This is a genomic window from Paraburkholderia sp. BR14374 (genome assembly GCF_040948685.1).
In the GTDB taxonomy this organism is placed as follows: Bacteria; Pseudomonadota; Gammaproteobacteria; order Burkholderiales; family Burkholderiaceae; genus Paraburkholderia; species Paraburkholderia youngii.
On record NZ_JBFPKF010000023.1, the window covers coordinates 1 to 55,632 of the forward strand.

Consider the following 55,632-nt stretch of genomic DNA (forward strand, 5'->3'; position numbering starts at 1 on the left):
GCGTGTGCTGCACGTGTCGCGCGAAGGTGCTCGAGGGCGAAGTGAAGATGGAAAAGAACTACACGCTCGAAGAACACGAGGTCCGCGACGGGTTCGTGCTGACGTGCCAGTGTCATCCGGTGAGCGAGAAGGTCGTCGTCAGTTACGACGAACGTTGAGCCTGGAGCTTTCGTGGCAGGGCGTGGACTCGCTTCAAGTAGCGGCCGGCGCCGCTTTCGGCCGTTTCGCGATCCGCTTACACTAGGGGCCGCTCATCGATTGGGACATCGGTTTCCAGTCGGCGAGCGGCCTCTTTTTGTTACAGCTGCAAGCGTCACAACAAGCCCTTGCCCATGAGCACGATTCACCTCACCAACGGCGACGTCGCCGCCGAGTCGCTGCGTACCGCGCTGGCCCAGGCGGGCCGCGACGACCGCGTGCAGCCGTTGCGCGACGATCTGGCGGTCGGCCCGCTACGCGGCGTCGACGACGCTCCGTACGTGCGCGCCGACTTCTGGGAACGCGTCCACGCCGACACGCAGCGCGACTTCGTGCGCGAGTTCCGCGAACAGGCCGCAGTGCTCGACGGCCTCTCGAACGACACCGCGAATCTCGTTGTGTGGCACGCCGAAAGCGCGTCCGATCAGCTGATGCTGCGCCGTGTCTGCTACCTGGTGCGCAACAGCCCGCAGCGTTTGAACGAAGTGCGTCTGTCGATCGCCGACCTCGCCGATCCGCAAGCGTGGGCGCATACGCGCAAGGACCGCGCGACATCGGTCGGCATGTTTGCACCGGACGTATTGCATGCACATCTGTCAGACGCCGCGCCGATTTCCGTGCTGCGCATCAGCCGGCTCGCGCTCGAATGGCAGGAGGTCAAGCAGGCGAACGGCGAGACGCGGTGCTGGCGTGACAATACCTTCACGAGCGGCAGCTTTGCCGAACTCGACACGCTGATCCTCGAACGCGCAAGCGACGACTGGCAGCCCGCCGCGCGCGTCGCCGCCTATGTTATGACCGCCGAACTGTGGTTTCTCGCCAGCGACAGCATCGTGCTGTGGCGCATGCGCGAACTCGCGACGCAACGACGCATCGACCTGCGTGGCGACGCGAACGAATGGCGCTCGCTCGAACTGCGCGCGGCGTCCGCTTCCAGCTCACTCCAATAAGATAAAACAGACAACTATGGCCCGCACCCGAGCCCCCGACCACGAAACCCAGCGCGAGCAGATTCTCGAACTGGCCGCCGCGAAGTTTGCGCAGACCAGCTACCCAAGCACGTCGATGGCCGATCTCGCCGCGGCGAGCGGCACCTCCAAAGCGCGCCTCTATCACTATTACGAGAGCAAGGAAGCGATCCTGTTCGACCTGCTCGATCGCTACACGAAGCGGCTGATGCTGATCATCGCCGAGGTGGAAGGGTCAAGCCAGCGGCGCGAACTGAGCGAGCGCGAAACCTTCGCGGAGCTGATCCGCGCGTTCCTGTCCGAGTATGAGACGTCGCACAGCCGGCACGTCGCGCTGTTGAACGATGTCAAGTATCTGGTCGATTCGCAGCGCGAGATCATCCTGAACCGCCAGCGCGACGTGGTCGCCGCGTTCGCGCGGCAGCTCGCGCGCGCCTACCCCGAACGAGCGACGCGCGACAACCAGACCGCGCTGACGATGATGGTGTTCGGCATGATCAACTGGACCTTCACGTGGCTCAAGCCGGACGGCCGCATGGGTTATAGCGAGTTCGCCGAACAGGTGGTCGGCATGGTCGAGCATGGTCTCGGCACCGCGCCGGTCAAGTGAGACGACGGTCCGAACCGGCGCTTTGGATGATGCAAAGCAACAACATTCAAACGAAATATGTCAGCTCCGGGGATGCATGCGGCATCGTGTCCCGAACGTGCGTTCATTTTGCATTTCCTTTAAAAATCAATTGACTAAATTTAGGGCTCCCGCGGTCTAGGTAGTCACCTCAATTTTTGATACGGGTTTTCCCTAGTGAATGGCTTGGATTTCCGCTAAAATCGGTTTTGCGGTGCACAACACCGCCTGATTAAAAGGAGAACCCGACCATGAACACGCTGAGCCTTCGCACCACCGAGCCGATCGCGCCGAACGACCGCGCGTCGCTGTCTGCTGGACGCGCGCACGTTCTGGTCCGAGAACTCACCGCGGTCGATCGCGAACGCCTGCTCACGCACTTCCTCGCGCTCGACGAAGAAGACCGACTGCTGCGCTTCGGCCAGGCTGTGCCGAACCACGTGATCGAAAACTACGTGCGCACGATCGACTTCACGCGCGACACCGTGTTCGGCGTGTTCAACAGCAAGCTGGAACTGAGCGGTGTCGGCCATCTGGCCTACCTGCCGGCCGAAGGCAACAAGCGCACCGCCGAATTCGGCGTCTCGGTGCTCGAAAGCGCGCGTGGCATCGGTATCGGCTCGAAGCTGTTCGAGCGCGCCGCGATCCGCAGCCGCAACACGCATGTGACGACGCTCTACATCCACTGCCTGGCGCGCAACTCGACCATGATGCACATCGCCAAAAAGGCCGGTATGAAGATCGAATACGCGTACGGTGAAGCCGACGCCTATCTGACGCTGTCGCCGGCAGATCAGTCGAGCATCCTCGCGGAAATGCTGCAGGAGCAGGCCGCCGTGTTCGACTACGCACTCAAGCGCCACGCGCGCCAGGCATCGCGGCTGTTCGAGTCGTTCATGCCGGTGGCTGTCGCTGCCTGAACAATCGCTACGGGGAAATTAGACTGGGGCGGCCGCAAGGTCGCCCTTTTTCTATCTGTACCAAATCAACGCCATGCGCAGGGCGTTACGCGTGAAGCCTACAAAATGGGCAGAGCTGTCGTTTCCTTGATTTTTTCGAGCGAAAAGCTCGATTTCACATCGATCACCGATGGATGCCGCAGCAATTGATCCTGGACGAAGCGCGAAAAGTGCGCCATGTCCTCGACCTGGACGCGCAGCAGATAATCCATCTCCCCCGTCATCGCGTGACACGCGACCACTTCGGGCCACGTCTGCACGGCCGCGCCGAACAGATCGGCGTGGGTGGCATCGCCATGCGGACTGAACGCGCGACCGCCGCCCTTCTCCAGCCGCACGTTGACATACGCAAGCAGGTCGAGTCCGAGACGCTGCGCGTCGAGTAGCGCGACGTAGCCGCGAATCACGCCGCTTTCCTCGAGCCGGCGAATCCGCCGCAGGCACGGACTCGGCGACAGATTGATCCGCTCCGCTATCTCTTGATTCGACAGCCGGCCGTTTTCCTGAAGGATCGCCAGAATGCGTCGATCGATCGCATCTATCTCGGTATTAGCCATGTTCTGCCACGTCTCGCTCGAATCGAGCCATAAAGTAGCTCGACAATAGCGACGCGCGATTAAGTTCGCAAGTTCTTGCCTCCATCACAGTTCTACACTTGCCCTATCCGGTCGCGCTCAGCCGACCGTCCCGCGCGCTCACCGCCAGCGCGCCTCGGCAACCCCTTTGCATGGGATTGGAGACAGACAATGCAGGTTTCTACTTGGGAAAATCCGGTCGGCACCGACGGCTTCGAATTCATCGAATACACGGCGCCGGACCCGAAAGCGCTCGGCAAACTGTTCGAACGGATGGGTTTCACCGCCGTCGCGCGACATCGTCACAAGGACGTGACGCTGTATCGTCAGGGCGACATCAATTTCATCGTCAATGCCGAGAAGCATTCGTTCGCGCAGCGCTTCGCGCGCTTGCATGGCCCATCGATCTGCGCGATTGCGTTTCGCGTGCAGGACGCCGCGAAGGCTTACGCTCAAGCGCTCGAAAAAGGCGCGTGGGGATTCGACAACAAGACAGGCCCGATGGAGCTGAACATCCCGGCGATCAAAGGCATAGGCGATTCGCTGATCTATTTCGTCGACCGCTGGCGCGGCAAGAACGGCGCGGCGCCGAACAGCATCGGTGACATCGACATTTACGACGTCGACTTCGAACCGCTTCCCGGCGCGAACCCCAATCCGGTCGGCCACGGCCTGACCTATATCGATCACCTGACGCACAACGTGCATCGCGGCCGCATGCAGGAATGGGCCGAATTCTACGAGCGCCTGTTCAACTTCCGCGAGGTGCGCTACTTCGACATCGAGGGCAAGGTGACGGGCGTGAAGTCGAAGGCGATGACTTCGCCGTGCGGCAAGATCCGCATTCCGATCAACGAGGAGGGCTCGGACACGGCCGGTCAGATCCAGGAATATCTGGACGCGTACCACGGTGAAGGCATCCAGCACATCGCGCTCGGCACCAGCGACATCTACCGCACCGTCGACGGCCTGCGCGCGTCGAACATTTCGCTGCTCGACACGATCGACACCTACTACGAACTCGTCGACCGGCGCGTGCCGAATCATGGCGAGCCGCTCGAGGAACTGCGCAAGCGCAAGATTCTGATCGACGGCGCGCCGGACGATCTGCTGCTGCAAATCTTCACCGAAAACCAGATCGGCCCGATCTTCTTCGAGATCATCCAGCGCAAGGGCAATCAGGGCTTCGGCGAGGGCAACTTCAAGGCGCTGTTCGAATCGATCGAGCTCGACCAGATTCGCCGCGGCGTCGTGCAGGACAAGACCTGATCGCGGTGACTCGCGCCTGATCGGCGCGCAGAAGAAAAAAGGGCGAGGATCGCAGGATCCTCGCCCTTTCACGTTGCACGCCGCCGCTCTCTTCGAAACGGCGGCCGGTTGTCACAAGACGCGCGCGATGTGGCGCGTCATGAATTCTGCCTGTACTCATTGCTGCCGGTCGCACCGTCGACCGTTCCGACCTGCGCCGGCGCTACCTGCGCCGTGCGCATGATCGCGTTCGACAGCGCCCCCGTACTGCCCGGATTCGAGTGCATCGGCGCGCTCATCGCGAAGAATGCGGCGGAAACCATCAGGAACGTCTGGATGTTTCTTGTGTTCATGCGTACTCCTTTTCTAACTGCCCTGCTGTCCAGAAGCTGCGCAAAATGCGCAGCGATCGGTATCGCTCGCAGGTCGGGGATTAGACAGTGGTTTTCACTGCGGTTCCGCATATTTGTAGGTTTTACAGCTTGTTACATGCGCAAGCACAACCTAACTCGATTCCGCGGAAAATCCGCGCCAACTGCTGACAACGCGCGGCCAACTTGCAGCGAAACGGTCTGAAATCAGACTCGGCGCGGGCGATTTCTGATCCGCTGCGGCGGGTTTCCACCAGTGCTACCATCGCTTGAAACCCGTCAATATGACGACCCCGGCCCCAGCATTCACGAGATGCCGGGGGCCAGAAAAGTTTTGGTGATCCCAAGCTGAAGTGGAGGAGTACACATAATGAATGCCCCGCTAGACGCAGGTCAGCGAGCCTCGCTCGAAGCCGCGTTGTCTTCCGTCACGCTCGACGACAAATACACCCTCGATCGCGGCCGCGCTTACATGAGCGGCATCCAGGCGCTGGTGCGTCTGCCGATGCTGCAGCAGGAACGCGACCGCGCCGCTGGCCTCAATACGGCCGGCTTCATCTCCGGCTACCGCGGGTCCCCGCTCGGCGGACTCGACCAGTCGCTGTGGAAAGCCAAAAAGCATCTGTCCGCGCATCAGGTCGTGTTCCAGCCAGGCGTCAACGAAGACCTCGCGGCCACCGCCGTGTGGGGTTCGCAGCAGGTCAACCTGTACCCGAGCGCCAAATACGACGGCGTGTTCTCGATGTGGTACGGCAAGGGCCCCGGCGTCGACCGCTCCGGTGACGTCTTCAAGCACGGCAACTCGGCCGGCTCGTCGCGGCACGGCGGCGTTCTGGTGCTTGCCGGCGACGATCACGCGGCCAAATCCTCGACACTCGCGCACCAGTCCGAACACATCTTCAAGGCGTGCGGACTGCCGGTGCTGTTTCCGTCGAACGTGCAGGAATATCTGGACTTCGGCCTGCACGGCTGGGCGATGAGCCGCTATTCGGGCCTCTGGGTCGCGATGAAGTGCGTGACCGACGTGGTCGAATCGTCCGCATCGGTCGATATCGACCCGCACCGCACCAGCATCATCCTGCCGGAAGACTTCGTGATGCCCGATGGCGGGCTGAACATCCGCTGGCCCGATCCGCCGCTCGTGCAGGAAGCGCGTCTGCTCGACTACAAGTGGTACGCCGGCCTCGCCTACGTGCGCGCGAACAAGCTCGACCGTGTCGAAATCGATTCGCCGCACGCGCGCTTCGGCATCATGACCGGCGGCAAGGCCTATCTCGACGTGCGTCAGGCGCTGACCGACCTCGGTCTCGACGACGAAACCTGCTCGCGCATCGGCATCCGGTTGTACAAGGTCGGCTGCGTGTGGCCGCTCGAAGCGCAAGGCGCGCAGGCCTTCGCGCGCGGTCTCGACGAAATTCTCGTGGTCGAGGAAAAGCGCCAGATCCTCGAATACGCGATCAAGGAAGAGCTGTACAACTGGCCCGACGCGCAACGCCCGCGCGTGTTCGGCAAGTTCGACGAAAAGGACGGCGCCGGCGGCGAATGGTCGGTGCCGATGGGCAACTGGCTGCTGCCGGCGCACTACGAGCTGTCGCCCGCGATCATCGCGAAGGCAATCGCCACGCGGCTGGACAAATTCGATCTGCCGTCGGACGTGCGCGCCCGGATCGCCGCGCGCATCGCGGTGATCGAGGCGAAGGAAAAAGCGCTCGCGCGGCCGCGCGTCGAAGTCGAGCGCAAGCCGTGGTTCTGCTCGGGCTGCCCGCACAACACGTCGACCAATGTGCCGGAAGGCTCGCGCGCGATGGCCGGCATCGGCTGTCATTACATGACCGTCTGGATGGACCGCAGCACCAGCACGTTCAGCCAGATGGGCGGCGAAGGCGTCGCGTGGATCGGCCAGGCGCCGTTCACGAACGACAAGCACGTGTTCGCCAATCTCGGCGACGGCACCTACTTCCACTCGGGGCTGCTCGCGATTCGCGCGGCGATCGCATCGAAGGCGAATATCACCTACAAGCTGCTGTACAACGACGCGGTCGCGATGACGGGCGGCCAGCCGGTCGACGGCGTACTGACCGTGCCGCAGATCACGCATCAGCTCGCCGCCGAGGGCGCGGCGAAAATTGTCATCGTCACCGATGAGCCGGAGAAATACGCGGCGAATGTCGGCCTCGCGCCCGGTGTCGACATTCATCACCGCGACCAGCTCGACGACGTGCAGCGCCAGTTGCGCGAGATTCCCGGCACCACGATCCTGATCTACGACCAGACCTGCGCGACCGAAAAACGCCGTCGCAGGAAGCGCGGCGCGTATCCCGATCCGGCACGGCGCGTCGTGATCAACGAGGCGGTGTGCGAAGGCTGCGGCGACTGCTCGGTGAAGTCGAACTGCCTGTCGGTCGAACCGCTCGACACCGAGTACGGCACGAAGCGCCAGATCAACCAGTCGACCTGCAACAAGGACTTCTCGTGCGTGAACGGCTTCTGCCCGAGCTTCGTCTCCGTTGAAGGCGGCCAGTTGCGCAAGCCGAAGACTGCGTCGGGCGCCGGCACCGAAATGCCGCCGGTGCCGGACCCCGAGCTGCCGTCGATCGAGCGTCCGTACGGCGTGCTGGTGACGGGCGTCGGCGGCACCGGCGTCGTCACGATCGGCGCGCTGCTCGGCATGGCCGCGCATCTCGAGAACAAGGGTGTCACCGTGCTCGACGTCACCGGCCTCGCGCAGAAAGGCGGCGCCGTGATGAGCCACGTGCAGATCGCGAACCAGCCGGCCGACATCCATGCGACACGCATCGCAATGGGCGAAGCGAGCCTCGTGATCGGCTGCGACGCGATCGTGACCGCCAGCGACGAGTGCGTGTCGCGGATGCAGGCGGATCGCACGCGCGTGGTGCTGAACAGCGCGCACACGCCGACCGCCGAGCTGATCAAGAATCCGAACTGGCGCTTCCCCGGCAGCAGCACCGAAGCCGACGTGCGTGCCGCAGCGGGGAACGACAACGTCTCGGCCGTCGACGCGAATCACTTTGCCGTCGCGCTGCTAGGCGACGCGATCTACACGAACCCGTTCGTGCTCGGCTACGCGTGGCAGCGCGGCTGGGTGCCGCTCACGCACGAGTCGCTGATTCGCGCGATCGAGCTGAACAACGTGCAGGTGGAGAAAAACCGCGCCGCGTTCGAATGGGGCCGGCGTGCCGCGCACGATCTGGCCGCGGTACGCGAGCTCACGCAATCGCAGGGACGCGGCGAGTCGGCCGACAGCGCAAGCGGCAAGATCATCGCACTGCATACGCCGAAGGCGCTCGACACGCTGATCGACAAGCGCGCCGACTACCTGACCGCCTGGCAGAACAGTGCGTATGCGCAGCGCTATCGCGCGCTGGTGTCGCAGGTGCGGGCCGCGGAAGAAGCGCTCGATTCCGCCGACGGCCAAATGCCGCTGACCGAAGCGGTCGCCAAGAACCTGCACAAGCTGATGGCGTACAAGGACGAATACGAAGTCGCGCGTCTCTACAGCGACCCGGCGTTCATCGAAAAGCTGAACGCGACGTTCGAAGGCGACTGGAAGCTGCATCTGCATCTCGCGCCGCCGACGCTATCGAAGAAGGACGCGCACGGCCATCTGGTGAAGAAGAAGTACGGTCCGTGGATGTTCCGCGCGATGCACGTGCTCGCAAAGCTCAAGTTCCTGCGCGGCACCGCGCTCGACGTGTTCGGCAACACCGAGGAGCGACGCACCGAGCGCGCGCTGATCGGCGAATACGAGGCATTGGTGCGTGAATTGATCCGCGGGCTGACTGCGCAGAAGCGCGATCTCGCGGTCGAGCTCGCGAACCTGCCCGACGGCATCCGCGGTTATGGGCACGTGAAGGAGAACAACCTGAAAGGCGTGCGCATCAAGTGGAACGAGCTGCTCACGCGTTGGCGTTCGTCCGATGCAGGCAAGACGACGCAGCACGCGGCCTGATCGACTCTGGCAGTTGAACTGAAAAGCGGCGGTCTTCACGGACCGCCGCTTTTTTCGGACGCAAAAAAAGCGCCACGGAACCGCAATTCCGTAGCGCCTTTACCGAAGCCGTCGCGCGCGTTACTGCCGCCCCCGCTTCAACCCCGCGCGATGCACGTTACTTCGCGTTCACCGACTTGCGCGCGTTCGCCGAAGCGACCGCCGTCATGTTGATGATCCGGCGCACGGTCGCGGCCGGCGTCAGGATATGCACCGGCTTTTCCGCGCCGAGCAGGAACGGTCCGACCGTCACGCCCTCGCCGCCCACCACCTTCAGCAGGTTGTACGCGATGTTCGCCGCTTCGACGTTCGGCATGATCAGCAGGTTCGCTTCGCCGGCGAGCGTCGTGCCCGGAAACGCGGCCTTGCGGATGGTCTCCGACAGCGCCGCGTCGCCGTGCATTTCACCGTCGATTTCGAGCGACGGCGCACGTTGCGTGATCAGCTTGCGCGCCGCGGCCATGCGCTGCGACGACGACGACGGCGCGCTGCCAAAGTTCGAGTTCGACAGCAGCGCGACCTTCGGCGTGATACCGAACTTCTCGATTTCGCGCGCGGCGAGCATCGTCATGTCGGCGAGCTGCTCGGCGGTCGGTACTTCGTTCACGTACGTGTCGCAGATGAACAGGTTACGGCCCGGCAGCATCAGCAGGTTCATCGCGGCGAAGTTCTCGACGTTGTCGGCCTTGCCGAGCACCTGCTCGATGAAGTTCAGGTGCGTGTGGTACTGGCCGATCATGCCGCAGATCATGCCGTCCGCATCCCCGAGATGCACGAGGATCGCGCCGATCAGCGTGTTGAACTTGCGCATCGCGGCCTTCGCGACGTCCGGCGTCACGCCTTCGCGCGCGCCGAGTTCGTGATACGCCTGCCAGCTCTTGTGATAGCGCGGATCGTCTTCCGGATCGACGATCTCGACGTCTTCGCCGCACTTGAGCTTCGAGCCCATCTTCCTCAGACGCATCTCGATCACCGACGGGCGGCCGACCAGGATCGGCTTCGCGATCTTTTCGAGCAGCACGAACTGCGCGGCGCGCAGCACACGCTCGTCTTCGCCTTCCGCGAACACGATGCGCGCCGGCGCCGCCTTCGCCGCCGCAAACACCGGACGCATCACCATGCCGGACCGATAGACGGTCGCGCCGAGTTGCTCGCGGTACGCGTCCATGTCCTGGATCGGACGGGTCGCGACGCCCGAATCCATCGCCGCCTGCGCGACGGCCGGTGCGATCTTGATGATCAGGCGCGGATCGAACGGCTTCGGAATCAGGTATTCGGGACCGAATTCGAGCGAGTGGCCTTCGTACGCCTTCGCGACTTCATCGCCCTGGTCGGTTTCCTCGGCCAGCTCGGCGATCGCGCGTACGCAGGCGAGCTTCATTTCTTCGGTGATCGTCGTCGCGCCGACGTCGAGCGCGCCGCGGAAGATGAACGGGAAGCACAGCACGTTGTTGACCTGATTCGGGTAGTCCGAACGGCCCGTCGCGATGATGCAGTCCGGGCGCACCTTGCGCGCTTCTTCCGGACGGATTTCCGGCTCGGGGTTCGCGAGCGCGAGAATCAGCGGCTGCGAGCCCATTTCGGCGACCATCTCCGGCTTCAGCACGCCAGCGCTCGAGCAGCCGAGGAACACGTCGGCGCCGCGGATCGCATCGGCGAGCGAGCGCGCTTCGGTGTGCGCCGCATAGCGCTCCTTCGACGGATCGAGGTTGCCGCGGCCTTCGTAGATCACGCCCTTCGAGTCGGCGACGATAATGTTCTTCTTCGACAGACCGAGGTTGACGAGCAGATCCAGGCACGCAATGGCGGCGGCGCCCGCGCCAGAACAGACCAGCTTCACTTCGTCGAGCTTCTTGCCGACCACTTTGAGGCCGTTCAGGATCGCCGCCGACGCGATGATCGCGGTGCCGTGCTGATCGTCGTGGAAGACCGGAATCTTCATACGTTCGCGCAGCTTCTTCTCGATGTAGAAGCACTCGGGCGCCTTGATGTCCTCGAGGTTGATGCCGCCGAGCGTGGGCTCGAGCATCGCGATCGCCTCGACGAGCTTGTCCGGATCGGATTCGGAGAGCTCGATGTCGAACACGTCGATGCCGGCGAACTTCTTGAACAGACACCCCTTGCCTTCCATCACCGGCTTCGCGGCGAGCGGGCCGATATTGCCGAGGCCGAGCACCGCTGTACCGTTCGTGATCACGCCGACCAGGTTGCCGCGCGACGTGTACTTCTGCGCGTCGAGCGGTTCCTCGTGAATCGCCATACAGGCTGCAGCCACGCCCGGCGAATATGCGAGCGACAAATCCAGCTGGTTCGACAGCGGCTTGGTGGGCGTCACCGAAATCTTGCCAGGTTTCGGATTCTGGTGATATGCGAGAGCGCTTTGCTTGAGTTGTTCGTCCATTTCTAGGCCTGCGAGACGTAAGTGATTGGACCCGGCGCCCCACACCGTTGCGGCGTTTTCATCTGTCGAATGGATAGCCGACCGAGGCGGTTTTCGCACGCGCCCGGCAAGGCGCGATGACTTACCTCGACGAAGACGGGACGATGCGGAGTGCTTCGCGGGTCGATCAGTGTACACCCCGGAAGTGTCGATGCACTGAGTGGTTAACAGAACTCACCATTGGCGAAACAGCCGCTATAAACGCGGAGTCGCTGCACCTAACTGTGTTTTTCCGCCCGTTGGCGGCGGCACGCTCAGTCGAGCTCGGCGCCGCGTCGCTCAGGGATCAGAAATAGTGTCGCGAAGATGTCGAGCAGGTAAATTGACGCGAGCAGCGCGAGCGCCGCGCCGAACGAGTAGCGCGCCGCCAGCGCGCCCACCGCCACCGGCCCAAAGCCGCCCACTGCGCGGCCGGCGTTGAACAGCACGTTTTGCGCGGTGGCGCGCGCATCGGTTGGATAGAGCTCGGAAATCAGCGCGCCATAGCCGCCGATCATGCCGTTCACGAACACCCCCATCGCCGCGCCGCCGATCAGCAACGCCATCGGCGTCGTCAGTTGCGCATAGACGAACACCATCACGACTGCGCCCGCCTGGTAGAACAGGAACGTCGGCTTGCGGCCGAAGCGGTCGGCGGCGATGCCGAATAGCCAGATGCCGGCCGCCATGCCGAGAATCGTCGCGGCGGTCCATAGCCCCGATTTGGTCAGCGAATAGCCGAAGGTCTTCGACAGATAGCTCGGCAGCCAGATCATCAGCCCGTAATAGCCGAAGTTCTGCACCGAGCACAGGATCATGACGCCGAGGCTCGCGCGCATCGTGCGCGCATCGACGAACAGCAGTTTCAGCGGCAGCTTGCGCATGCCGCGCGCGACGCGTTGGTTGAAAAGCGCCGGCTCCTCGACGCGGCGCCGCACGAAGAACGACACGACCGCCGGCAACAGCCCGAGCGCGAACATGCCGCGCCAGCCGATCACCGGCAGCAGGAGCGGCGTCAGCAACGCGGCCGCCAGCACGCCGACTTGCCAGCCAAGACCGACATACGACGACACCCGCGCCCGCTGCGACGCCGGCCACGCTTCGGCGACCAGCGTCATGCCGATGCCGAATTCGCCGCCCAGCCCGATGCCGGCGATGGTCCGGTAGACCAGCAGGTCCGTATAGCCCTGCGCGAGCGCGCACAGGCCGGTGAACACCGCGAAGATCAGGATCGTCCACGTCAGCATGCGCACGCGGCCGAAATAATCGCTGAGCACGCCGAACAGCACGCCGCCCGCGACTGCGCCGATCAGCGTCCATGTAACCAGCGCGCCGGCCTGCGGCGAGCTCAGATGCAGGTCGGCGGCGATCACCGGCAGCATGAAGCCGAGGATCAGCAGATCGAAGCCGTCCATCGCGTAGCCCAGCACCGACGCGAGCAGTGCGCGGCCCGCATGGCCCGGCTTGACGGCAAAACGGGTTTCGGTGGCGGAGGCTGAGGCGGATGGAGCGGCGTTCATTGAAAGCATTCCGTTGGTCTGGAGGCGGCTGCGTGGGTAAGACGATGCGCGCGCCGAAGCGCCCACCGGGGGCGGCGGCGCGTACGACGGCCTCCTCGGTGCGACCCATTTCAGGTAAAATAACGGCCCACGCGCGCAGCAAAAGCCGGTCTTTGCTCTTCCCCCGGCCGCGTATCCCGCCCAGCATGGCGCGGCATACCCCGCTTGCTGCGCCACCGGGCCCGGCGCCCGCTTCTCCCCCGCTCACTCAGAAGGATCCGCCCATGACAGGCTTCGATCGCCAGACGATCTCCGACACCACCGCCAAAATGCTGCTCGAAGTGCAAGCAGTGCATTTCAACGCGGAGAAACCGTATATTTTCACGTCCGGCTGGGCGAGCCCGGTGTATATCGACTGCCGCAAGCTGATCTCGTATCCGCGCGTGCGCCGCGGCCTGATGGAAATGGCCGAAGCGACGATCCTGCGCGACGTCGGTTATGAGCAGATCGACGCGGTCGCCGGCGGCGAAACCGCAGGTATCCCGTTCGCGGCATGGCTGTCCGACCGCCTGATGGTGCCGATGCAGTACGTGCGCAAGAAGCCGAAGGGTTTCGGCCGTAACGCGCAGATCGAAGGTCTGCTGACCGAAGGCCAGCGCGTGCTGCTCGTCGAAGACCTGACGACCGACAGCCGCAGCAAGATCAACTTCATCAACGCACTGCGCACCGCCGGCGCGACGGTGAACCACTGCTTCGTGCTGTTCCACTACAACATCTTCAAGGAAAGCGTGTCGGTGCTGAAAGACATCGACGTCGATCTGCACGCGCTCGCCACGTGGTGGGACGTGCTGCGCGTAGCGAAGCAAAACAACTACTTCGACACGAACACAATCGACGAAGTGGAGAAATTCCTGCACGCGCCGGCCGAATGGTCCGCGGCGCATGGTGGTGCGACGTCTGCGCCGCAATAAAGCCATCGCGGTAAAGCAGTGACAATAAAAACGTAGCCACTTTATGCGAATTGAATAAGAAAGCCGCCTGTTGCGAAACAGGCGGCTTTTTTATCGCCGATTGCATATTGCCGATTACCTTTCGCCGATTACGCGGCGGCCAAAACGAGGCGCGATATCAGGAATCGTTCGCGACGTTCCTGGCCGCGTTCGACGACAGATTCAGCAGACCATTGCTCTGCGCATACTGGAATAGTTGGGAGTCGCGATCGATTCCGAGCTTGCGCATGGCTGCATTTTTCTGCGTGCTGATCGTCTTGATGCTGCGATTCAAACGCTCCGAAATTTCCTTGATCGTCATACCCGATACGAACAGCCGCACGACTTCGAGTTCGCGCCTCGACAGCTTCGAGTCGTCGCGCTTGCCGGCCGAATTGACCCGCAACCCTTCGAGCACCGCCTTCACCGACGGACTCATATAGGTCATGCGACGGCCGACGTGCTGCACCGCAAGCGCAATATGGCTGAGATCGTCCGACTTGTTCACGACCGACGTCACGCCAAGCTCTTTGAGCCGTTTCAGTAAGGCGGCGTTCTCGAGCATGGTGAGCACGACAATGGGCAGGTTCGGAAAATTGCGGCGCAAATAGTCGATCAGCTGCAAGCCATCGCCGTACTGACCGCCCGGCATGGCCAGGTCGGTGACGAGCACGTCGCATCCGATGGATTGCAACAATTTGATGAGTTCAGTCGACTGTCTTGCGCGCCCAACGACTTGCATACCGGGAAATTTGTGAAGCGCATTTTCGGCACCAAACAGAATAACCGGATGATCGTCTGCCACCACGACCCTGAGTGAAACTTGCATCGTCCTCCTCTGGACGGATAAACCGGTCTCCACAACTTCTAACACTTCTTTCGACGCTCGCTATTTAAACGAGATGAATACAGCCAGGGTCGCCCGATAATCCTCTTACTATAGCTGATTTCCTATCTGCTAATTCCGCGGGACGCGAACAGATTGCGTCGCAGAGCTAATCAGCGCTGGTGTTAGACTTTCTTCGACCTTGGGGCACAATTCAGGACAACGACCATCGCGAGGACCCGCGCCTCGCGCCCTGACAGGAGAACCGGCATATGCGCGTGCGGTGCCTGGTTGTTTCGTTGGCTTCATCCTGGTGGCATCGATCGCTCGCCGTCGGTGCGATGCTCGCACTATTGGCGGCGCATAGTGCCGGTGCCCGCGCCGACGAGCCGTTCACGCTGACGAGCGCGAGTGTGCGCGCGGGCGGCGCCGTGCAGAATGCGCAGGTGTTCGACCAGAGCGACTGCAAGGGCGGCAACCGGTCACCGCAGCTTTCATGGCGCGCCGCACCTGCCGGCACGCGCGGCTTCGCGATCACGATGTTCGACGAGGACGCGCCTGGGCGCGGTTGGTGGCATTGGGCGGTCGCGGGCATCCCGGCCACGGTCGACAGCCTGCCCGAGAATGCCAGTTCGTCCGGTTTCCTGCGCAAGCTCGGCGCGGTCGAAGCGCGCAACGACTTCGATACCGACGGCTATGGCGGCCCGTGCCCGCCGCCCGGCAAACCGCATCGCTATATCATCACCGTGTACGCGCTGAACTCGGCCGATCTGCGTCTCGCGCAAGGGCGTCCTGCGTTGATGTTCGATCACGAGATCGGCACGGCCGCGATCGGCAGCGCGAAGCTGGTCGTCAATTTCGGGCGCTAGTGGCGGCCAGCGCGGTCGTCATGGCGCGCCGCCTCGCCTCATCGGGTTTCGTCTCCCATCACCTTCCGGGTCGCCTTGCTGGAGCAGTCCATGTCGAAGATCGTCATCGTTTATCACAGCGGCTACGGCCATACGAAGAAGGTCGCCGAAGCCGTGCTCGCGGGCGCGCTTGAAGCCGGTGCGCACGCGAAGTTGATGCCGGTGGGCGACCTCGACGACGCCTCGTGGGACGAACTCGCCGCCGCCGACGCGCTGATCTTCGGCGCGCCGACCTACATGGGCGGCCCGTCGGCCGACTTCAAGAAGTTCGCCGATGCGAGCTCGAAACCGTGGTTCGCGCAGGCGTGGAAAGACAAGATCGCGGCCGGCTTCACCAACTCGGCGACGATGAACGGCGACAAGTTCTCGACGATCCAGTACTTCGTCACGCTGGCGATGCAGCACAGCATGATCTGGGCGGGCACCGGCATGATGCCGTCGAACACGAAGGCCGCGACGCGCAACGATCTGAACTTCGTCGGCGGCTTTACCGGCCTGCTCACGCAATCGGCGGCCGATGCGTCGCCCGACGAAGCGCCGCCGCCGGGCGATCTCGAAACCGCGCGCCTGTTCGGCGCGCGCATCGCGGGCGTCACCGCGCGCTGGATCGCGGCGCGCGGTTGATGGCAGAGCGGTCTGAACGGCGCCGAAGCGGCGTCGCGCCGCATCTGTAGTGCATCTTCGGTCATCAGCCCGCATTTGCCGCGCAACGGGTCACGCCGATGTCACGTTGCGCGCGCATCGTCGTTTTTTCGCGCTGCACCGCACGATCGCGGCGATGACGTCTTAAAATAACGTTCCGGCGCGGCGTCGCGCCCCGTTTCCAGCGAGTGAGAGTGAGATGAGCACGAAAGTTTTTGTCGACGGACAGGAAGGCACGACCGGCCTGAAGATTTTTGAATACCTGTCGCAGCGCGCTGACGTCGAAATCCTGCGTATCGAAGAAGCGAAGCGCAAGGACCTGGACGAGCGCCGTCGTCTCATCAACGCATCGGACGTCACGTTCCTGTGTCTGCCCGATGTCGCCTCGCGCGAATCTGCTTCGCTCGTCGAGAACGACCGCACGGTGCTGATCGACGCGAGTACCGCATTCCGTACCTCGCCCGACTGGGCCTACGGCCTGCCTGAGTTGGCCCGTTCGCAGCGCGAGCGGCTGCGCACCGCCAAACGCATCGCCGTGCCGGGCTGCCACGCCTCGGCGTTCGTGCTCGCGATGCGCCCGCTCGTCGAAGGCGGCGTCGTCGCGCCCGAGTTCGCCGCGCATGCCTACTCGATCACCGGCTACAGCGGCGGCGGCAAGAAGATGATTGCCGACTACGAAGCCGGCGGCAACGACAGGCTGAAGAGCCCGCGCCCGTACGCGCTCGGCCTCACGCACAAGCATCTGCCGGAAATGGCCGCGCATACGGGCCTGAAGTCGGCGCCGATCTTCACGCCGATCGTTGGCGACTTCTACAAGGGCCTCGCGGTCACCACGTACTTCTCGCCGGGCCAGCTCGCGAAGAAGACGACACCGCAGGACGTGCAGGCTCTGTTCGCCGAGTACTACGCAGGCGAAGCATTCGTGCACGTCGCACCGTTCGACGCCGACGCGAACCTCGACAATGGCTTCTTCGACGTGCAGGCGAACAACGACACCAATCGTGTCGACCTGTTCGTGTTCGGCAATGAGGAGCGCTTCGTGACCGTCGCGCGTCTGGACAATCTCGGCAAGGGCGCGTCGGGTGCGGCGATCCAGTGCATGAATCTCGCGATCGGCGCGACCGAAGACAGCGGTTTGAAACGCTAAGCGAGTCGACCCGCGAGCCTCGCTGCGAGCCTACGAAAAAGCCGGTCTATAAAGACCGGCTTTTTCGTTTTAATACCGCGAACCCGGGTCACTTCTTTCGTGGCCGCGTCGTATAAGTTCTGAGCTTGATTTTCTGCGCTTGCGGCGGCGGCGCTTTGCGCACACGCGGCGAATTCCGGGCAAAAAAAAGCCCGCCTAGGTTGGCGGGCTGAATCCATATCAGAGGAGACATGGAGGAGACAAGACGTACTATAGCAAACCGCTTGGTGCGTTGCAACATGCAAATTAGGGTTGACCCTCGATGTTGCAAACATACAACGGTCACACAAATACGCTTGAGTTTCCCCTTGTCTGCCCGCAGGCGCGGTGATCAGTGCCGTACAAGCGCCATCATCGCGCCGAAACCCACGAATACACCGCCCGTCAGCCGGTTGAACATGCGCGCGACGCTGCGGCTCTTCAGCTTCGCGCCGATGCGTGTACCAAAACCCGCGTACACCAGATACCAGCTGACCTCGATCAACGCGAACGTCGCGAGCAGCACGCCGAACTGCGGCAACTTCGGTTCGGTGGCATCGATGAATTGGGGCAGCAGCGCGGCCGCGAACAGAATCGCCTTCGGATTGCTGCTCGCGACCAGAAGGCCGTTGCGAAACAGCGCGAAGCGCGAGCGCGCGGGCCTAACCGCCAGATCGTCGACGGTTTGCGCGGCGGCTTCGTCGGCCGGCGCGCGCCATGCCTTGATGCCCAGATACACGAGGTAGGCGGCGCCGATCATGCGCAGTGCGTTGAACATGGTCGGCCATGCCGCCAGAAACACGCCGAGTCCCGCCGCCGATACAGCCAGCATCAGCACCAGCGCCGACAGACAGCCGGCCATCGTCGCGCTCGCGCGGCGCAAGCCGTGCTGGGCGCCGTGCGTCATCACGAGCAGCATGTTGGGACCGGGAATCGCGGAAACGATGAAAACGGTGGCGACGAACAGCCACCAGGTATGCAGAGTCATCGAGGTCGGGAGTAGGGAAATCGGGCGGCCATTATGCCTTGCCGCCCAGCGTGACTCCATGCGGTCACATTGGGTCGATCGCTCGCGTGCGGCGATCGACGGCCACGATCAACGGCCGGCGCGCCGTGCGGCCACTTGGCCCAGCACCGCGAAATCCTTCTCGCCGTCGCCGTGCGCGATCGCCTCGATCAGGCTGTCGCGCACCACGCTTGCGACCGGCATCGGCGTCGTCACCGCATCGGCGGCGGCGAGCGCGAGGCGCACGTCCTTCAGTCCCAGACGCGCCTTGAACAGCGCCGGTTCGAAGCGCTGCTCGGCGATCAGCTTGCCGTAGCCCGAGTACACCGGCCCCGGGAACAGGCCGCTCGTGATCACATCGAGGAAGTCCTGCATTCCGACGCCGTGGCCCGTCACGAGCGCGGCCGCTTCGCCGAGCGACTCGATCGCCGCGCCGAGCATGAAATTCGCGGCCAGCTTCATCACGTTCGCCTGCTGCGGCAGCGAGCCGATGCGCCAGGTCTTCTGGCCGAGCACGTCGAAAATCGGCTGGATCCGGTCGATCGATTCGGCCGGGCCGCCCGCGACGATCGTCAGCTTGCCCGCGGCTGCGACGTCGGGCCGCCCGAGCACCGGCGCGGCCACATAGTGCACGCCGCGCGACGCGTGCGCAGTCGCCAGTTCCTCGGCGAGCGCCACGGAAATCGTCGCCATGTTCGCGTGGATCAGCCCGCGCGGCGCATGTTCGAGCAGCGACGCGGTGATGACTTCGCGCAGCGCGGCATCGTCGGCGAGCATCGAGAACACGGCGTCGCCCGCAAACGCTTCAGCCGGCGTGGCGACCACTTGCGCGCCCAGCGCGGCCAGCGGCTGAGCCTTCTCCGGCGAGCGGTTCCACACGCGCACCTGGTGCCCGGCTTTCAGAATGTTTGCAACCATCGCGGCGCCCATCTCGCCGAGACCGATAAAACCGATGTCCATCTATCGCTCCGTCTTCTAAAGAAACCGAAGTAAAGCACACTCATGCGACACGCGCAGGACAACACGCCGCCCCGGCGGTGCGATACTGCGGGCATGGTCACCGCGACATTCCGCTTCTACGAGGAGCTGAACGACTTCATCGCCCGGCCGCTGCGCCGGCGCGCGTTCACCTGCGTCTGCGCGCGCGACGCGACGACCAAGCACATGATCGAAGTGCTCGGTGTGCCGCATACCGAGGTCGAGCTGATCCTCGTGAACGGCGAGTCGGTCGGTTTCGATTATCCGCTCGCCGACGGCGACCGCGTCGCGGTCTATCCAAAGTTCGAGGCGCTCGACATCCAGCCGCTGCTGCGTGTGCGCGAGCGTCCGTTGCGCGTGATGCGCTTCATCGCCGACGCGCATCTCGGCGGCCTCGCGCCACTATTGCGGCTCGCGGGCTTCGACACGCTGTACGACAACCACTTTCCCGACGCCGATATCGAGGCGCTCGCCGCCGCGCAACAGCGCATCGTGCTGACGCGCGACCGCGAGCTGCTCAAACGCCGCAACATCACGCATGGCTGCTATGTGCGCGCGCTGCGGCCGCGCGAGCAGTTACGCGAAGTGTTCGAGCGGCTCGATCTCGCGCGCAGCGCGCAACCGTTCCGGCTATGCCTGGTATGCAACGCGCCGCTGCGGCGAATCGGGCGCGAGGAAGCCGGCCCGCGTGTGCCGCACGGCGTGCTGCAGCGGCATAGCCGCTTCGTCACCTGCGATGTATGCGGACGGGTGTTCTGGGAAGGCACGCATTGGCGGAGGATGCGTGCGTTGATGGACAGCGTCTCCGCCAGCGCGCCGGAGCGAGTCGGCTGACGTCGCGCGCTTGCGTACAATGCGGGTTGATCTATTTGGCAGAGGCCTTTCCGATGGCGATGAAAAAAACCGACCTTGAAAAGAACAAGGCGCTGAAACTGGGCAACGCGATGAAGCAGGCGGCCGCGAACCGCGGCGGCAAGAACGCGGCGACCGAGCCGAAAGTCGACCGGCGCGAGCAGCGCAAGCTCGATCAGGCGCAAGGCCTCGTCCCGTTCGCGTGCAAGCTCAATAGCGGGCTGGTTGAAGAATTGAAAACGCGCGCCGCCACGCATCCGGACGGCCTGAACGGTTTGCTCGATGAAGTGATCCGGCGCGGGCTCGCGGGCTGATCTCCCCGCGCGCAATATTCGCCGCAAAAGCAAAAAGGCCAGAGCGCGAGCTCTGGCCTTTTTGCTTGCAACGCATCTGCCTTCACCGGCTGCATCGACCGGCAAGCGGCCCGGTGCAGCGGTATGGCACACCCGACGAGCGGGCGTCGGCTTAGTTCTGCGTGCCCTTGTCGTTCGTGCCAGCGGCCGAAGCTGCAGCGGAAACGTGTGCCTTCTTGCCGTGGGTCTTCAGTTGCTTGATGTGGTGCTTCTTCGGTGCGCTTGCTGCTTCCGTAGCTGCGGCATCCGATGCCTGTGCGAAAGCCTGAACGGAAACGAGTGCGATCGAGGCGGCTGCGAGCGAGACGATAACTTTTTTCATGTGTTGATCCCCAAACCAGACGACTTAGTCAATGTGAATGAATACAACAGCTGTACGGTAGAGCGGGCCGGACTTCGAGGCGCCTTGTGCTCCCCGCGGGAGAGTATTACCCAAGCGTAGGCGGTTTGTCATGCGCAAAACTCGATATGTATTTTCCGGGAGACAGCCTGCTTTCAACGTGCTTGCATCGACCTGCAAGTTGCACCAGGGACACTACCAACTCCCCCGTGAAGCCACCTGCCGCGCGCCTCGCCGACCGCTTCGCCGCGCTCAAACAAGGTTCCGCAGCAGGCTCGCGGTCTCCTGCAGCGCCGGCAAAACGCGGTGCAGCGCGGCGTTCGCCGACTCGTCGCCGATCGGCATGCTGACGCTGATCGCCGCGACCACCGTACCGCGCCGGTCGCACAACGGCACCGCGACGCCGCGCACCCCGATCTCGAGCTGCTGGTCGGTGACCGCGTAGCCGTTGCGGCGGATTTCGCCGAGCACTTCCCTGAGCCGGTCGACCGTCGAATAGGTGTACGGCGTAAAAACCTTGATCGGATACGACGCGAGCCACGGGTCGATGCTGTCGGGCGGCTGAAACGCGAGCAGCACGAGCCCCGCCGACAATAACGGCGCCGGCGCGCGCGAGCCGGTCACGAAGCCGACCGCCATCGCCCGATTCACGCCGTTGCGCGCGACGTAGACGACGTCGTGTTCGTCGAGGATCGCGACCAGCGCGGTTTCCTGCACGGTCGCGGTGATCCGCTGCTGGAACGGCTGCACCGTGCGCGGCAGCCGCGCCGAATCGAGGTAAGACTGCCCGAGCCGCAGCACCCGGGGTGCGAGCCAGAACAGCTTGCCGTCGGTGTCGACGTAGCCGAGCTCGCGCAGCGTCAGCAGATAGCGGCGTGCGGCCGTCCGTGACAGGCCGGTGCGCGTGGCGACCATCGTCGGCGTCATGCGCGCGTGTTCTTCGTCGAATGCTTCGATGATCGCGAGCGCCTTCGCGGCGCCCGCGATCCAGTCCTTGTCGTCCATTTCGTTTGCTCGTGGAAGGAGCCAGGCATCGCGGTCCGGTTTGCAAGTCGCGTGATCACAGCGATCCGCACGGCGGCGACCGCGGCCGTTGCGCGATTGTCGCGCGGCTCGCGGGCTTTGCCTGCCCGGCGCGCGAGGCCCGCGTATCATGTGAGCGATTCCTTACGGGCTGCGCACCGCGTGCCGCGCCCTTGCGGCTTCCCAGCCCGATCCACACGACAAAACAGAACAAACCTTGAATCCCGACACCCGCCAACACCTGCGCGCTAACGTGCTGATGCTGATCGCCGCGATGATCTGGGGCTCCGCGTTCGTCGCCCAGCGACTGAGCCTCGATACGATCGGCCCGTTCCTGTTCACCGGCTTGCGCTTTTTGCTCGGCGCGCTCGTCGTGCTGACGATGATCGTATGCGTGCGCCGCCCGGCGCTCGCCGAACTGACGAAGCGCGCGCCGGGCGGCGCCCGCGAACTGCTTGGCGCGGGCGGGCTGCTCGGTGTCGTGCTAGCCGTGTCGATCTCGCTGCAGCAGATCGGCCTGCAGTACACGAAGATCGCGAACGCGGGCTTCATCAGTTCGCTGTATGTGGTGATCGTGCCGCTGCTCGGCGTGCTGTTTCGCCACCGGACCGGCCTCGGTACATGGCTTGGCGCGCTGCTCGCGGCCGTTGGCATGTACTTCCTGAGCGTCGACGAGCACTTCTCGATGCTGTATGGCGACTGGTATCAGCTCGCCGGGGCGCTGGTGATTTCCGCGCAGATGATGCTGGTCGGCCGCTTCGCGGCGCGCCACGACACGCTGATGCTCGCGCTCGTGCAGTTCGTGACCTGTGGGCTCGTGTGTCTGTCGATTGGCCTCGTCGTCGAGCCCGTTAGCGCCGCGGTGATTGTGCGAGCCGCGCCGACGATCGCGTATGGCGGTGCATTATCGGTGGGCGTCGCGTATACGATTCAGGTGGTCGCGCAGCGCTATGCGGCGCCTTCGCACGCGGCGGTGATTTTCAGCATGGAAGGCGTGTTCGCGGCGTTCGCGGGCTGGCTCGTGCTCGGTGAGACGCTGACGGCGCGCGCATTGTTCGGCTGCGCGCTGATGCTCGCGGGATTGATCGTGTGTCAGGTACTGCCGAGCTGGCAACGCGCCCGGCAGCGTGCTCCGCAGGGGTTGTGACTGACAGCGGTTAAAACGATTCGACGCCGACGCTCGGTGCGCGACGCGCACCGCCAGGCGTCTTGCCCATTCGCCCAACTATGCCGCGCGCGGACGAGCGAATAGGCTCGGCGTATCGGCGGTCGGCGGAAACACACACCAGCAGCCGTCGTCGTGCCGAAAGAAGAACAAACCGCGCGCGCCCTCTTCCGACGAAGTTTCCACCCGCACATAACGCCGCCCGCCGGTGCGCGTGCGGCTGAACTCCGTCACGTGAACCGGCTCCGCCGGCGATGGCGAAAGCCACTTGTCGACCAGAAACCGCAACGACTGTTCGCTCGCGGTTCTCATGATCTGCTCCGGAACAGCTTGTCGCGCTGCGCATTGCGCGTGGACTCGGGACTGTCGTCGTCGCGAGCGGTGTCGCCGTTCTCGGCAGCCTCGGCGGCTGCCAGCGCCATCATCCGATTGGTTGCGGCCGCCCGCAACGATCTGCAATGGGCCGCATGTCGAAGGTCCGACAGAAGACGGACTAGCTGTCGTGCTGATCTGCGTTTCATACATCCCCCGCACTGCACCAGAAACCTCACAAAGCACTTTAACTCTATGCCGGATTGTTCGCTGGGCAAATGGTTTTTGACGAAATAGCAACAGTTGCGCTTGCAATAAGAAGGCGCGCAATCTTCGTACCGCGTCATCAATGTGCGCGTTCGGTGGCCGAAATTCTGTGCGTTGGCGAGCGCTTCGCATCGCGCGAAGCGCAGGTGCGGGCAACGGTTATCCACAGCGACCTCTGAATAACTTCGGGATAGCACGACGAACAGCCTGTGCGCGAAATCTTGATAAAGGCGGGGGTCGGTTGACGGGTGTTCGAACTTATCCCAGTTATGTAGTTTTTCTACCGACGTGTTCCGCAGGGTTATCGGTTTGGCATGATGTTGAAGCGGCGGGACATTTGCGACTTATCCACAGAATCGGTTAACCCTTGTTAACTACTACTACGTATGTATACGTATCAAGTAAACACCATAAGGTGAATCTGGCTACGCGCCTGAATCGAAGGCTGATCGGACCTTGATCAGCCTCGATGCGAAAGCCGCTGCGCCGCTGTCACGGCGCCAGAGACGCCGTGCCGCTCGCGGGTTCGATCGCAGCGGCCTGGCCAATCGGGTCGGTTGGTTGGACCGGAGAGAATGGCGACGGCGTCCTTAACGAAACCGGTGCGGGCGCTGATCGGACCGCTTGAACCGCAGATGGCTGCGTCGCCTGAACCGACACTGCCGGCGTCGCCTGAACGGCAGCGGGAGTCGTCGCCGGTAACGGCTCGGGGACCGGATCAGGAATCGTCAGCTGGAGCGGCGTGGCTACCTGCATTGGCAGCGTGCGCGTTTCGATCGAGCTGCTCGTCACCGGCTGCGTACGCACGACGGTCTGCAAGTAGTGATCGACGAGGCTGAAAAAGCGGTCGTAAAACTTCCCAGACGGGATCGTTTCGCTCGAGATCTTCACCATCGCGTCGCTATTCGAGCGAATCGGCAGCGACAGCGAACCGAGCACGCTGAGCCCGACGCTCGCCGACGTATCGCTCTTCTTCAACGCAAAGCCGTTCTGCACCGCGTTCACATAAACGATGCTGGTATTGGCCGCCTCTTCGCCGGGCGTGCAGACGACGTGAAATTCGACGACCACGTGTGAATCGCCTGTCGGTTGAAAATTCTTCGTGCCGTCGACGGTATCGGGGCGCGACATCGTCGTCAGATAGCCTTGACTCAGCAGTGCGCGGCGCGCGGCTTCGCAGCTATCACCGGTACTCGAATTGAAATTGCGCGCGTACGGGCTTGCGCCGGTTTCGAACAGTTCCTGCGTGAATTTAGGTTGCGGCGTGCTGCCGCTGCATGCCGTGAGCGCGAGCAGCCCGAACAGGGCCGCGGCGGTGGTGCGGGAGAAGGGGGTCTGCATGATCAGGTGCAAGAAGCGCCTCGTGAGCGCGAATGGGAATGCATTGTAGAGCGGGCAGCGCTATGTGCGTAAAAAGCATGCAAGCCGGAGCCCGAACCCCATTACGTCATGTAACACAGCACATCAACTGGATGCACGCCGCCCAGCCTTCGCAGCACGTACGGGCGAAAACGGGAGTAAAAGCCGCGCCGGGGCGCCTAGTTCGATGTCGTGCGCGTCGAGCCCGCTGTCGCGGCCGAACTCGACCCAGAGCCCGCGGTGGCCCCGCTCGCCGCAGGTGCCACAGATGCAGTGAGCGCCGCCGGTAGGCTGAACGCGTCGGCCCACGGGTCCGCACCGGCGCAACGATCCGCCTCGCAGGACGCGGACCGCCCGGCGGCTTCTGAAGCGCCGTCCGCGGGCGTCGCAACCGCCGCGAAATCTTCGACGCGCAGATTCACCTTCTGCGCATAGGCCTTTGAGCCGCCATAGCTCTTCAGTGCCGTATTCAGATCGCCGTTCGCCGAGCGCATGTAGCCGTATAGGATCGCCGAACCGGCTTCGATGTTCGCACCCGGTTCGGTCAGGTCCTTCACGTTGCGCAGCAGCCCGCGGTGCGCCTGCGGCACGACCTGCATCAGCCCCGTCGCGCCATTGGCGCCGCGAGCCTTTTCCTTGAAACGGGATTCGATCGAGATGATGGCGAGCAGCAGCGCCGGAGGGAGGGAGTATTTGTTGGCGGCGGATTGCACCGCGTCGGAGATCTTTTGAGCTTTTTCTCTGCCCACACCGAATTTCTGCGTCAGGTACGCCGATATTCGGTCGGTGTTTTCGTCGGCCGCCGCGGTTTGCGCGAGGCCGAGCGAAAGCACGATCAGGCAAAGTAACCGGCTCATAGTGGACGTCGGAGGAAGCAAAGATCCGCGCATTATAGCTCCGAGGTGCACTGCGGAGCCTTTCTTCGACAGTTTTTGTCTTTTAAATCAAGGGTGACCAGAACTCTTCGCATTTTTCGACCCGCTTATTTGACCGCTTCGGTCTTCAGGTCATAGCCGTCGGTCAGCGTTGCGAGGAACGCGGTGAAGAGCGGATGGGCTCCGTTCACGCCCGGCTGGTCGATATGACAGGACGCGCAATTGCCGCCGGCGGGGTCGCCGAACAGCTTTTCGCCTCGCAACGCTTGTGCAGTTAGTTGCACTTTTCTGTCGAGGTAGCAATCGAACTTGCTCGTGTACGAATGAGAGTTCAGGTCTTCGCGCTCGAAGCGCTCGATCGCGTGGCGAGGGGGGGCCGCTCGCTTCATCGTTCGCGCGGATTTGAGACAATGCACGTCCGCCGTGCGTATCGCGTTGCGCACCGCCTCGATGAACAACCGATGTTTTCAGCTATGAGCAAGACCGCGTTTATCCCCAGTGTCCCGGGCACATCGGACGACGACTTCGAGATTTCGGCGAGCGCGAAGATGGCCGGCTACCGGCGCTTCTTCGGCGTGTTGAAGGTCGTGCGCACGACCGACGGCCGCGTGCTGTTTCCGTTCGACGGCGCGCCCGAACTCGGCCCGCATCCGAGCCGCGTCGAAGCACTCGCGGCCGCGCAGGTGTATGGCGAACACATCGTCGCGAGCGATCTGGCGCGGCCGGAGTTGTAGGCCGAGACGCCCCGAACCGGGTCCATTCCAACGAACGGCGAGGTCTCCGTCAGCGCGCCCGCACCCGGCGCGCAGCCCCAGCCCCCGAGCGTGCCGCCAGCACACCGCCGATCACGCCGCCGATATGGCTCTGCCACGACACATCGGGATAGATCGGCAGCACACCGAACAGCAAACTCAGACCGTAGCTGCCGACCACGACTAGAGCCACGAGGATCGACGCCAGATTGCGCGTGTAGTAGCCGCGTGCGACCAGGTAACCCGCATAGCCGAACACCAGTCCACTCGCGCCGATATGCACCGAATACGGCGCGCCGAACAGCCACGCGCAAAGACCGGCGCCGAGCATTGCGCCGATGGTCGCACGCCAGAAGCCGCCGATGTGCGGCCACGTACACAGCCAGCCCAGTACGACGAGCCCGCTCGTGTTGGCCGCGATATGCCCGACGCTCGCATGCAGCCACGGTGCGAACAGAATCCCTTGCAAGCCGCCGAACGTACGCGGCACGACACCGTGTTCGTCCAGATGCAGGAACGGCAACGCAACCGACAGAAAGAACACGGCCCACATCGAACCGACGAACAGCGCGATCAGTACGACTCGCGACTTGAGCTTCTCGGTGAGCGTGTTGCGAGATGAGGTCTTCATGGTGACGTGGCCACGGGATGTCGACAGAGGGTAGTCGATGTGGCGTCGTCACGTCGAGGCATCGTGGAACGACAGATGCCGATTTGAGCGGTGGGTGTTTCGTCAGCCGCACCGCACCGAATGGCGGTGCGGCTGATTTGGCGGGAGCCGGCGGCCCGGTTCGTCGCCGCCGCCGTTACGTCTTCTGCTTCGTCGTCACTCCACCGTCACCGACTTCGCCAGATTGCGCGGCTTATCCACATCCGTGCCACGCGCACAAGCGGTGTGATACGCGAGCAACTGCAGCGGCACCACGTGCAGGATCGGCGACAGCAAGCCATAGTGCTCCGGCATCCGGATCACATGCAGTCCTTCGCCGTTGACGATCTTCGTATCCGCATCGGCGAACACATACAGCTCGCCGCCGCGCGCGCGCACTTCCTGGATGTTCGACTTCAGCTTTTCGAGCAGCGCGTCATTCGGCGCAACCGTCACCACCGGCATCGCTTCGGTCACGAGCGCCAACGGCCCGTGCTTCAGCTCGCCAGCCGGATACGCCTCGGCGTGGATATACGAAATTTCCTTGAGCTTCAGCGCGCCTTCGAGCGCGATCGGATAATGCATGCCGCGTCCGAGGAACAATGCGTGTTCCTTGCGCGAAAACTCCTCCGACCAGGCGATGATCTGCGGCTCCAGCGCGAGGACGCTGTTCAGCGCGGCCGGCAGGTGGCGCAACTGCTTCAGATAACTCGCTTCCTGCTCGTCGCTCAAACGTCCGCGCAGCTTCGCGAGCGTTGCGGCCAGCGTGAACAGTGCGACCAGCTGCGTCGTGAATGCCTTGGTCGACGCGACGCCGATCTCGCGGCCCGCATGCGTGAGGAACGACAACTCGGTCTGCCGCACCATCGCGCTCGTGCCGACGTTGCAGATCGCGAGCGTGTGCGGGTGGCCGAGTTCCTGCGCGTGCTTGAGCGCCGCGAGCGTGTCGGCGGTTTCGCCCGACTGCGAGATCACCACCACCAGCGACTTCGGATTCGGCACCGACTCGCGATAGCGATACTCGCTCGCGATCTCGACCTGAGTCGGAATCTTCGCGACCGATTCGAGCCAGTACTTGGCGGTGAGTCCCGAGTAGTAGCTGGTGCCGCACGCGAGAATCAGCAGGCTGTCGATGTCCGCGAACACCTGGCGCGCGCCTTCGCCGAAGATCGACGCATCGAACGCGTCGGCTTGCGGAATCGTGTCGGTGATCGCGCGCGGCTGCTCGAAGATTTCCTTCTGCATGAAGTGGCGATACGGGCCGAGTTCGACCGCGCCGCCATAGGCCGCGACCTGACGCACCTCGCGTTGCGCGATCTCGCCCTGGCGATCGGCGATGCGCACGCCATCGAGCGACAGTTCGCAGACGTCGCCTTCCTCGAGGAAGATGAAGCGCTCGGTGCTGCCGGCGAGCGCGAGTGCGTCCGAGGCCAGGAAGTTTTCACCGTCGCCGAGTCCGACTACGAGCGGCGAGCCCTGGCGGGCGCCGACCACCGTATGCGGCTGGTCCTTATGCAGCACCGCGATCGCATACGCGCCGTGCAGTTGTGCGATGGCTTCGCGCACCGCGGCGAACAGGTCGCCGCGATACAGGCTATGGATCAGGTGAGCAATAACCTCGGTGTCGGTTTGCGACACGAACTCGTAACCCTTGCCGCGAAGCATTTCGCGCAAGGTCTCGTAATTCTCGATGATGCCGTTGTGTACCAACGCCAGCGCGTCGCGCGAGAAGATCGGGTGCGCGTTGTCGGTGACCGGCGCGCCATGCGTGGCCCAGCGTGTATGCGCGATGCCCGTCACGCCTTCGAGGTGACCTTCGCGCACCTGAGCGTCGAGGTCGGCGACGCGCGCGACGCTGCGTGCGCGGCTCGGCCCGCGAGCGCCGAGCACGGCGACGCCGCACGAATCGTAGCCGCGATATTCGAGACGTCGCAGTCCTTCGATCAGGACGGGAACGATATTACGTTGCGCAACCGCGCCGACAATGCCGCACATGGTGTATTCCTTTTCAGTGCCGAATTCAGTGAGCGCGCCTCGTGGGCACGCCATATCGATCAGCTTTTCTTTTTGACTGGGCGCACGTAGCCCGTCTTGCTCGTCTGGGTTTTATCGTTCAGCACCAGCGCATTCGCGGCGACATCTTTCCACACCGTGGTGCCGGCCGCGATCGTCGCGCCGCGCTGCACGCGCACCGGTGCGACCAGTTGCGTGTCCGAGCCGACGAACACGTCGTCCTCGATCACGGTGCGGAATTTATTGGCGCCGTCGTAGTTGCAGGTGATCGTGCCCGCGCCGATATTCACACGCGCGCCGACATCCGCGTCGCCGATGTAGCTGAGGTGGTTGGCTTTCGAGCCATGACCCAGCACAGCGTTCTTGATCTCGACGAAGTTCCCTACATGAGACTCGTCTTGCAGCGCCGCGCCTGTGCGCAAGCGCGCATACGGACCGACAACGGCTTTCGCGCCGACTTCCGCGCCTTCGATGTGCGTGAACGCATCGACCCGCGTACCCGCGCCGATACGCGCGTTGCGAATCACGCAGTTCGGCCCGATGCTGACGTTGTCAGCGAGCGACACGCTGCCTTCGAACACGCAGTTGACGTCGATCGATACGTCGCGGCCGCATTCGAGCGTGCCGCGCACGTCGACGCGCGCGGGGTCGGCGAGCGTCACGCCCGCGATGAGCAGCGCGTCGGCGACGTTGCGCTGATGAATCCGCTCGAGTTCGGCGAGCTGCTGCTTGCTGTTGACGCCGAGCGTTTCCCACTCGTCGTCGGGCTGCGTGGTGACGACTTCGAGCCCGGCTTCGATCGCCATCTCGACCGCGTCGGTCAGATAGAACTCGCCTTGCGCGTTGTCGTTCTTGAGCGCCGCGAGCCAGCCGGCAAGGCGCGCGGTCGGCGCGACGATGATGCCGGTGTTGATTTCAGCGATCTTCAGCTGCTCCGGATTTGCGTCCTTCTGCTCGACGATGCGCTGCACGTTGCCATGCTGATCGCGCACGATGCGGCCGTAGCCGTTCGGGTCGTCGAGCGTGACGGTGAGTACGCCGTAGCCGTCCTGCCCGGCGCGCTCTGTCAGTGCGCGCAGCGTTTGCGCGCGCGTGAGCGGCACGTCGCCATAGAGCACCAGCGTGGGCAACGAAGGATCGAGCAGCGGCAGCGCCTGCTGCACCGCGTGGCCGGTGCCGAGCTGTTGCTCCTGCACCGCGAACTGGATATCGGGCGCCGCGACGGCTTCGCGCACGGCTTCGGCGCCGTGGCCGATCACGACGATCAGGCGCGCGGGCTTCAGCGCGCGGGCGGTGTCGATGACATGAGCGAGGAGCGGCCGGCCGGCCAGAGGATGGAGCACCTTGGGAAGCGCGGACCGCATGCGCTTGCCGGTACCTGCCGCCAAAATGACGATGTTCATGGCGTCGGCAAATAGACGAGTTTGGAGCGCACGATTCTATCATGCTGCACCTGCAAAAAAGGCCGCAGACGCGGCCTCGGCAGGGCGTGCAAATCAGCGGAAAACCGCCCGAATGCCGCCAAAACAAGCAATTTTCGCTCTCTACAGGTCGTCGAACTGGACCAGCGGAATAGTCTTCGCGCCGGTGAGCGGCGCGCCTTCGTCGCCGCTCGAGCACGGTTCTTCGTCGAACGCGATGTCGCCTTGCGGGTCGGCCTCGCCGGTCGCGCGCAACCCCGCGAACGGAAACAGCTGGTGATCCATAAGATGCGACGGCACTACGTTCGACAGCGCGTTGAACATGTTCTCGATGCGACCCGGGAAACGCTTCTCCCAGTCGCGGACCAGCGCCTTCATTTCCGCGCGCTTCAGGTTTGGTTGGCTACCGCACAGATTGCACGGAATGATCGGGAATTCGCGCAGCTCCGCGTACTTCTCCAGATCGGTTTCCTTCACGTAGGCAAGCGGCCGGATCACGATGTTCTTGCCGTCGTCCGATTGCAGCTTGGGCGGCATGCCCTTCAGCTTGCCGCCGTAGAACAGATTCAGCAGCAGCGTCTGCAGGATGTCGTCGCGATGATGGCCGAGCGCGATCTTGGTCGCGCCGAGCTCGCCGGCGACGCGATACAGGATGCCGCGCCGCAGCCGCGAGCACAGCGAGCAGGTGGTCTTGCCCTCCGGCACGAGCCGCTTGACGATGCTGTAGGTGTCCTGGTTCTCGATGTGGAACGGGATGTCGAGCTGGGTCAGATACTCGGGCAGCACGTGCTCGGGGAAGCCCGGCTGCTTCTGGTCGAGGTTGACCGCGACGATGTCGAAATTGATCGGCGCGCGCTCGCGCAGCCGCATCAGGATGTCGAGCATCGCGTAGCTGTCTTTGCCGCCCGACAGGCACACCATCACCTTGTCGCCGTCCTCGATCATGTTGTAGTCGCCGATCGCCTGGCCGACCTGGCGCGCGAGGCGCTTGAACAGCTTGTTGTTCTCGTACGCTTCCTTCTGCTCGCGGCGCGTGAGCGGCGATTTCGGGGCGCGCGCGGCGTTCGGGGCCGTGGTGGCCTCGGCGGCCTGGTCGCCTGCGTTCAGCATTTCGGGTGCATTCATCGCTCAGTCCTCCTTGATGCGGAAGACTTCGACACCGACCGCATCGCAGTCCGGATACACGTCCGGCTTCTCGGTCGACACGCGCGCGCCGCGCACCTGCGGATGTTCGAGCATCACGCGCACGAGGTCGTCGCACAGCGTTTCCTGCAGATGAATATGGCCTTGCGACACGCGCTTGGCGATCGTCGAGCGCATGAAATCGTAGTCGACGACTTCGGTGAGCTTGTCGTGAACCGGCGTGGACATCGCGAGCGGCACGAACAGTTCGACGTTGATCACGACGCGCTGCTCGCCGCGCTTTTCGAAGTCGTGCACGCCGATGTTGATATGCACTTCGTAATTGCGCAGAAACAGCCGGCGGCAATCGGCGAGCCGGGGGTGCGAAAGAGCGGCAAACATGTTCGTTCCAATCAAAAAAGCGTGCGGGCACGCAAAGGGGCGCTGCGCCACTCGTGACGGCCGCATCGAAGGCTGGCCGCGCGCGCGTGTCAGGCGCCCGTCAAAAACATTACGTCGCGCGGCAGCGGCACGAGATGCTGCCCGCCGTCGACCACCAGCGTCGTTCCGGTGACGCCGGCTGCATCCGCGAGATACAGCGCGGCGGCGACGATATCCTCGGGCCGCGACGCACGGCCAAGAGGCGTCATACGGTGAGCGGCTTCGAACCCGTGCTGGGTCTGGTCGCCCGATTGCATGGTCAGGCCGGGCGCGAGCCCGACCACCCGGACCTTCGGTGCGAGCGCCTGAGCGAGCGCGACCGTCGCGGTCTGCAGCGCCGCCTTCGACAGCGTGTACGACAGATAGTCAGGGTTCATGTTGTACAGCTTCTGGTCCAGCACATTGATGACCACGCTGCGCTGGCTTTCGTCGCGCAGCGCGGCATCGGGCGTCGCGTCATAAAGCATACGCGCGAGCACCAGCGGCGCGCCGACGTTCATCGCGGTCAGCTTCAGCAGCAGCTCGTAGCCGACGTCGCGCGCCGTGTCTTCCTCGAAGCGCGACGCGTTGTTGACGACGCACGACGGCCGACCCAGCGCCGCGGTACAGTCCGGCAGCAGCCGCGCGACCTGCGCCTCGTCGCCGAGCTCGGCGTGCAGCGCGACCGCGCGACGGCCCAGCGCGACGATCTGTGCAACCACTTCGTCGGCGTCCTCACGCGAGGCGCCGTAGTGCACGGCCACGTCCCAACCGCGCGCGGCGAAGCCGAGTGCGAGCGCGCGACCGATGCGGCGCGCGGCGCCGGTAATCAGCACGACGCGGGGCGGTTCAGTCGGCGCTTCGGCCGCGCGGGCAGCGATGTCCGGAGAAACGGTCATTTACAATGCGGGGATGAATCCGAAAGCTCACCAACCCGATAGTTTACCTGCTCCCGGCCGGAGCGCGCTCGCGCAGTCCGATGCGCTCGTCGCCGAGATCCGCGCGCAGCTCGAAGCGGCCGGCGGCTGGCTGCCGTTCGACCGCTACATGGAGCGCGCTTTGTACGCGCCGGGGCTCGGCTACTACAGCGGCGGTGCACGCAAATTCGGCCTGCGCGCCGACGACGGCAGCGACTTCGTCACCGCGCCGGAATTGTCACCGCTGTTCGCCGCGACGCTCGCGCGCCCGGTCGCGGAAGCGTTGGAGGCGAGCGGCACGCGCGAGGTGATGGAGTTCGGCGCCGGCACCGGCAAGCTCGCCGCGGGGCTGCTCAATGCGCTCGACACCCTCGGCGCCGAATTCGACAGCTATTCGATCGTCGATCTGTCGGGTGAGCTGCGCGAGCGGCAGCGCGAAACGATCGCGGCGGCCGCGCCCGCGCTGCTCGCCAAAGTACGCTGGCTCGACGCATTGCCGGAGCGCTTCGAAGGCGTGGTGATCGGCAACGAGGTGCTCGATGCGATGCCGGTGCGGCTCTTCGCGCAAAACGGCGGTGTCTGGCACGAGCGCGGCGTGGTCTGGCGCGACGGCGCGTTCGCATTCGACGACCGCCCCGTCGCGGCCGCCGCGGACCGCGCGCTGCTGACCGAAATCGATACTGATCGCGAGAACGCCGGCGACGGCTACGTGACCGAAACGCACGAAGCCGCCCGCGCTTTCACGCGCACCATCTGCACGATGCTCGCGCGCGGCGCGATCTTGCTGATCGACTACGGCTTTCCGCGCCACGAGTACTACCACGACCAGCGCGCGCAGGGCACGCTGATGTGCCACTACCGGCATCGCGCGCACGGCGACCCGTTCCTGTACCCCGGTCTGCAGGACATCACCGCGCACGTCGAATTCACTGGCATCGCCGAGGCGGGCGTCGACACCGGCGCGGATCTGCTCGGCTTCACTTCGCAAGCGCGCTTCCTGCTGAACGCGGGCGTCACCGAGGTGCTCGGCGAAATCGATCCCGCCGACAGCCGGCGTTTTCTGCCCGCGGCCAACGCGGTACAGAAGCTGCTGTCCGAGGCGGAGATGGGCGAACTCTTCAAGGTGATCGCGTTTTCACGCGGACTCGACGATACGTTGCGCGCCTTTTCGAGCGGCGACCGCTCGCATACGCTGTGATTGTGAAGCCGTTCCGGTTCGAGGACTCGCGATGATTCGCTGGCTGTTGACTACCTTCGTTGCCGTCGCGGTGCTGTCGTCGTGCTGGCCGTGGCTGCGGAAGCTCGGCATCGGCCGGATGCCCGGCGACGTGACCTTGCGGCTGTTCGGCCGCGAGTATCCGTTTCCGTTCATGTCGACGCTGGTGCTGTCGATTCTGTTGTCGCTGTTGGCGCGGGTGTTGTAGGCACCGCGCGCCGCTTCACGTTACCACCGCTTCAGGCAAGCGCCGCTTGCACCGCGCGCACCCGCTCCTCATGCACGGCGTCCTTGATGCCGGCCGGTGCATCGGCGAGCCGCTTGGCCACCGCTCCCGCATCCACGCCTCGCGCGGCCACCAGCGCCACCCTCAGCCGCTCGGCCTGCGGGTACTCGCTCATCTCGAGGCCGAGCCGCCCGCGCGCATCGGACTCGCAGGCCTGCAGCGCCTCGGCGAAGCGCGCCGGCTTCCTGATCGCGTCGCTGCGCTCGAGCAGGCGCACCAGTGCCGCCGCCCCCATCTCCATCACGCGATGAATATTGCCGTGCTCGCGCGCGACCAGCATCGCCAGATCGCGGCATTCATTTGGCACGCGCAGCCGCTCGCACAGCGGCTTGAGCAGATCGACGCTGCGGCCCTCGTGGCCGATGTGCCGCGGCAGTTGCTCCTCGGGCGTGGTCGCCTTGCCGAGGTCGTGTGTCAGCGCCGCGAAGCGCACCGGCAGCGTGTAGCCCTGCTGCGCGGCATGGTCCAGCACCATCATCACGTGAACACCGGTATCGACTTCGGGGTGATAGTCGGCGCGCTGCGGCACGCCGAACAACGCATCGATCTCCGGCAGAATCCGCGCGAGCGCGCCGCAGTCGCGCAGCACGTCGAACATCCGCGACGGCTTCTTCTCCATCAGTCCGCGCGATACTTCCTGCCACACGCGCTCGGCCACCAGTGCATCGGCTTCACCGTCGGCGACCATCTCGCGCATCAGCGCCAGCGTTTCCGGCGCGACCGTGAAATCGACGAAGCGCGCCGCGAAACGCGCGATGCGCAGAATCCGCACCGGATCTTCGAGGAACGCATCGCTGACATGGCGAAAGAGCCGCGCCCGCAAGTCAGCCTGACCGTTGAACGGATCGATGACGGGACCGGTCAGCGCACCGTCCGGGCGCACCTCGCGCGCCATCGCGTTGATCGTCAGATCGCGGCGCGCGAGGTCTTCTTCGAGCGTCACGTCGGGCGCATAAAAAAACTGGAAGCCGTGATAACCGGCCGCCGTCTTGCGCTCGGTGCGCGCGAGCGCGTACTCCTCGTGCGTCTGCGGATGCAGGAATACCGGAAAGTCCTTGCCCACCGGCCGATAGCCCTGCGCGACCATCTGCTCGGGCGTCGCGCCCACCACCACATAGTCGCGGTCCTGCACCGGTACGCCGAGCAGCTCGTCGCGGACCGCGCCGCCTACTGCATAGATATTCATGGGCATTCGTCTTGATAGGCGATCGCGTGCGTTTCACGGCGCGAGGCATCGATCCATGCGTTGACCGCGGGCAGCTTGGTAAGCCGCTCGACATAGGCGACCGAGGTCTCCGACAACGCCGGCTTCCACGTGTTGAAGCGCATTGCGACCGGCGCGTACATCGCGTCGGCAATGCCGAATTCGCCGAACAGGAACGGACCGCCGTAGGTGTCGAGGCAGTCGCGCCAGATCGTCTCGATCCGCGCGATGTCGGCGAGCGCGCCCGGCGTCGCGTTCTTGCCCGGGAACGACGCACGGATGTTCATCCACATCTTCGAGCGCAATTCGCCGAAGCCCGAATGCATCTCGGCGCTGACGCTGCGCGCATGCGCGCGCGCCGCCGCGTCACGCGGCCACAGCGCGTGTTGGGCAAAGCGCTCGGCGAGCGTTTCGGCGATCGCGAGCGAATCCCACACGGCCTGCCCCGCGTCGTCGATCAGGCACGGCACCTTGCCCGGTCCGCGCGGTGCCTGAGCGCGGATCTTCGCATTCGTATCCGCTTCGTTGAGCAGGATCAGTTCCTCGTCGAACGGAATGCCGAAGTGCGTGAGCAGCAGCCACGGACGCATCGACCACGACGAATAGTTCTTATCACCAATCAGCAGTTTCATGCTTGTTATCAGGGAGTGGGAAAAAGGTTTCAGCGCCCCGCGCTGGCGCGGAACGTGTCGAGTCGCGAACCCGAGGCCGCGCCGGTCAAATACGTCGGCACGATCGCTTCGATGCTGACCGGTTCCAGTCCGAGCTCCGGCGCGAGCGGCCCGCTCAGAATATTGGCGACCTTCATCGAATCGAGATTGTCGCGCGAAATCACCGGTTCGCCCGGCGCCAATTCGAAGCTCAGCGCCTGCAGCCGCGCGAGCGGCTCGGGCAGACGGATGATGCGCGCATGCTTGCCGATCACGTCGCCGCAATACGACACCAGGTCATCGAGCGTATAGACGGTCGGGCCGCCGAGCTCGTAGGTGCGGCCGCCCGCGCCATCCATATCGAGCACGTTGACGATCGCCTTCGCGACGTCGCCGACATAGACCGGCTGGAATTGCGCGTCCGGCATCGCGAGCGGGATGACTGGAAACACGCGCTGCAGAAACGCGAACTTGTTCAGAAACGCGTCCTCGGGACCGAACACGACGGACGGCCGGAAGATCGTCCACGCGACATTCGCCGCATGCACCGCCTTCTCGCCGTCACCCTTCGAGCGCGCATACATGCTCGGGCCGCTCGGATTGGCGCCGAGCGCGCTCAGATGAATCAGCCGATGCACGCCCTTGCCTTCGCAGGCGGCGACGATGCGCGTCGGCAACTCGACGTGCGCATGCGCGAACTCCCGTCCATAAGGCTTGCCGCGTTTGCCGTTCAGGATACCGACGAGGTTGATCACGCAATCCGCGCCTTCGACGAAGCGCGCGAGCTGCACCGGATCGAACACGTCGGTTTCGAGCACGTCGATCGGCAGCATGGTCAGATGGCGCGCGTTGTAGCGTCGCCGCGTGGCGACGCGCACATCCTTGCCCATTTCGACGAGCGAGTTGACGAGGTAGCTGCCGATGAACCCGGAGCCGCCGATGACCGCGATAGCTTGATGTCGCATTTTTCGACTCCCTGATGGAAGCCGCGGCAACGGCTGGCGAAGCGCGCCGCAACCTCGAAACGAGATTGCGGCGGCAAGGCGCTTACGGTGCGATGTAACCCAGGCGCGCCTTCAGCGATTGCGGACGGCCTTCAAACAATGCCGCGTAGTAGACCGTGTTGGACAGCACATTCTTGACGTAGTCGCGAGTTTCCTGGAACGGAATCGCCTCGGCGAACACCGCGCCTTCGACCGGGCGCTGCAGCGACTGCCGCCAGTTGCGCGGACGGCCCGGACCTGCGTTGTAGCCAGCGGTGGCCAGCACGGCGGACCCGTCGAACTGATTGTAGATCATCGCCAGGTAGTTCGTACCGAGCAGGATATTGGTGTTGATGTCGTTCATCTGCTCGCGCGAGAGCGGGCCCAGACCGATTTTCTTCGCGACCAGTTGCGCGGTGGCGGGCATCAGCTGCATCAGTCCGCCCGCGCCGACGTCAGAGCGCGCGTTGATGATGAAGCGCGACTCCTGACGAATCAGCCCGTACGCCCACTCGACGTCGAGCCCGCTCGACTGCGCGTCCTGCTCGACGATGTTGCGGAACGGCGATAGATAGCGCAGCGAAAAATCATGCTCGCTCTTCGTGCGGTCCGCAGTGTTGACGGTGCGGTCGTACAGCTCGATGCGGCGCGCGTACTCGGCGGCCGCCAGCAGTTGCCGGTCGGTCATGCCGCGCAGCGGCCAGTTCCACTCGCGATTGCCTTCGAGCCGCAGATTCAGCGCATAGAAGCGCTGCGCCAGATCGAAACCCGGCGTGGTGCCGGCCTGCTGCACTTCGGCGTCGGTGACCGTGGTTTTCGGCGGCACGGTGATCTTCTGGCCGAGCTCTTCCAGCGCGAGCTGGCCGTAAAAGTTGAAGTTCGACGCGATCGACTGGAATTCCTGGTTGGCCGTGGCGGTGTCGCCAGCCTGCTTGAGCGCGCGCGCGTGCCAATACACCCACGACGGCTGCTTGCGCAGCGACTCGGGCATCTGCTCGATCGACCAGCGCACCATGTTCCAGTCGCCGGCAAGCAGTGCACTGCGGGTGCGCCATTCATACGCGGGATTCGACAGCGGCGCGTTCGCCGACAGCCGGAACCAGTCGACCGCGGCAGGCATCTGCTTGAGCGCCCCCTGATAGCCGATCGTGCCCCAGCCGATCGCGCGCTCCGGCGAATTCAGCGACGGCGCGACCGATGCGAACGTGGCTGCGGCCATGGCCGGATCGTTGCGCGCCATGCGCGTGATCGCGAGCAGCGCCAGCTGATGCGATTGCGCATCCGGTCCGACGCTGCGCGCGAGCAGCAGCGGCGGCGTATTGGCGGCCTGGCTGAACAGCACCGGGTCGGGCGGCTGGTCGCCGAGCGCGTCGACGAGCTTGCTGCCGGTGTTCGTGTAGTTCTGCTCGTACGCGAGACGAATCTGCGCCCAGATGTCGTCGCTGCTGAACTGATGGTTCACGCCGAGCACCGTGATCAGATCGACGCAGCCGTCGCCGTACCACTTCGGATCGACGAGCAGCGCGCGTGCCGCGTCCGCGACGTTCTCGCCGCGCGACGCGCGCGATTCGAGCGCGTAGCACTTGACCTGAGTGTCGTCGTCGAGCACGAACTTCGCGTACTGCTGGTCGAAGTTGCGCCAGTCGTGACGCGTGCCGAGCACGGTCAGATAGTCGTTGCGCATGCGATCGGCGATTGCCTGGCCGTCGTACTTCTGCAGGAACGCGAGCACCGGCGCGTCCGGCGCGTCGATGCGCGCATGGCCGGTCGAATCGAACAGCTGCGGCTTGATCTGAAAGTACTCCAGATACGAGGGCGCCGGATAATTCGGGATCATGCTCGCGAGCTGGGCTGCGCGCGCCGCGTCGTTAGTGCGCGCGGCTTCGCGAAGCTGGACGAAAATCTGGTCGTCGTTCGTGAGTTGGGAGATTGGGAGAGGCTTGACGGCCGAGGCAGTACTGCAGGCCACGAGTGCCGCTGCGGCCAGCGCGATACCGGCCGCGCGATATACTCGAAAAAGGCGTTTTGACATCGTTGTTTCTGGAGCGCGAATTGGACCCAAGCATAGCATGCAACCCTGTCCCCGCAACGAAAAAGGCGCTGCGCCGGATGTTGCTGGAAAGCCGTCTGCAAGCGGCTTCCGAGCCGTCGAAGAATGCCGCGCTCGGGCGTCGAATGCTCGACGCGCTGAAGCACTATGCGGTACGTAGCGCCGGATTCTACTGGCCGCTCGCCGGCGAGTTCGACGCGCGCGGCGCGATCGGGATCTGGCTCGCCGCGGATTCGCATCACGAAGCCAGTCTGCCAATCATTAAAGAACGTGGCATGGCACTAGAATTCCATGCGTGGACGCCCGCGACGCCGATGAAAATCGGCCATCACAAGATTGCCGAGCCCACTTCGGGGCGCGTCGTGCTGCCCGAGCTGCTGTTCGTGCCGTGCGTGGGTTTTGACTCGGACGGCTATCGCCTCGGCTACGGCGGCGGCTATTACGACCGCACGCTGGCCCGCTGGCCGGCCGCGCACAAGCCGATCACGGTCGGCATCGCGTACGAAGCGTGCCGCACCGACACGCTGGAGCGCGAGGCGCACGACATTCCGCTCGATCTGATCGTGACCGAAGCGGGGTTTCATCCGGCGCTGCCGGACTGAACGCGCGATGCGCGGCGTGTGACGCGCGGCGTTTGCGCGCTATTTCGTCGCTACAGCGAAGCGGCCGCGCGCGCCGCCGTGTCGTACAGCCCCGACGCATTGCGCATCAACTGCGCGGCCTCGCCGATCTGCTGGTTGGTCAGGCCACTTTCCTTGAGCGTCGAGATCAGGCAGTTTTCGCGCACCTCGCGATACTTCAGGCATAGCTCGCGGCCCGCGTCGGTGGCGGAAAAGAACACTTCCTTGCCGGTCTTTTCGCTTTTTACGTACCCTCTAGCTACAAGCTTTTTCAACGCGTAAGTCGCGACGTGCGTGTCTTCGATGTTCAGCACGAAGCAGATGTCCGCGAGTTTCTTGCGGCGCTCGCGATGGCTCACGTGGTGCAGCAGCGACACCTCGATCGCGGTCATGTCCTTGTCGCCGGCCGCCGACATGCAGCGCACCATCCAGCGGTTGAACGCATTGCCCGCCATGATCAGCGCGTATTCGAGCTCGGACAGCTCCGCGCTGCTCTCGGAGACGAGGTGTTCCGACGAAACGATCTTGGTGGGATGACGCGTCATACGAGGTTCCCGTGACGAAAATGGGCTGGAAAAGTGTCGCAAGTGTACGACGATGCCCAGTCGCCGACGAGCCTGGCGAAAACGCTTATTGGTAAATCGTCGATATTTTATTGATAATGTATTCTCCAAACCTCGCCGACTCCGTGCCGGACCTGCGCCCACGCATCGCGCCGTCCGCCTCATTTTCAGACTCGATCCGGGCCGCCCAGACATGAGCCAACCACGAATCTTTCCACTCGGCGATGCCGCGCTCGTCTGCGAAGCGCCCCCGCCGGCCACGCTGGAGTGCCAGCAGCGCGTGTGGGCCGCCGCTGAAGCCGCGCGCGACTGGCCGCAGGTGCTCGAAGTCGTGCCCGGCATGAACAATCTGACACTCGTGTTCGACCCGCTCGCGACCGACGCCGACGCGCTCGGCGAGCAGTTGCTGGCGGCCTGGAACGCAGCGGCCAAAGTCGCCGCGCCGGGACGCGACGTCGAAATTCCTGTGCAGTACGGCGGCGCATTCGGCCCCGATCTGCAGGCGGTCGCCGAACATACGGGCTTGAGCGCGCGAGAGGTCGTCGAGCGTCATGCGGGCGGCGCCTACGTGGTGTTCTTTCTCGGCTTTCAGCCCGGCTTCGCCTATATGGGTGGGCTCGACGCGGCGCTGCACACGCCGCGCCGCGCGTCGCCACGGCTCGAAGTGCCGGCGGGCTCGGTCGGCATCGGCGGCGAGCAGACCGGCATCTATCCGGCGGTGTCGCCGGGCGGCTGGCAGCTGATCGGCCGCACCGAGGTGCCGCTGTTCGACCCGGCGCGCCGCCCGCCCACCCTGCTGCAGCCCGGCGACCGGGTGCGCTTCACGATCGCGGGGATGCACGCATGATCGACGTGATCCGCGCGGGTCTCCAGACCACGATCCAGGACCTCGGCCGCCACGGCTACCGGCATCTCGGTGTCGCGATGAGTGGTGCGCTCGACCGGTTGTCGCTCGAAGTCGGCAACCGGCTGGTCGGCAATCGCCCGGATGCGGCCGGCCTCGAAATCACCTTCGGTCCGACCGTGCTGCGCTTTCTGCGCGCAACGCGCGTCGCGATCGCCGGCCCCGACTTCGGCTCGACGCTCGACGGCAAGCCGGTCTTTTCATGGTGGAGCCTGCCCGTGCAGGCCGGCCAGGAACTCGTGCTGAACGCGGCGAAGCGCGGCATGCGCGGTTATGTGTGCGTGGCGGGCGGCATCGACGTACTGCCGATGCTCGGCTCGCGCAGCACCGATCTCGCCGGTCGTTTCGGCGGACTCGGCGGCCGCGCGCTCAACGATGGCGACCGTCTGCCGGTCGGCGCGCCGCCGCAGCGCGGCCAACTCGGCTTCGCGCCGGAGGCGCCCGCGTTCGGCGTGAAGGCGCCCACATGGTGCAAGTTCGTGCTGGTCCCCGAGCCGCTGCGGCGCGGCCGACATCCGTCCGGCGTGCCGTGGGCGGTACCGATCCGCGTGCTGCGCGGCCCCGAATACGACAGCTTCACCGCGGATGCGCAGCAGTCGTTCTGGTCCGACGAGTGGCTCGTCACGCCGAACAGCAACCGCATGGGCTACCGCCTCGCAGGCACGGAACTGAAACGCACGCACAAGACCGATCTGCTGTCGCACGCGGTGCTGCCCGGCACGATCCAGGTGCCGCCGAACGGTCAGCCGATCGTGCTGATGAGCGATGCGCAGACCACCGGCGGCTATCCGAAGATCGGCGCGGTGATCCAGGCCGATCTGTGGAAGCTCGCGCAGGTGCGCCTGAACGCGGCGGTCCGTTTCATCCCGACGACGCCCTACGAGGCGCGCCAGGCTTTGCTGGAAGAACGCACGTATCTGCGGCAGATCGATGCCGCGATCGCGATGCATGAAGAGCGTTGCACGCGCCAGGCGGCGCTCGCGGCGCTGTAACGGTGAGAAAAGGAATCCCCATGGAAATCGATCTGAACGCCGATCTCGGCGAAGGCTGCGGCTCCGACGAGGCGCTGCTCGACCTCGTGAGCTCGGCCAACATCGCATGCGGCTGGCATGCGGGCGGGCCCAACGCGATGCGCGACTGCGTGCGCTGGGCCGTGCAGAAAGGCGTGTCGATCGGCGCGCATCCGAGCTTCAACGATCCGGAGAATTTCGGCCGGAAGGAAATGGATCTGCCGGCGGGCGAGATCTACGCGGGAGTGCTGTATCAGCTCGGTGCGCTGTCGGCGATCGCGCAGGCCGAGGGCGGACGCATCGCGCATGTGAAGCCGCACGGCGCGCTGTATAACCAGGCCGCGCGCGACGCGAAGATCGCCGACGCGATCGTCTCCGCGGTGCACGACTTCGATCCGTCGGTGGCGGTGTTCGCGCTCGCCAACAGCGGGCTCGTCAGCGCCGCGCGCAACGCGGGCCTGACCGCGATCGAGGAAGTGTTCGCCGACCGCGGCTATCGCGCCGACGGCTCGCTGGTGCCGCGCAAGGAGCCGGGCGCGCTGCTCGACGACGAGGACGAAGTGCTCGCGCGCACGCTTACGATGATCCGCGAGCAACGCGTGAAGGCCGTCGACGGACAGTGGGTGCCGCTGAAGGCGCAAACCATCTGCCTGCACGGCGACGGCCCGCACGCGCTCGCGTTCGCGCGACGCATTCGCGCCGCGCTCGCCGACGCCGGCATCGAAGTGCACCCGGCGGGCGCCGCGCGCGTCTGAGCGTTCGCATCGCCACCGTGCACACCGCGCGGTGATGCCCGCCGCGAAACCGCCGATGCCGACGCACTTGCATCCGCGGGGCAGGTAAAGAGAGTTCGACGCGGCCGCAGAGCCGCGGCAGCACGCCGGCGCATGGGCCGCATGCACCGGTTCACGTCAGCCGCTACCCGCGGCGAAGTTGCATAACCTCTTTGGAGACCCTGATGCAGACAACTGTCAGTCTATGGCCGCTCATCGGCGTGGCGGTCATCATCGTTGGCTTTCTGTTGCGCTTCAATCCGATGCTGATCGTGGCCGTCGCCGCGATCGTCACCGGTTTCGCCGCGCATTTCCCGCCGGAAAAAATCCTCGCGCTGATCGGCACCGGCTTCATCAAGACGCGCAACATCCCGCTGATCATCCTGTTGCCGCTCGCGGTGATCGGCCTGCTCGAACGACATGGCCTGCGCGAGCGTGCGCAGGCATGGATTAGCGGCATCAAGGCGGCGACCGCCGGGCGTCTGTTGATCGTCTACCTGGCCGTGCGCGAGCTGACCGCCGCGGTCGGCCTGACCGGGCTCGGCGGCCATCCGCAGATGGTGCGTCCGCTGATCGCGCCGATGGCCGAGGGCGCGACCGAGAACCGCTTCGGCAAGATCAGCGACGCGGTGCGCTTCCGGCTGCGCGCGTTCTCGGCCGCAACCGACAACGTCGGCCTCTTTTTCGGTGAGGACATCTTCGTCGCGTTCGGAGCGATCGTGCTGATGACGACTTTCCTGAAGGAAGCGGGCATCGTCGTGGAGCCGATTCACGTTGCGGTGTGGGGCATTCCGACCGCGATCAGCGCGTTCATCGTCCATGGCTTCCGGCTCTGGCTGCTCGACCGGTGGCTCGAGCGTGAATTGCGCGGCAAGGTGTCGGGCGGTACTTCGAGCGCGAAAGCGACTGCCGCATCAAAACCGTCGTCGGCCACTCGTGCTACCGGAGACGAAGCATGACCTTCACGATCACCTATCTGTTCTGGTTGCTCGGCATCGTGCTGCTGATCGTCGGCGGCATGATCGTTACGGACCGCCAGCATCCGCGCCGCTTCACCGCGGGCGGCTTCTGGATTCTTTATGCGCTGATCTTCCTGATCGGCGACCGGCTGCCGCCGGCCGTGGTCGGCGTCGCGGTGATCGCGATGGCGCTGATCGCGGGCTTCGGCGGCGTCACCGCGGGCAAGCCGAAGACGCTGTCACTCGAAGCGCGTCAAGCGAGCGCCGCGCGACTGCGCAACAAGCTGTTCGTGCCCGCGCTGACGATTCCGGTCATCACCGTGATCATCACGCTAGCGGCAAGCCATCTCGTGTTCGGCGGCGTGCCGCTGATCGAGAAGGCCAACGTCACTCTGATCGGCTTCGGCATCGGCTGCGTGATTGCGCTTGCGATCGCCTGCGTGATCACGCGCGACACGGTCGGTCAGTCGATGAAGGAGGCGCGCCGCCTCGTCGATGCGCTGTCGTGGGCCGCGGTGCTGCCGCAGATGCTCGGCATGCTCGGCCTCGTGTTTTCGGACGCGGGCGTCGGCAAGGCGGTCGCGCACGTGACCACGTCGTATATCAGCCTCGACTACCGCTTCGTCGCGGTGGCCGTGTACTGCATCGGCATGGCGTTGTTCACGATGGTGATGGGCAACGGCTTCGCGGCGTTTCCGGTGATGACGGGCGGCGTCGGGGTGCCGATCCTCGTCGGCGTATTCCACGGCAACCCGGCCGTGATGGCCGCGATCGGCATGTTCTCCGGCTACTGCGGCACGCTGATGACGCCGATGGCCGCAAACTTCAACATGGTGCCGGTCGCGCTGCTCGAATTACCCGACAAGAATGCGGTGATCAAGGCGCAGATTCCGACGGCGTTGACGCTGCTGGTGATCAATATTTTTCTGCTCAATTTCTTGATGTTTCTGTAGCGCTGCTGACAAGGGCGTCGCTCAGACAAGCGGCGCGTGAAAAGACGCGAGCGGTCTTGCGTCGCTCACCCCGCCTCCACCACGAAGCCGTGCTGCCGCAACAGCTGCAGCACGCCCTTCGGTCCACCCAGATGGAGCGCGCCGATCGCGACGAACAGCGGCTTGTTCGGCGCGGCGAGCTGCAGCATCTTCGCGACGAAGCGGCGATTGCGCTCGTAGACGATCCGGTTGTCGATCGAATCGGAGATGCGGGGATCGCGCGCGAGCTTCTCCGATTTGGCGGCCTGCCACGCGGCGATCGCATCGGCATCGCCGACCTGCCATAGCCGATGCAGCGTGCGCACGTCCTGGACGTTCTGCGCCGGCGTCTGCACCAGGTCCTGTGCGAGCATCTCACGCTGCTGCGCGGCCGACAGTCCGGTGAACGAACGCATCTGCTGGGCGAGCGTTTCGAGTCCGACGATCTTGCCGCGCGTCTTCAGATACACGTTCTGCAATTGCGCTTCGGTACCGTACTCAGTTTGCAGACCCGCTGACAGCGAGTCGTAGGTCTCGACCACCAGCGACGCAAGCCACGGCCGCATCTTCTTGATCGCATCGAGCGCGGCCGGGTTGCCGCGCAGCCGCAGCGCGAGCTTGTGCCACAGCGGCTCGGGCAGCAGGCCCGGCAGGCAGTCGTGCTTGCACACGCCGTACTTGGAGACGTCGTCCTGCGACACCAGCAGTTCGTCGGGCGACAGTTCGAGCGCGAGTGTCGGCGACGCGGCGAGCGCCGCGAGGATCGGCGCGCGGAACGGCTGCGCTGCCGGATAGTCGGCCGGATCGCCGACGTGCAGCGTGCCGAGCACATAGATGGTGATATTGCCGCGCGTCGCGACATAGAACGGCATGCGCGCCGGTTGCTGACGCACCGGTCCGCTCGCGGTGGTGCCAGGAACCGGGGGCGGCGCAATCGACGGCGGTGGCGTGGCTGGCACATTAACCGCCGGTCGGGCCGCCTGGGCCGCGGGGGCTGGCGTATTGGCCGCCGCGCCGGCTGCGTCAGCGATGCCGGGCACGGCCGCGCCGACCGACAGCGCGCAGCCTACGCGCAAAAAAGCGGACAGCGACGCGGGAAGAACTACGGAGCAAAAGGCGCGCGCGAGCGCATCGACAACCGCGCAGAAAAACGTGCGAAAAAACTCGCTGAAGAAGCTTCCAGCAAATGCGCCGCAGGGCGCGGCGCCTCCCGACGCACGCGCCCCGCGGCGCCGCGCGAAGCCGGCTATCAAGCCGCCCTCACACAAGCGGCGCGCAAGACGACGCGCCGCCACCCCATCAGGCATCCACGTCCCCCACCTCTTCGGCGCGGTGACAGGAGACGAGGCGCCCATCCACTTCACGCAGCTTCGGCACCTCGCTGCGGCAACGATCGATCACGTACGGGCAGCGCTGATGGAACGTGCAGCCCGACGGCGGATTCAGCGGCGACGGCATCTCGCCTTGCAGCTTGATCTTGATCGTGCGGTCCGCCTCGAAGATCGACGGGGTCGCCGACATCAGCGCGCGCGTGTACGGATGGCGCGGGTGCGAGAAGATGCGCTTCTTGTCGCCGAGCTCGGCGACGCCACCGAAGTACATGACCATCACGTCGTCGGCGATATGCTCCACCACCGACAGGTTGTGCGAGATGAACACGTAGCTCGTCTTGAACTCATCCTGCAGGTCCATGAACAGGTTCAGGATCTGCGCCTGGATCGACACGTCGAGCGCGGACACCGGTTCGTCGGCGACGACGATCTGCGGATCGAGGATCATCGCGCGCGCGATCGCGACGCGTTGACGCTGGCCGCCGGAGAACATGTGCGGATAGCGCTTCGCGTGCTCGGGCCGCAGGCCGACCGTGCGCATCATCTGCGCGATGCGCTCGGCGCGCTCGGTCGCGCTCATCTGCGTGTTGATCGCGAGCGGTTCGCCGAGCGTTTGCTCGACGGTCTTGCGCGGATTGAGCGACGCAAACGGGTTCTGGAACACCATCTGCACGCGCCGCCTGAGCGCGGCGATCTTCTCGTGATTCGCGCCGGCCACGTCCTCGCCATCGATCAGCAGGCGGCCCGCGCTCGGCGTTTCGATCATCGTCAGCTGACGCGCGAGCGTCGACTTGCCGCAGCCGGACTCGCCGACCACCGCCAGCGTCTTGCCGCGTTCGAGCGCGAACGACACGCCGTTCAGCGCCTTCACCGTGCCGTGCGCGAACATGCCGCGCTTGACCGTGTAGTAGCGCGCGAGCTGGTCGGCGACGAGCACGTGATCGCCAGGACGATCCGACTGGCGACGGGGTTCGGGTGCTGCGCTCATCGGGCGCCTCCTTGCGTGTGAACGTTGGCGTCCTTCTCGAGGTTCAGCGGCTTGATGCAGCGCACGCGCGTGAATTCCGCATGGGCGGGCAGCGCGGCGAGCGCGGGGCGCGCCTTCATGCAGTCGTCGACCACGTACTTGCAGCGCGGCGCGAACAGGCAGCCCTTGGGCCGGTCGTCGCGGCCCGGCACCATGCCCGGCAGCGCCGCGAGCCGCACCGCGCCCACGTTGTGCTCGGGAATCGCGGCCAGCAGCGCTTCCGTGTACGGATGATGAGGCGCGGCAAAGATGTCGGGCACCTTATTCGTCTCGATCACCTCGCCCGCGTACATCACGGCGACGCGCTGCGCGACCTCGGACACCACCGCCAGATCGTGAGAAATCAGCACGAGCGCCATGCCGCGTTCCTTCTGCAGGCGCATCAGCAGTTCCATGATCTGCGCCTGGATCGTCACGTCGAGCGCGGTGGTCGGCTCGTCGGCGATCAGCAGCTTCGGGTTGCAGGCGATCGCCATCGCGATCATCACGCGCTGGTTCATGCCGCCTGACATCTGATGCGGAAACGCGCCGATGCGGTTCTTCGCATCGGGAATGCCGACCTGATCGAGCAGTTCGAGTGCGCGTTTGTCGAGCGCGCTGCCGCGCAAGCCTTCGTGCAGCTTCAGCACTTCCTTGATCTGATAGCCGACCGTGTAGCTCGGGTTCAGGCTCGTCAGCGCGTCCTGGAACACCATCGCGATGTCCTTGCCGATGATCTTGCGGCGTTCCTTCGCGGAGGCGTTCAGCAGGTTCTTGCCGTCGAACGTGATTTCGTCGGCGGTGACCTTGCCGGGCGCGTCGATCAGGCCCATCAGCGCCATCATCGTCACGCTCTTGCCCGAGCCCGATTCGCCGACCACGCCAAGCACTTCGCCCGGTGCGACGTCCAGATTGATGCGGTCGACCGCGGGCAGGCCGCCGAAGTTGACCGCGAGATTGCGGATGGTCAGTAGATTGCTCATGTTCAGGCCATCCGTTTCAGTTTGGGGTCGAGCGCGTCGCGCAGCCCGTCGCCGAGCAGGTTGATCGCAAGCACCGAGATCAGGATGGAGAGGCCCGGCATCGTGACGATCCACCATGCGCTGTCGATGTAATCGCGCGCCGACGCAAGCATCGCGCCCCACTCCGCCGACGGCGGCTGCACGCCGAGGCCGAGGAAGCCGAGCGCGGCGGCATCGAGAATCGCCGACGAAAAGCCTAGAGTGGCCTGCACGATCAGCGGCGCGGTGCAGTTCGGCAGCACCTGCGAGAACATCAGCCGCAACGTGCTCGCACCCGCCACGCGCGAAGCGGTCACATATTCCTTCTGCAACTCGCCCTGCGCGGACGCGCGCGTGAGACGCACATAGCCCGGCAGCGCGACGATCGCGATCGCGAGCATGGTGTTGACGAGACCCGGACCGATGATCGCGACCACCGCGACCGCGAGCAACAGCGACGGCAGCGCGAGCAGCACGTCCATGATGCGCATGATCGGCGTGTCGGCCCATTTCTCGAAGAACGCGGCGATGAGCCCGAGCACGATGCCCGGAATCAGCGCGAGCACCACCGACACGAAGCCGATCCAGAACGACAACCGCGCGCCGTACATCAGACGCGAGAGGATGTCGCGGCCCGCTTCGTCGGTGCCGAGAATGAACTTCCAGTTGCCGCCGTCGAGCCACGCGGGCGGAATCTTGACCGAATCGCGGTACTGCTCGATCGGGCTATGCGGCGCGATCAGCGGCGCGAAGATCGCGATGAAGATCAGCACCAGCACGATGATGCCCGCGCTGACCGCGCCGCGGTTGCGCGAGAAGTTCGCCCAGAATTCGCGTGCCGCGATGGCGCGGCCGCTCGGTGGGGTGACCGCCTGGGGGACGGTGTTTTGAATGTCAGCCATGGTCGTGATTACCTCGTATGGCGAATGCGCGGGTTGAGCACGCCGTACAGCAGATCGACGACGAGGTTCACGACGATCACCAGCGTCGCGATCAGCAGGATACCGCCCTGCACGACCGGATAATCGCGCCGGCCGATCGCATCGATCAGCCACTTGCCGATGCCCGGCCATGAAAACAGCGTTTCGGTCAGCACCGCGCCCGCAAGCAGCGTGCCGACCTGCAAACCAATTACGGTGACGACCGGAATCAGCGCATTGCGCAGCGCATGCACGACGATCACGCGTCCCGGCGACAGCCCCTTCGCGCGCGCGGTGCGGATGTAGTCCTCGCGGAGCACTTCGAGCATCGACGAGCGCGTCATGCGCGCGACGACCGCGAGCGGAATCGTGCCGAGCACGATCGCGGGGAGGATCAGGTGACTGAGCGCGGACGTGAACGCGCCTTCGTCGGTGGACATCAGCGAGTCGATCAGCATGAAGCCGGTCACGTGCGGGATGTCGTATTCGACCGCGATGCGGCCCGACACCGGCGTCAAGCCGAGCTTGACCGAGAACACCATGATGAGGATCAAGCCCCACCAGAAGATCGGCATCGAGTAGCCGGTCAGCGCGGTGCCCATCACGCCGTGATCGACCACCGTGCCGCGCCTCAGCGCCGCGAACACGCCCGCCGGCAGGCCGACGATCAGCGCGAACAGCATTGCGCAGAACGACAGTTCGACCGTGGCGGGAAAGCGCGCGAGGAATTCGCCCATCACGCTGGTGTTGGTGATGATCGAGGTGCCGAGGTTGCCGTGCAGGGCGCGGCCGATGTAGTGGAAGTACTGGATTGGCAGGGGCTCGTCGAGCCCGAGGCGGTGCATCGCGGCCGCATGCATGGCCGGATCGACGCCGCGCTCGCCCATCATCACTTCGATGGGGTCGCCCGGGATCAGGTGAATCAGCGCGAACGCGAGGATCGTGATGCCGATGAACGTCGGTATCACCATGCCGATGCGGCGCAAAACGAAGCGGAACATGGTTCGCTCCTATGGTACTGGTGATGAAAAAACGCAACCGGCGACGAGGGCTCGTGACCCCGGTCGCCGGACCATTTCGACCAGTTTTCTAACCGTGCGAAAAGCGTACTGTATTGCGGCGTACTGTGCGAACTTTACGAATTACTTGATGCTGACGCCGTCGAAGCGCGCGTAGCCAAGCGGTTCGATGCGCATGTCGACCACTTTCTTGCTGACCGGCTGATAGACGGTCGAGTGGGCGACCGGCGAGAACGGCAGTTCCTGCGCGAAGATATGCTGCGCGTCGCCGTAGATCTTCGTGCGCGCCGCCACGTCCGAGGTCGTGCGGCCCTTCTGGATCAGCTCGTCGAACGGCTTGTAGCACCACTTCGAGAAGTTGTTGCCGTTGACCGCCTCGCAACCGAGCAGCGTGCCGAGCCAGTTGTCCGGATCGCCGTTGTCGCCGGTCCAGCCGATCAGCATCGAGTCCTGTTCGCCCGCGTGCGCGCGCTTGATGTACTCACCCCACTCGTACGTGACGATCTTGGCTTTCACGCCGATCTTCGCCCAGTCCGCCTGGATCATTTCCGCCATCAGACGCGCGTTCGGGTTGTACGCGCGCTGCACGGGCATTGCCCACAGCGTGAGGTCGAAGCCGTTCGGGTAGCCCGCCTTCGCCAGCAGATCCTTCGCCTTGGCCGGATCGTACGAGGCGGCCGGCAGGTTCTTGACGAACGACCATTGCGTCGGCGGCATCGGGTTCGTCGCGAGCTGGCCCGCGCCCTGGTAGACCGAGTCGATGATCGCCTTCTTGTTGATCGCCATGTCGAGCGCCTGACGCACTTCGAGCTTGTCGACCGGCTTGTGCGTCACGTTGTAAGCGAGGTAGCCGAGGTTGAAGCCCGGCTGCGACGGCATGTCGATATTCGGCTCGGTCTTCAGCGGCGCGATGTCGGCCGGGCGCGGATAGCTCATCACCTGGCATTCGTCGCGCTTGATCTTCTGCACGCGCACGCCGGCGTCCGGCGTGATCGAGAAGATCAGCTTCGAGATCTTCACCGCGTTCGGCTTCCAGTATTCCGGATTGCCGTCGAAGCGGATCGTCGCGTCCTTCGTGTAGCTGCGGAAGATGAACGGACCGGTGCCGACCGGGAACTGATTGATGTCGGCGGCCTTGCCTGCCTTCAGCAGTTGATCCGCATATTCGGCCGACAGGATCGACGCGTATTCCATCGCCAGATTCTGGATGAACGGCGCGTTGACTTCTTTCAGCGTGAACTTGACCGTGTACGGGTCGACCTTCTCGACGCCCGTGATCAGCTTGTCGAGGCCCATGTCGGTGAAGTACGGGAACTGCACCGGATACGCCTTGCGGAACGGCTGGTTCGGGTCGAGCATGCGCTGGAACGAGAACACCACGTCGTCCGCGTTGAATTCGCGCGTCGGCTTGAAGAACGAGGTGGTCTGGAACTTCACGCCGTGACGCAGATGGAACGTATAGGTCTTGCCATCGGGCGACACGTCCCACTTCTCGGCGAGGCCGGGCTCGACCTTGGTGCCGCCGCGCTCGAATTCGACGAGGCGGTTATAGACGGTGAACGTGTTGGCCGTGAAGTCGACGCCCGTCGTGTATTGGGCCGGATCGAAACCCGCGGGACTGCCTTCCGAGCAGTAGACGAGGGTTTTGTTCGGAATCCCAGCGGCCTGCGCGCTCGTGACGCCAAGCAGGGATGCCGCTGCGGCTGCGACGAGCGTAGACACGCGCGCGACGCGCAACAGACTGTTTTGCTTCATGTTTCCTCCAGGTTCAGGGCCGGCTTGCGCCGGCGTAGCGGGATATTACTTGAGCTTGGGCCGGCCACCAAGCGGAGCAAAATCCCTCTGTTGACGATAGGAAACACTTCGTGCAAACGTTTTGCCGCGGTACTGTCGCGGGCCGGACGGCCCGTTCGAGCCGCCCGGCGACGAAAGCGGCGCAAAAAGCGCGCCGCGTCCGCTTACTTCACCCCGACCTCCAGGAATTGCGTCGGTCCGAACGGATCGATCTTGAAGCCCGTCACGTTCTTGCTGATCGGCTGATACACGGTCGAATGCGCGATCGGCGTGAACGGCACCTGGTCCTTGAAGATTTCCTGAGCCTGAGTGTAGGCCTTCAGCCGATCGGGCATCCTGGTGGTGCTGCGGCCCTGCTTGATCAGATCGTCGTAAGGCTTGTAGCACCACTTCGAGAAGTTGCTGCCGTTGACCGCGTCGCAGCCGAGCAACACGCCGAGCCAGTTGTCGGGGTCGCCGTAGTCACCCGTCCATCCGATCAGCATCGCCTGATGCTCGCCGGCGTGCGCGCGGCGGATGTACTCGCCCCACTCGTACGTGGCGATATTCACCTTGACGCCGATCTTCGCCCAGTCAGACTGCAGCATTTCGGCCATCAGGCGCGCGTTCGGGTTATACGGGCGCTGCACCGGCATCGCCCACAGCGTCAGCTCGAAGCCGTCGGGGTAGCCGGCCTCCTTCAGCAGCGCTTTCGCTTTGTCGACGTCGTACGGCGCGTCCTTCAGGCTCTTGTCGTAGCCCCATTGCGTCGGCGGCATCGGGTTGGTCGCGAGCTGGCCCGCACCCTGGTAGACCGCTTCGATGATCGCCTTCTTGTTGACCGACATGTCGAGCGCGCGGCGCACGAGCACGTTGTCGAGCGGCTTTTTGCTCGTGTTGTACGCGATATAGCCGAGGTTGAAGCCCACTTCGCTCGGCATCGCGAGCGAGCCATCGGCCTTCACGGTCGGAATGTCGGCCGGGCGCGGATACGACATCACCTGACATTCGCCGCGCTTCAGCTTTTGCAGGCGCACGGCCGGATCGACGGTGATCGCGAAGATCAGCTTGCCGACCTTCGCGACGCCCGGCTTCCAGTAGTCGGGATTGCCGTCGAAGCGGATCGTGTCGTCCTTCGTATAGCTGCGGAAGATGAACGGACCGGTGCCGACCGGGTACTGGTTGATGTCGGACGCCTTGCCCGCCTTCAGCAGCTGATCCGTGTATTCAGCCGACAGGATCGATGCGAACGGCATTGCGATCTGCTGCAGGAACGGCGCGTCGACTTCCTTCAGCGTGAAGCGCACCGTGTACGGATCGACCTTCTCGATTTTGGCGATGTTCTTCGCGAGACCGAGGTCGTTGAAGTACGGAAAATTGACCGGATACGCCTTGCGGAACGGATTCTCGGGATCGAGCATGCGCTCGAAGGTGAACACGACGTCGTCCGCGTTGAATTCGCGGGTCGGCTTGAAATACGACGTGGTCTGGAATTTGACGCCGCGGCGCAGATGGAACGTATAGGTGAGGCCGTCGGGCGACACGTCCCACTTTTCGGCGAGTCCCGGTTCGATGTCCGTGCTGCCATGCGCAAATTCGACCAGCCGGTTATAGACCGTGTACGAGCCGGCGCTGAACTCGACGCTGGTCGTGTATTGCGCGGTATCGAAGCCCGCCGGGCTGCCTTCGGAGCAGAAAATCAGCGTCTTGTCGGGCAGCGAGGCCGCCTGCGACGCGGCGGGCGCGAGGCCGCTGGTGGCGACCGCGAGCGCGGCGAGAGCCGGCAGGCAGAACTGGTGAAGCGCGAACAGTCGGTGTGCCGCAGTCATTCTTGTCACTGTCATATCGTCCTCCGCACAGCAGCCGGGGTAGCTGCTTTTCGATGATAGACAGCCCAAAAATGAGCTTCAACAGGGACTTACCACGCTATTTGGGACAAATTCGAGACCCACGCCGGACTGGCGGGGACCGCGCGGCCGTTGCAGCCGCGCGGGCATGGCCATTAAACGGCGAGCCGTTCGCAGATCGCCTTGGTCGAGGTGGCCGCGTTCAGCGTATAGAAGTGCAGACCCGGCACCTTCGCGTCGACGAGCCGTTGACACAGATCCGTCACCACGTCGAGCCCGAACGCGCGGATCGACTCGCGGTCGTCGCCGAAGCTCTCGAGCCGGCGCGCGATCCAGCGCGGCACTTCGGCGCCGCACATTTCGGAGAAGCGCATCAGCTGCGAGAAGTTCGTGATCGGCATGATGCCAGGCACGATCGGCACGTCGACGCCGAGCTGGCGCGCATCGTCGACGAAACGGAAGTACGCGTCCGCGTTGAAGAAGTACTGCGTGATCGCCGAGTTCGCGCCGGCTTTCACCTTGCGTGCGAAATTCTCCAGATCGTGACGCGGCGAACGCGACTGCGGATGGTATTCCGGATAGCCGGCCACCTCGATCCAGAACCAGTCGCCGAACTCGGCGCGGATGAAGCTGACGAGCTCCGACGCATAGCGCAGCTCGCCGACCGCGCCCATGCCCGAGGGCAGATCGCCGCGCAGCGCGACGATATGGCGGATGCCGTGCGCGCGGTACTCGTTAAGAATCGCGCGCAGGCTTTCCTTCGACGAGCCGATGCACGACAGGTGCGGCGCCGCCTCGAGCCCTTCCTTCGCCATGTCGATGACGGTATCGAGCGTGCCTTGCTGGGTCGAGCCGCCGGCGCCGAACGTGACGGACACGAACTTCGGCTTGAGCGACACGAGTTGCGCGCGGGTCGCGCGCAGTTTGTCGATGCCTTCCTGCGTTTTCGGCGGGAAGAATTCGAATGAGAGTTCGATCGGATTCATAGTCAATAAGGTCAACCGAGACTGCGGTTGCCGAAAATGAGCGCGGACAGTAGCCACGACACGATGCTGTACAGGATCGAGCCGAAGAACGCCGACCAGAAGCCCGACACCTCGAAGCCCTTCAACAGCGACGAGGCCAGCCAGAAGCACAGCGCATTGACGACCAGAATGAAGAGTCCGAGCGTGAGGATCGTGACGGGCAGCGTCAGCAGGATCAGTACCGGCCGAATCACCGCATTGATGAGACCGAGCACGATAGCGACGATCAGCGCGGTGCCGAAGCTACGGATGTGGATCGACGGAACGATGTAGGTGATGATCAGCAGCGCGAG

54 protein-coding genes and 1 pseudogene (1 of these 55 only partly in view) are annotated in these 55,632 nt (G+C 64.4%); 22 read left to right on the forward strand and 33 right to left on the reverse strand.

Annotated features, from left to right (window positions below; all coding sequences use genetic code 11):
• The 4 genes from AB3X86_RS32690 to AB3X86_RS32705 form a co-directional block, all read left to right on the forward strand.
• On the forward strand, window positions 1–158 hold a 158-nt coding region (locus AB3X86_RS32690), incomplete at its 5' end, for a 2Fe-2S iron-sulfur cluster-binding protein (protein ID WP_368599199.1).
• Window positions 159–332: 174 nt separating this feature from the next.
• Complete coding sequence (locus AB3X86_RS32695; RefSeq protein ID WP_368599161.1) at window positions 333–1,148, forward strand: DUF1835 domain-containing protein; 816 nt, start codon at window positions 333–335, stop codon at window positions 1,146–1,148.
• Window positions 1,149–1,164: 16 nt separating this feature from the next.
• The gene (locus AB3X86_RS32700) at window positions 1,165–1,776 is read left to right on the forward strand and encodes a TetR/AcrR family transcriptional regulator (RefSeq protein ID WP_176124623.1); all 612 of its coding nucleotides are present in this window, start codon (window positions 1,165–1,167) and stop codon (window positions 1,774–1,776) included.
• Window positions 1,777–2,045: 269 nt separating this feature from the next.
• On the forward strand, window positions 2,046–2,714 hold the full coding sequence (locus tag AB3X86_RS32705) for a GNAT family N-acetyltransferase (RefSeq protein ID WP_368599162.1): 669 nt from the start codon (window positions 2,046–2,048) through the stop codon (window positions 2,712–2,714).
• Between the two features lie 98 nt (window positions 2,715–2,812).
• On the opposite strand, the gene AB3X86_RS32710 is transcribed toward AB3X86_RS32705, so the two are convergent.
• On the reverse strand, window positions 2,813–3,310 hold the full coding sequence (locus tag AB3X86_RS32710; protein WP_368599163.1) for an Lrp/AsnC family transcriptional regulator: 498 nt from the start codon (window positions 3,308–3,310) through the stop codon (window positions 2,813–2,815).
• A 189-nt stretch (window positions 3,311–3,499) separates the two neighbouring features.
• Between AB3X86_RS32710 and hppD the strand changes: the two genes are divergently transcribed.
• Window positions 3,500–4,597: a 4-hydroxyphenylpyruvate dioxygenase gene (gene hppD, locus AB3X86_RS32715; RefSeq protein WP_368588146.1), complete on the forward strand. Its 1,098-nt coding sequence runs from the start codon at window positions 3,500–3,502 to the stop codon at window positions 4,595–4,597.
• A gap of 137 nt (window positions 4,598–4,734) precedes the next feature.
• Here the strand turns inward: hppD and AB3X86_RS32720 are convergent, their stop codons facing one another.
• Window positions 4,735–4,929, reverse strand: coding sequence for a hypothetical protein (locus AB3X86_RS32720; protein ID WP_368599164.1), 195 nt, complete (start codon window positions 4,927–4,929; stop codon window positions 4,735–4,737).
• A 388-nt stretch (window positions 4,930–5,317) separates the two neighbouring features.
• Here AB3X86_RS32720 and AB3X86_RS32725 point away from each other — a divergent pair, with 388 nt between their 5' ends.
• Entirely contained in the window at window positions 5,318–8,917 is a 3,600-nt protein-coding gene (locus AB3X86_RS32725) for an indolepyruvate ferredoxin oxidoreductase family protein (protein WP_368599165.1), read from the forward strand.
• 157 nt (window positions 8,918–9,074) lie between these two features.
• Here the strand turns inward: AB3X86_RS32725 and AB3X86_RS32730 are convergent, their stop codons facing one another.
• Together AB3X86_RS32730 and AB3X86_RS32735 are read right to left on the reverse strand one after the other, a co-directional pair.
• Entirely contained in the window at window positions 9,075–11,357 is a 2,283-nt protein-coding gene (locus tag AB3X86_RS32730; protein WP_368599166.1) for an NADP-dependent malic enzyme, read from the reverse strand.
• A 293-nt stretch (window positions 11,358–11,650) separates the two neighbouring features.
• Window positions 11,651–12,895, reverse strand: a complete 1,245-nt coding sequence (locus AB3X86_RS32735) for an MFS transporter (RefSeq protein WP_368599167.1) — start codon at window positions 12,893–12,895, stop codon at window positions 11,651–11,653.
• A 263-nt stretch (window positions 12,896–13,158) separates the two neighbouring features.
• Here AB3X86_RS32735 and AB3X86_RS32740 point away from each other — a divergent pair, with 263 nt between their 5' ends.
• Window positions 13,159–13,845, forward strand: a complete 687-nt coding sequence (locus AB3X86_RS32740; RefSeq protein WP_368599168.1) for an orotate phosphoribosyltransferase — start codon at window positions 13,159–13,161, stop codon at window positions 13,843–13,845.
• 157 nt (window positions 13,846–14,002) lie between these two features.
• Here the strand turns inward: AB3X86_RS32740 and AB3X86_RS32745 are convergent, their stop codons facing one another.
• The gene (locus AB3X86_RS32745) at window positions 14,003–14,692 is read right to left on the reverse strand and encodes a response regulator (protein WP_368599169.1); all 690 of its coding nucleotides are present in this window, start codon (window positions 14,690–14,692) and stop codon (window positions 14,003–14,005) included.
• Between the two features lie 269 nt (window positions 14,693–14,961).
• Between AB3X86_RS32745 and AB3X86_RS32750 the strand changes: the two genes are divergently transcribed.
• The 3 genes from AB3X86_RS32750 (at window position 14,962) to argC (ending at window position 17,386) form a co-directional block, all read left to right on the forward strand.
• A complete protein-coding gene (locus AB3X86_RS32750; RefSeq protein ID WP_368599170.1) occupies window positions 14,962–15,558 on the forward strand; it encodes a YbhB/YbcL family Raf kinase inhibitor-like protein in 597 nt (198 codons plus the stop codon).
• A 90-nt stretch (window positions 15,559–15,648) separates the two neighbouring features.
• Complete coding sequence (locus tag AB3X86_RS32755) at window positions 15,649–16,221, forward strand: flavodoxin family protein (RefSeq protein WP_176380117.1); 573 nt, start codon at window positions 15,649–15,651, stop codon at window positions 16,219–16,221.
• 217 nt (window positions 16,222–16,438) lie between these two features.
• The gene (argC, locus tag AB3X86_RS32760) at window positions 16,439–17,386 is read left to right on the forward strand and encodes an N-acetyl-gamma-glutamyl-phosphate reductase (protein WP_176124610.1); all 948 of its coding nucleotides are present in this window, start codon (window positions 16,439–16,441) and stop codon (window positions 17,384–17,386) included.
• A 370-nt stretch (window positions 17,387–17,756) separates the two neighbouring features.
• On the opposite strand, the gene AB3X86_RS32765 is transcribed toward argC, so the two are convergent.
• Entirely contained in the window at window positions 17,757–18,392 is a 636-nt protein-coding gene (locus tag AB3X86_RS32765; RefSeq protein ID WP_368599171.1) for a LysE family translocator, read from the reverse strand.
• Between the two features lie 108 nt (window positions 18,393–18,500).
• Window positions 18,501–19,370, reverse strand: coding sequence for an NAD(P)-dependent oxidoreductase (locus AB3X86_RS32770; RefSeq protein ID WP_176110071.1), 870 nt, complete (start codon window positions 19,368–19,370; stop codon window positions 18,501–18,503).
• 93 nt (window positions 19,371–19,463) lie between these two features.
• Here AB3X86_RS32770 and AB3X86_RS32775 point away from each other — a divergent pair, with 93 nt between their 5' ends.
• Both AB3X86_RS32775 and AB3X86_RS32780 read left to right on the forward strand, forming a co-directional pair.
• Entirely contained in the window at window positions 19,464–20,222 is a 759-nt protein-coding gene (locus AB3X86_RS32775) for a Mut7-C RNAse domain-containing protein (protein WP_368599172.1), read from the forward strand.
• Between the two features lie 53 nt (window positions 20,223–20,275).
• Window positions 20,276–20,554, forward strand: coding sequence for a hypothetical protein (locus tag AB3X86_RS32780; RefSeq protein WP_176110069.1), 279 nt, complete (start codon window positions 20,276–20,278; stop codon window positions 20,552–20,554).
• Between the two features lie 151 nt (window positions 20,555–20,705).
• Here AB3X86_RS32780 and AB3X86_RS32785 read toward each other — a convergent pair whose 3' ends face one another.
• Window positions 20,706–20,915, reverse strand: coding sequence for a hypothetical protein (locus tag AB3X86_RS32785; protein ID WP_018432578.1), 210 nt, complete (start codon window positions 20,913–20,915; stop codon window positions 20,706–20,708).
• A gap of 270 nt (window positions 20,916–21,185) precedes the next feature.
• Window positions 21,186–21,938, reverse strand: coding sequence for an IclR family transcriptional regulator C-terminal domain-containing protein (locus AB3X86_RS32790; RefSeq protein ID WP_368599173.1), 753 nt, complete (start codon window positions 21,936–21,938; stop codon window positions 21,186–21,188).
• Between the two features lie 235 nt (window positions 21,939–22,173).
• Between AB3X86_RS32790 and AB3X86_RS32795 the strand changes: the two genes are divergently transcribed.
• The gene (locus AB3X86_RS32795) at window positions 22,174–23,103 is read left to right on the forward strand and encodes a DMT family transporter (protein ID WP_368599174.1); all 930 of its coding nucleotides are present in this window, start codon (window positions 22,174–22,176) and stop codon (window positions 23,101–23,103) included.
• A gap of 78 nt (window positions 23,104–23,181) precedes the next feature.
• On the opposite strand, the gene AB3X86_RS32800 is transcribed toward AB3X86_RS32795, so the two are convergent.
• From AB3X86_RS32800 to AB3X86_RS32815, 4 genes and pseudogenes are all read right to left on the reverse strand, one after another.
• Complete coding sequence (locus AB3X86_RS32800; RefSeq protein ID WP_176124598.1) at window positions 23,182–23,433, reverse strand: hypothetical protein; 252 nt, start codon at window positions 23,431–23,433, stop codon at window positions 23,182–23,184.
• A gap of 759 nt (window positions 23,434–24,192) precedes the next feature.
• The gene (locus tag AB3X86_RS32805) at window positions 24,193–25,041 is read right to left on the reverse strand and encodes a DUF2242 domain-containing protein (RefSeq protein WP_368599175.1); all 849 of its coding nucleotides are present in this window, start codon (window positions 25,039–25,041) and stop codon (window positions 24,193–24,195) included.
• Between the two features lie 197 nt (window positions 25,042–25,238).
• Window positions 25,239–25,916 carry a transglycosylase SLT domain-containing protein gene (locus tag AB3X86_RS32810; RefSeq protein ID WP_368599176.1) on the reverse strand — a complete coding sequence of 226 codons (678 nt, stop codon included), beginning with the start codon at window positions 25,914–25,916 and terminating at the stop codon, window positions 25,239–25,241.
• A gap of 176 nt (window positions 25,917–26,092) precedes the next feature.
• Window positions 26,093–26,296, reverse strand: a pseudogene (locus AB3X86_RS32815) (cytochrome-c peroxidase); the annotation flags it as partial.
• Between the two features lie 111 nt (window positions 26,297–26,407).
• Here AB3X86_RS32815 and AB3X86_RS32820 point away from each other — a divergent pair.
• The gene (locus AB3X86_RS32820; protein ID WP_176124588.1) at window positions 26,408–26,668 is read left to right on the forward strand and encodes a DUF6723 family protein; all 261 of its coding nucleotides are present in this window, start codon (window positions 26,408–26,410) and stop codon (window positions 26,666–26,668) included.
• Window positions 26,669–26,717: 49 nt separating this feature from the next.
• Here the strand turns inward: AB3X86_RS32820 and AB3X86_RS32825 are convergent, their stop codons facing one another.
• From AB3X86_RS32825 to AB3X86_RS32850, 6 genes are all read right to left on the reverse strand, one after another.
• A complete protein-coding gene (locus tag AB3X86_RS32825; RefSeq protein WP_176380108.1) occupies window positions 26,718–27,317 on the reverse strand; it encodes a rhomboid family intramembrane serine protease in 600 nt (199 codons plus the stop codon).
• 195 nt (window positions 27,318–27,512) lie between these two features.
• Window positions 27,513–29,330 carry a glutamine--fructose-6-phosphate transaminase (isomerizing) gene (gene glmS, locus AB3X86_RS32830; protein ID WP_176380107.1) on the reverse strand — a complete coding sequence of 606 codons (1,818 nt, stop codon included), beginning with the start codon at window positions 29,328–29,330 and terminating at the stop codon, window positions 27,513–27,515.
• 59 nt (window positions 29,331–29,389) lie between these two features.
• On the reverse strand, window positions 29,390–30,751 hold the full coding sequence (glmU, locus tag AB3X86_RS32835; protein ID WP_368599177.1) for a bifunctional UDP-N-acetylglucosamine diphosphorylase/glucosamine-1-phosphate N-acetyltransferase GlmU: 1,362 nt from the start codon (window positions 30,749–30,751) through the stop codon (window positions 29,390–29,392).
• A 141-nt stretch (window positions 30,752–30,892) separates the two neighbouring features.
• A complete protein-coding gene (gene ttcA, locus AB3X86_RS32840) occupies window positions 30,893–31,894 on the reverse strand; it encodes a tRNA 2-thiocytidine(32) synthetase TtcA (RefSeq protein ID WP_368599178.1) in 1,002 nt (333 codons plus the stop codon).
• A 3-nt stretch (window positions 31,895–31,897) separates the two neighbouring features.
• Window positions 31,898–32,293, reverse strand: a complete 396-nt coding sequence (locus AB3X86_RS32845) for a dihydroneopterin aldolase (protein WP_013090805.1) — start codon at window positions 32,291–32,293, stop codon at window positions 31,898–31,900.
• 89 nt (window positions 32,294–32,382) lie between these two features.
• Window positions 32,383–33,210: an SDR family oxidoreductase gene (locus tag AB3X86_RS32850; RefSeq protein ID WP_368599179.1), complete on the reverse strand. Its 828-nt coding sequence runs from the start codon at window positions 33,208–33,210 to the stop codon at window positions 32,383–32,385.
• Between the two features lie 13 nt (window positions 33,211–33,223).
• On the opposite strand from AB3X86_RS32850, the gene AB3X86_RS32855 reads away from it, so the two are divergent.
• On the forward strand, window positions 33,224–34,426 hold the full coding sequence (locus AB3X86_RS32855; protein WP_368599180.1) for a class I SAM-dependent methyltransferase: 1,203 nt from the start codon (window positions 33,224–33,226) through the stop codon (window positions 34,424–34,426).
• Between the two features lie 31 nt (window positions 34,427–34,457).
• On the forward strand, window positions 34,458–34,652 hold the full coding sequence (locus tag AB3X86_RS32860; RefSeq protein WP_013090808.1) for a DUF2905 domain-containing protein: 195 nt from the start codon (window positions 34,458–34,460) through the stop codon (window positions 34,650–34,652).
• 31 nt (window positions 34,653–34,683) lie between these two features.
• Here AB3X86_RS32860 and AB3X86_RS32865 read toward each other — a convergent pair whose 3' ends face one another.
• The 4 genes from AB3X86_RS32865 to AB3X86_RS32880 form a co-directional block, all read right to left on the reverse strand.
• Complete coding sequence (locus AB3X86_RS32865) at window positions 34,684–35,916, reverse strand: multifunctional CCA addition/repair protein (protein WP_176124569.1); 1,233 nt, start codon at window positions 35,914–35,916, stop codon at window positions 34,684–34,686.
• Window positions 35,913–36,566, reverse strand: a complete 654-nt coding sequence (locus tag AB3X86_RS32870; RefSeq protein WP_184226267.1) for a glutathione S-transferase family protein — start codon at window positions 36,564–36,566, stop codon at window positions 35,913–35,915. The genes AB3X86_RS32865 and AB3X86_RS32870 overlap by 4 nt, the downstream gene beginning before the upstream one ends.
• A gap of 29 nt (window positions 36,567–36,595) precedes the next feature.
• The gene (locus tag AB3X86_RS32875; protein ID WP_368599181.1) at window positions 36,596–37,549 is read right to left on the reverse strand and encodes a complex I NDUFA9 subunit family protein; all 954 of its coding nucleotides are present in this window, start codon (window positions 37,547–37,549) and stop codon (window positions 36,596–36,598) included.
• A gap of 82 nt (window positions 37,550–37,631) precedes the next feature.
• The gene (locus AB3X86_RS32880; RefSeq protein ID WP_368599182.1) at window positions 37,632–39,599 is read right to left on the reverse strand and encodes a transglycosylase SLT domain-containing protein; all 1,968 of its coding nucleotides are present in this window, start codon (window positions 39,597–39,599) and stop codon (window positions 37,632–37,634) included.
• A gap of 77 nt (window positions 39,600–39,676) precedes the next feature.
• Here AB3X86_RS32880 and AB3X86_RS32885 point away from each other — a divergent pair, with 77 nt between their 5' ends.
• Window positions 39,677–40,219, forward strand: coding sequence for a 5-formyltetrahydrofolate cyclo-ligase (locus tag AB3X86_RS32885; protein ID WP_255215121.1), 543 nt, complete (start codon window positions 39,677–39,679; stop codon window positions 40,217–40,219).
• 50 nt (window positions 40,220–40,269) lie between these two features.
• Here AB3X86_RS32885 and AB3X86_RS32890 read toward each other — a convergent pair whose 3' ends face one another.
• On the reverse strand, window positions 40,270–40,782 hold the full coding sequence (locus tag AB3X86_RS32890) for a winged helix DNA-binding protein (RefSeq protein WP_018418717.1): 513 nt from the start codon (window positions 40,780–40,782) through the stop codon (window positions 40,270–40,272).
• A 211-nt stretch (window positions 40,783–40,993) separates the two neighbouring features.
• Between AB3X86_RS32890 and pxpB the strand changes: the two genes are divergently transcribed.
• From pxpB to AB3X86_RS32915, 5 genes are all read left to right on the forward strand, one after another.
• On the forward strand, window positions 40,994–41,647 hold the full coding sequence (pxpB, locus tag AB3X86_RS32895; RefSeq protein WP_368599183.1) for a 5-oxoprolinase subunit PxpB: 654 nt from the start codon (window positions 40,994–40,996) through the stop codon (window positions 41,645–41,647).
• Entirely contained in the window at window positions 41,644–42,696 is a 1,053-nt protein-coding gene (locus AB3X86_RS32900) for a biotin-dependent carboxyltransferase family protein (RefSeq protein WP_368599184.1), read from the forward strand. Before pxpB ends, AB3X86_RS32900 begins: the two co-directional genes overlap by 4 nt.
• A 20-nt stretch (window positions 42,697–42,716) precedes the next feature.
• Window positions 42,717–43,469 (forward strand): 5-oxoprolinase subunit PxpA, encoded by a 753-nt coding sequence (gene pxpA / locus AB3X86_RS32905; RefSeq protein ID WP_152852541.1) that lies wholly within the window; start codon window positions 42,717–42,719, stop codon window positions 43,467–43,469.
• A gap of 203 nt (window positions 43,470–43,672) precedes the next feature.
• The gene (locus tag AB3X86_RS32910; protein ID WP_176110043.1) at window positions 43,673–44,446 is read left to right on the forward strand and encodes a DUF969 domain-containing protein; all 774 of its coding nucleotides are present in this window, start codon (window positions 43,673–43,675) and stop codon (window positions 44,444–44,446) included.
• Complete coding sequence (locus tag AB3X86_RS32915; RefSeq protein WP_368599185.1) at window positions 44,443–45,399, forward strand: DUF979 domain-containing protein; 957 nt, start codon at window positions 44,443–44,445, stop codon at window positions 45,397–45,399. Before AB3X86_RS32910 ends, AB3X86_RS32915 begins: the two co-directional genes overlap by 4 nt.
• A 65-nt stretch (window positions 45,400–45,464) precedes the next feature.
• On the opposite strand, the gene AB3X86_RS32920 is transcribed toward AB3X86_RS32915, so the two are convergent.
• The 9 genes from AB3X86_RS32920 to AB3X86_RS32960 all read right to left on the reverse strand — a co-directional run.
• On the reverse strand, window positions 45,465–46,724 hold the full coding sequence (locus tag AB3X86_RS32920; protein ID WP_368599186.1) for a TraB/GumN family protein: 1,260 nt from the start codon (window positions 46,722–46,724) through the stop codon (window positions 45,465–45,467).
• On the reverse strand, window positions 46,717–47,736 hold the full coding sequence (locus AB3X86_RS32925) for a peptide ABC transporter ATP-binding protein (RefSeq protein ID WP_368599187.1): 1,020 nt from the start codon (window positions 47,734–47,736) through the stop codon (window positions 46,717–46,719). Before AB3X86_RS32925 ends, AB3X86_RS32920 begins: the two co-directional genes overlap by 8 nt.
• A complete protein-coding gene (locus AB3X86_RS32930) occupies window positions 47,733–48,737 on the reverse strand; it encodes an ABC transporter ATP-binding protein (RefSeq protein WP_368599188.1) in 1,005 nt (334 codons plus the stop codon). Before AB3X86_RS32930 ends, AB3X86_RS32925 begins: the two co-directional genes overlap by 4 nt.
• Before the next feature lie 2 nt (window positions 48,738–48,739).
• On the reverse strand, window positions 48,740–49,657 hold the full coding sequence (locus AB3X86_RS32935) for an ABC transporter permease subunit (RefSeq protein ID WP_368599189.1): 918 nt from the start codon (window positions 49,655–49,657) through the stop codon (window positions 48,740–48,742).
• An 8-nt stretch (window positions 49,658–49,665) separates the two neighbouring features.
• Window positions 49,666–50,676, reverse strand: coding sequence for an ABC transporter permease subunit (locus tag AB3X86_RS32940; RefSeq protein ID WP_176110037.1), 1,011 nt, complete (start codon window positions 50,674–50,676; stop codon window positions 49,666–49,668).
• Between the two features lie 141 nt (window positions 50,677–50,817).
• Complete coding sequence (locus tag AB3X86_RS32945) at window positions 50,818–52,449, reverse strand: ABC transporter substrate-binding protein (protein ID WP_368599190.1); 1,632 nt, start codon at window positions 52,447–52,449, stop codon at window positions 50,818–50,820.
• A gap of 203 nt (window positions 52,450–52,652) precedes the next feature.
• Window positions 52,653–54,296 (reverse strand): ABC transporter substrate-binding protein, encoded by a 1,644-nt coding sequence (locus AB3X86_RS32950; protein WP_368599200.1) that lies wholly within the window; start codon window positions 54,294–54,296, stop codon window positions 52,653–52,655.
• Window positions 54,297–54,469: 173 nt separating this feature from the next.
• A complete protein-coding gene (gene metF, locus AB3X86_RS32955) occupies window positions 54,470–55,300 on the reverse strand; it encodes a methylenetetrahydrofolate reductase [NAD(P)H] (protein WP_176110677.1) in 831 nt (276 codons plus the stop codon).
• Window positions 55,301–55,311: 11 nt separating this feature from the next.
• Window positions 55,312–55,632, reverse strand: the 3' portion of a protein-coding gene (locus AB3X86_RS32960) for a phage holin family protein (protein ID WP_018432546.1). The gene runs 33 nt beyond the window's last position; only the last 321 of its 354 coding nucleotides appear in the window; its start codon lies beyond the right edge, outside the window; the stop codon is at window positions 55,312–55,314.

Excerpts from the sequence above, each read along its gene's own strand:
- AB3X86_RS32915 (WP_368599185.1), top strand. The coding sequence starts at position 44,443 with ATGACCTTCACGATCACCTATCTGTTCTGGTTGCTCGGCATCGTGCTG.
- AB3X86_RS32765 (WP_368599171.1), bottom strand. The coding sequence starts at position 18,392 with ATGACTCTGCATACCTGGTGGCTGTTCGTCGCCACCGTTTTCATCGTT.
- AB3X86_RS32930 (WP_368599188.1), bottom strand. The coding sequence starts at position 48,737 with ATGAGCAATCTACTGACCATCCGCAATCTCGCGGTCAACTTCGGCGGC.
- AB3X86_RS32925 (WP_368599187.1), bottom strand. The coding sequence starts at position 47,736 with ATGAGCGCAGCACCCGAACCCCGTCGCCAGTCGGATCGTCCTGGCGAT.
- AB3X86_RS32885 (WP_255215121.1), top strand. The coding sequence starts at position 39,677 with ATGTTGCTGGAAAGCCGTCTGCAAGCGGCTTCCGAGCCGTCGAAGAAT.
- AB3X86_RS32755 (WP_176380117.1), top strand. The coding sequence starts at position 15,649 with ATGTCGAAGATCGTCATCGTTTATCACAGCGGCTACGGCCATACGAAG.
- AB3X86_RS32805 (WP_368599175.1), bottom strand. The coding sequence starts at position 25,041 with ATGCAGACCCCCTTCTCCCGCACCACCGCCGCGGCCCTGTTCGGGCTG.
- ttcA (WP_368599178.1), bottom strand. The coding sequence starts at position 31,894 with ATGAATGCACCCGAAATGCTGAACGCAGGCGACCAGGCCGCCGAGGCC.
- AB3X86_RS32880 (WP_368599182.1), bottom strand. The coding sequence starts at position 39,599 with ATGTCAAAACGCCTTTTTCGAGTATATCGCGCGGCCGGTATCGCGCTG.
- AB3X86_RS32695 (WP_368599161.1), top strand. The coding sequence starts at position 333 with ATGAGCACGATTCACCTCACCAACGGCGACGTCGCCGCCGAGTCGCTG.
- AB3X86_RS32700 (WP_176124623.1), top strand. The coding sequence starts at position 1,165 with ATGGCCCGCACCCGAGCCCCCGACCACGAAACCCAGCGCGAGCAGATT.
- AB3X86_RS32705 (WP_368599162.1), top strand. The coding sequence starts at position 2,046 with ATGAACACGCTGAGCCTTCGCACCACCGAGCCGATCGCGCCGAACGAC.
- AB3X86_RS32870 (WP_184226267.1), bottom strand. The coding sequence starts at position 36,566 with ATGAAACTGCTGATTGGTGATAAGAACTATTCGTCGTGGTCGATGCGT.
- metF (WP_176110677.1), bottom strand. The coding sequence starts at position 55,300 with ATGAATCCGATCGAACTCTCATTCGAATTCTTCCCGCCGAAAACGCAG.
- AB3X86_RS32810 (WP_368599176.1), bottom strand. The coding sequence starts at position 25,916 with ATGAGCCGGTTACTTTGCCTGATCGTGCTTTCGCTCGGCCTCGCGCAA.
- AB3X86_RS32800 (WP_176124598.1), bottom strand. The coding sequence starts at position 23,433 with ATGAGAACCGCGAGCGAACAGTCGTTGCGGTTTCTGGTCGACAAGTGG.
- AB3X86_RS32720 (WP_368599164.1), bottom strand. The coding sequence starts at position 4,929 with ATGAACACAAGAAACATCCAGACGTTCCTGATGGTTTCCGCCGCATTC.
- AB3X86_RS32850 (WP_368599179.1), bottom strand. The coding sequence starts at position 33,210 with ATGACCGTTTCTCCGGACATCGCTGCCCGCGCGGCCGAAGCGCCGACT.
- AB3X86_RS32935 (WP_368599189.1), bottom strand. The coding sequence starts at position 49,657 with ATGGCTGACATTCAAAACACCGTCCCCCAGGCGGTCACCCCACCGAGC.
- AB3X86_RS32875 (WP_368599181.1), bottom strand. The coding sequence starts at position 37,549 with ATGCGACATCAAGCTATCGCGGTCATCGGCGGCTCCGGGTTCATCGGC.
- AB3X86_RS32730 (WP_368599166.1), bottom strand. The coding sequence starts at position 11,357 with ATGGACGAACAACTCAAGCAAAGCGCTCTCGCATATCACCAGAATCCG.
- AB3X86_RS32780 (WP_176110069.1), top strand. The coding sequence starts at position 20,276 with ATGGCGATGAAAAAAACCGACCTTGAAAAGAACAAGGCGCTGAAACTG.
- pxpB (WP_368599183.1), top strand. The coding sequence starts at position 40,994 with ATGAGCCAACCACGAATCTTTCCACTCGGCGATGCCGCGCTCGTCTGC.
- AB3X86_RS32945 (WP_368599190.1), bottom strand. The coding sequence starts at position 52,449 with ATGAAGCAAAACAGTCTGTTGCGCGTCGCGCGCGTGTCTACGCTCGTC.
- argC (WP_176124610.1), top strand. The coding sequence starts at position 16,439 with ATGAGCACGAAAGTTTTTGTCGACGGACAGGAAGGCACGACCGGCCTG.
- AB3X86_RS32940 (WP_176110037.1), bottom strand. The coding sequence starts at position 50,676 with ATGTTCCGCTTCGTTTTGCGCCGCATCGGCATGGTGATACCGACGTTC.
- AB3X86_RS32775 (WP_368599172.1), top strand. The coding sequence starts at position 19,464 with ATGGTCACCGCGACATTCCGCTTCTACGAGGAGCTGAACGACTTCATC.
- glmU (WP_368599177.1), bottom strand. The coding sequence starts at position 30,751 with ATGAACATCGTCATTTTGGCGGCAGGTACCGGCAAGCGCATGCGGTCC.
- AB3X86_RS32745 (WP_368599169.1), bottom strand. The coding sequence starts at position 14,692 with ATGCAAGTTTCACTCAGGGTCGTGGTGGCAGACGATCATCCGGTTATT.
- AB3X86_RS32740 (WP_368599168.1), top strand. The coding sequence starts at position 13,159 with ATGACAGGCTTCGATCGCCAGACGATCTCCGACACCACCGCCAAAATG.
- AB3X86_RS32860 (WP_013090808.1), top strand. The coding sequence starts at position 34,458 with ATGATTCGCTGGCTGTTGACTACCTTCGTTGCCGTCGCGGTGCTGTCG.
- AB3X86_RS32950 (WP_368599200.1), bottom strand. The coding sequence starts at position 54,296 with ATGACTGCGGCACACCGACTGTTCGCGCTTCACCAGTTCTGCCTGCCG.
- AB3X86_RS32890 (WP_018418717.1), bottom strand. The coding sequence starts at position 40,782 with ATGACGCGTCATCCCACCAAGATCGTTTCGTCGGAACACCTCGTCTCC.
- AB3X86_RS32710 (WP_368599163.1), bottom strand. The coding sequence starts at position 3,310 with ATGGCTAATACCGAGATAGATGCGATCGATCGACGCATTCTGGCGATC.
- AB3X86_RS32920 (WP_368599186.1), bottom strand. The coding sequence starts at position 46,724 with ATGCCTGATGGGGTGGCGGCGCGTCGTCTTGCGCGCCGCTTGTGTGAG.
- AB3X86_RS32820 (WP_176124588.1), top strand. The coding sequence starts at position 26,408 with ATGAGCAAGACCGCGTTTATCCCCAGTGTCCCGGGCACATCGGACGAC.
- AB3X86_RS32855 (WP_368599180.1), top strand. The coding sequence starts at position 33,224 with ATGAATCCGAAAGCTCACCAACCCGATAGTTTACCTGCTCCCGGCCGG.
- pxpA (WP_152852541.1), top strand. The coding sequence starts at position 42,717 with ATGGAAATCGATCTGAACGCCGATCTCGGCGAAGGCTGCGGCTCCGAC.
- AB3X86_RS32910 (WP_176110043.1), top strand. The coding sequence starts at position 43,673 with ATGCAGACAACTGTCAGTCTATGGCCGCTCATCGGCGTGGCGGTCATC.
- AB3X86_RS32725 (WP_368599165.1), top strand. The coding sequence starts at position 5,318 with ATGAATGCCCCGCTAGACGCAGGTCAGCGAGCCTCGCTCGAAGCCGCG.
- AB3X86_RS32735 (WP_368599167.1), bottom strand. The coding sequence starts at position 12,895 with ATGAACGCCGCTCCATCCGCCTCAGCCTCCGCCACCGAAACCCGTTTT.
- AB3X86_RS32790 (WP_368599173.1), bottom strand. The coding sequence starts at position 21,938 with ATGGACGACAAGGACTGGATCGCGGGCGCCGCGAAGGCGCTCGCGATC.
- glmS (WP_176380107.1), bottom strand. The coding sequence starts at position 29,330 with ATGTGCGGCATTGTCGGCGCGGTTGCGCAACGTAATATCGTTCCCGTC.
- AB3X86_RS32825 (WP_176380108.1), bottom strand. The coding sequence starts at position 27,317 with ATGAAGACCTCATCTCGCAACACGCTCACCGAGAAGCTCAAGTCGCGA.
- AB3X86_RS32785 (WP_018432578.1), bottom strand. The coding sequence starts at position 20,915 with ATGAAAAAAGTTATCGTCTCGCTCGCAGCCGCCTCGATCGCACTCGTT.
- AB3X86_RS32900 (WP_368599184.1), top strand. The coding sequence starts at position 41,644 with ATGATCGACGTGATCCGCGCGGGTCTCCAGACCACGATCCAGGACCTC.
- AB3X86_RS32845 (WP_013090805.1), bottom strand. The coding sequence starts at position 32,293 with ATGTTTGCCGCTCTTTCGCACCCCCGGCTCGCCGATTGCCGCCGGCTG.
- AB3X86_RS32770 (WP_176110071.1), bottom strand. The coding sequence starts at position 19,370 with ATGGACATCGGTTTTATCGGTCTCGGCGAGATGGGCGCCGCGATGGTT.
- AB3X86_RS32750 (WP_368599170.1), top strand. The coding sequence starts at position 14,962 with ATGCGCGTGCGGTGCCTGGTTGTTTCGTTGGCTTCATCCTGGTGGCAT.
- AB3X86_RS32865 (WP_176124569.1), bottom strand. The coding sequence starts at position 35,916 with ATGAATATCTATGCAGTAGGCGGCGCGGTCCGCGACGAGCTGCTCGGC.
- hppD (WP_368588146.1), top strand. The coding sequence starts at position 3,500 with ATGCAGGTTTCTACTTGGGAAAATCCGGTCGGCACCGACGGCTTCGAA.